The 50,775-nt window shown below is 69.2% G+C and carries 46 protein-coding genes; 29 read left to right on the top strand and 17 right to left on the bottom strand.

From position 1 onward, the window contains the following. The first annotated feature begins 442 nt into the window (after positions 1-442). Entirely contained in the window at positions 443-1,789 is a 1,347-nt protein-coding gene (gene mgtE, locus JHY01_RS23345; protein ID WP_205328114.1) for a magnesium transporter, read from the top strand. Positions 1,790-1,879: 90 nt separating this feature from the next. Here the strand turns inward: mgtE and JHY01_RS23340 are convergent, their stop codons facing one another. The 5 genes from JHY01_RS23340 to JHY01_RS23320 form a co-directional block, all read right to left on the bottom strand. Beyond that, on the bottom strand, positions 1,880-3,433 hold the full coding sequence (locus JHY01_RS23340; protein WP_205328113.1) for a CotH kinase family protein: 1,554 nt from the start codon (positions 3,431-3,433) through the stop codon (positions 1,880-1,882). Between the two features lie 2 nt (positions 3,434-3,435). Continuing rightward, positions 3,436-4,119, bottom strand: coding sequence for a DUF4956 domain-containing protein (locus tag JHY01_RS23335; protein WP_205328112.1), 684 nt, complete (start codon positions 4,117-4,119; stop codon positions 3,436-3,438). Positions 4,120-4,162: 43 nt separating this feature from the next. Further along, positions 4,163-5,032, bottom strand: coding sequence for a polyphosphate polymerase domain-containing protein (locus JHY01_RS23330; protein WP_205328111.1), 870 nt, complete (start codon positions 5,030-5,032; stop codon positions 4,163-4,165). A 109-nt stretch (positions 5,033-5,141) separates the two neighbouring features. Beyond that, complete coding sequence (locus JHY01_RS23325; RefSeq protein WP_205328110.1) at positions 5,142-6,752, bottom strand: metallophosphoesterase; 1,611 nt, start codon at positions 6,750-6,752, stop codon at positions 5,142-5,144. 41 nt (positions 6,753-6,793) lie between these two features. Continuing rightward, complete coding sequence (locus JHY01_RS23320; protein ID WP_205328109.1) at positions 6,794-7,945, bottom strand: sorbosone dehydrogenase family protein; 1,152 nt, start codon at positions 7,943-7,945, stop codon at positions 6,794-6,796. A gap of 285 nt (positions 7,946-8,230) precedes the next feature. Here JHY01_RS23320 and JHY01_RS23315 point away from each other — a divergent pair, with 285 nt between their 5' ends. Beyond that, positions 8,231-9,142 (top strand): 2-hydroxyacid dehydrogenase, encoded by a 912-nt coding sequence (locus JHY01_RS23315; RefSeq protein WP_205328117.1) that lies wholly within the window; start codon positions 8,231-8,233, stop codon positions 9,140-9,142. On the opposite strand, the gene JHY01_RS23310 is transcribed toward JHY01_RS23315, so the two are convergent. Then, the gene (locus JHY01_RS23310) at positions 9,139-9,594 is read right to left on the bottom strand and encodes a PH domain-containing protein (protein ID WP_205328108.1); all 456 of its coding nucleotides are present in this window, start codon (positions 9,592-9,594) and stop codon (positions 9,139-9,141) included. The two genes, JHY01_RS23315 and JHY01_RS23310, sit on opposite strands and share 4 nt — an antisense overlap. Positions 9,595-9,730: 136 nt before the next feature. Between JHY01_RS23310 and JHY01_RS23305 the strand changes: the two genes are divergently transcribed. The 8 genes from JHY01_RS23305 (at position 9,731) to JHY01_RS23270 (ending at position 19,520) form a co-directional block, all read left to right on the top strand. Then, positions 9,731-10,237 (top strand): hypothetical protein, encoded by a 507-nt coding sequence (locus tag JHY01_RS23305; protein WP_205328107.1) that lies wholly within the window; start codon positions 9,731-9,733, stop codon positions 10,235-10,237. 264 nt (positions 10,238-10,501) lie between these two features. Beyond that, entirely contained in the window at positions 10,502-12,547 is a 2,046-nt protein-coding gene (locus tag JHY01_RS23300) for an ABC transporter substrate-binding protein (protein ID WP_205328106.1), read from the top strand. A gap of 4 nt (positions 12,548-12,551) precedes the next feature. Further along, on the top strand, positions 12,552-13,547 hold the full coding sequence (locus tag JHY01_RS23295; protein WP_205328105.1) for an ABC transporter permease: 996 nt from the start codon (positions 12,552-12,554) through the stop codon (positions 13,545-13,547). A gap of 7 nt (positions 13,548-13,554) precedes the next feature. Beyond that, positions 13,555-14,685, top strand: a complete 1,131-nt coding sequence (locus JHY01_RS23290; protein WP_205328104.1) for an ABC transporter permease — start codon at positions 13,555-13,557, stop codon at positions 14,683-14,685. A 9-nt stretch (positions 14,686-14,694) separates the two neighbouring features. Beyond that, the gene (locus JHY01_RS23285) at positions 14,695-15,723 is read left to right on the top strand and encodes an ABC transporter ATP-binding protein (protein ID WP_205328103.1); all 1,029 of its coding nucleotides are present in this window, start codon (positions 14,695-14,697) and stop codon (positions 15,721-15,723) included. After that, complete coding sequence (locus JHY01_RS23280; protein ID WP_205328102.1) at positions 15,720-16,721, top strand: ABC transporter ATP-binding protein; 1,002 nt, start codon at positions 15,720-15,722, stop codon at positions 16,719-16,721. Before JHY01_RS23285 ends, JHY01_RS23280 begins: the two co-directional genes overlap by 4 nt. Positions 16,722-16,788: 67 nt before the next feature. After that, the gene (locus JHY01_RS23275) at positions 16,789-18,780 is read left to right on the top strand and encodes a beta-galactosidase (protein ID WP_205328101.1); all 1,992 of its coding nucleotides are present in this window, start codon (positions 16,789-16,791) and stop codon (positions 18,778-18,780) included. 59 nt (positions 18,781-18,839) lie between these two features. Further along, positions 18,840-19,520: an alpha/beta fold hydrolase gene (locus JHY01_RS23270; protein WP_205328100.1), complete on the top strand. Its 681-nt coding sequence runs from the start codon at positions 18,840-18,842 to the stop codon at positions 19,518-19,520. 4 nt (positions 19,521-19,524) lie between these two features. Here the strand turns inward: JHY01_RS23270 and JHY01_RS23265 are convergent, their stop codons facing one another. From JHY01_RS23265 to JHY01_RS23245, 5 genes are all read right to left on the bottom strand, one after another. Further along, on the bottom strand, positions 19,525-20,034 hold the full coding sequence (locus JHY01_RS23265) for a Pycsar system effector family protein (protein WP_205328099.1): 510 nt from the start codon (positions 20,032-20,034) through the stop codon (positions 19,525-19,527). 11 nt (positions 20,035-20,045) lie between these two features. Then, positions 20,046-20,570: a hypothetical protein gene (locus JHY01_RS23260; protein ID WP_205328098.1), complete on the bottom strand. Its 525-nt coding sequence runs from the start codon at positions 20,568-20,570 to the stop codon at positions 20,046-20,048. After that, positions 20,567-20,764, bottom strand: coding sequence for a hypothetical protein (locus JHY01_RS23255; protein WP_205328097.1), 198 nt, complete (start codon positions 20,762-20,764; stop codon positions 20,567-20,569). The genes JHY01_RS23260 and JHY01_RS23255 overlap by 4 nt, the downstream gene beginning before the upstream one ends. 22 nt (positions 20,765-20,786) lie before the next feature. Then, positions 20,787-21,467 carry a Crp/Fnr family transcriptional regulator gene (locus tag JHY01_RS23250; protein WP_205328096.1) on the bottom strand — a complete coding sequence of 227 codons (681 nt, stop codon included), beginning with the start codon at positions 21,465-21,467 and terminating at the stop codon, positions 20,787-20,789. A gap of 103 nt (positions 21,468-21,570) precedes the next feature. After that, positions 21,571-22,254 (bottom strand): DUF3159 domain-containing protein, encoded by a 684-nt coding sequence (locus JHY01_RS23245; RefSeq protein WP_205328095.1) that lies wholly within the window; start codon positions 22,252-22,254, stop codon positions 21,571-21,573. A 111-nt stretch (positions 22,255-22,365) separates the two neighbouring features. Between JHY01_RS23245 and JHY01_RS23240 the strand changes: the two genes are divergently transcribed. The 5 genes from JHY01_RS23240 (at position 22,366) to JHY01_RS23220 (ending at position 27,372) form a co-directional block, all read left to right on the top strand. Next, the gene (locus JHY01_RS23240) at positions 22,366-23,376 is read left to right on the top strand and encodes a hypothetical protein (RefSeq protein WP_205328094.1); all 1,011 of its coding nucleotides are present in this window, start codon (positions 22,366-22,368) and stop codon (positions 23,374-23,376) included. 93 nt (positions 23,377-23,469) lie between these two features. Beyond that, positions 23,470-24,477: a low specificity L-threonine aldolase gene (locus JHY01_RS23235; protein WP_374199582.1), complete on the top strand. Its 1,008-nt coding sequence runs from the start codon at positions 23,470-23,472 to the stop codon at positions 24,475-24,477. 147 nt (positions 24,478-24,624) lie between these two features. After that, entirely contained in the window at positions 24,625-24,810 is a 186-nt protein-coding gene (locus tag JHY01_RS27915; RefSeq protein ID WP_205328092.1) for a bacterioferritin-associated ferredoxin, read from the top strand. 173 nt (positions 24,811-24,983) lie between these two features. After that, on the top strand, positions 24,984-25,466 hold the full coding sequence (bfr, locus tag JHY01_RS23225; RefSeq protein WP_205328091.1) for a bacterioferritin: 483 nt from the start codon (positions 24,984-24,986) through the stop codon (positions 25,464-25,466). A 298-nt stretch (positions 25,467-25,764) separates the two neighbouring features. Beyond that, a complete protein-coding gene (locus JHY01_RS23220; protein ID WP_205328090.1) occupies positions 25,765-27,372 on the top strand; it encodes an endo-1,4-beta-xylanase in 1,608 nt (535 codons plus the stop codon). A 77-nt stretch (positions 27,373-27,449) separates the two neighbouring features. Here JHY01_RS23220 and JHY01_RS23215 read toward each other — a convergent pair whose 3' ends face one another. Together JHY01_RS23215 and proC are read right to left on the bottom strand one after the other, a co-directional pair. Further along, positions 27,450-27,893, bottom strand: a complete 444-nt coding sequence (locus tag JHY01_RS23215) for a GNAT family N-acetyltransferase (RefSeq protein WP_205328089.1) — start codon at positions 27,891-27,893, stop codon at positions 27,450-27,452. A gap of 34 nt (positions 27,894-27,927) precedes the next feature. Further along, on the bottom strand, positions 27,928-28,734 hold the full coding sequence (gene proC / locus JHY01_RS23210; RefSeq protein WP_205328088.1) for a pyrroline-5-carboxylate reductase: 807 nt from the start codon (positions 28,732-28,734) through the stop codon (positions 27,928-27,930). A gap of 151 nt (positions 28,735-28,885) precedes the next feature. Between proC and JHY01_RS23205 the strand changes: the two genes are divergently transcribed. The 6 genes from JHY01_RS23205 (at position 28,886) to JHY01_RS23180 (ending at position 37,490) form a co-directional block, all read left to right on the top strand. Continuing rightward, positions 28,886-30,292 carry a cytochrome ubiquinol oxidase subunit I gene (locus tag JHY01_RS23205; RefSeq protein ID WP_205328087.1) on the top strand — a complete coding sequence of 469 codons (1,407 nt, stop codon included), beginning with the start codon at positions 28,886-28,888 and terminating at the stop codon, positions 30,290-30,292. 22 nt (positions 30,293-30,314) lie between these two features. Beyond that, a complete protein-coding gene (gene cydB / locus JHY01_RS23200) occupies positions 30,315-31,310 on the top strand; it encodes a cytochrome d ubiquinol oxidase subunit II (protein ID WP_205328086.1) in 996 nt (331 codons plus the stop codon). Beyond that, entirely contained in the window at positions 31,307-33,076 is a 1,770-nt protein-coding gene (cydD, locus tag JHY01_RS23195) for a thiol reductant ABC exporter subunit CydD (RefSeq protein WP_205328085.1), read from the top strand. The genes cydB and cydD overlap by 4 nt, the downstream gene beginning before the upstream one ends. A gap of 11 nt (positions 33,077-33,087) precedes the next feature. Then, complete coding sequence (cydC, locus tag JHY01_RS23190) at positions 33,088-34,782, top strand: thiol reductant ABC exporter subunit CydC (RefSeq protein ID WP_205328084.1); 1,695 nt, start codon at positions 33,088-33,090, stop codon at positions 34,780-34,782. 112 nt (positions 34,783-34,894) lie between these two features. Beyond that, positions 34,895-35,536: a 2'-5' RNA ligase family protein gene (locus JHY01_RS23185; RefSeq protein ID WP_205328083.1), complete on the top strand. Its 642-nt coding sequence runs from the start codon at positions 34,895-34,897 to the stop codon at positions 35,534-35,536. 325 nt (positions 35,537-35,861) lie between these two features. After that, the gene (locus tag JHY01_RS23180) at positions 35,862-37,490 is read left to right on the top strand and encodes a stealth family protein (protein WP_205328082.1); all 1,629 of its coding nucleotides are present in this window, start codon (positions 35,862-35,864) and stop codon (positions 37,488-37,490) included. A gap of 117 nt (positions 37,491-37,607) precedes the next feature. Here the strand turns inward: JHY01_RS23180 and JHY01_RS23175 are convergent, their stop codons facing one another. Beyond that, positions 37,608-39,647 carry a M3 family metallopeptidase gene (locus JHY01_RS23175; RefSeq protein ID WP_205328081.1) on the bottom strand — a complete coding sequence of 680 codons (2,040 nt, stop codon included), beginning with the start codon at positions 39,645-39,647 and terminating at the stop codon, positions 37,608-37,610. Between the two features lie 226 nt (positions 39,648-39,873). On the opposite strand from JHY01_RS23175, the gene JHY01_RS23170 reads away from it, so the two are divergent. After that, the gene (locus tag JHY01_RS23170; protein WP_205328080.1) at positions 39,874-40,782 is read left to right on the top strand and encodes a metallophosphoesterase; all 909 of its coding nucleotides are present in this window, start codon (positions 39,874-39,876) and stop codon (positions 40,780-40,782) included. On the opposite strand, the gene JHY01_RS23165 is transcribed toward JHY01_RS23170, so the two are convergent. Further along, positions 40,764-41,021 (bottom strand): hypothetical protein, encoded by a 258-nt coding sequence (locus tag JHY01_RS23165; RefSeq protein WP_205328079.1) that lies wholly within the window; start codon positions 41,019-41,021, stop codon positions 40,764-40,766. The two genes, JHY01_RS23170 and JHY01_RS23165, sit on opposite strands and share 19 nt — an antisense overlap. A 425-nt stretch (positions 41,022-41,446) precedes the next feature. On the opposite strand from JHY01_RS23165, the gene JHY01_RS23160 reads away from it, so the two are divergent. The 3 genes from JHY01_RS23160 to JHY01_RS23150 all read left to right on the top strand — a co-directional run bounded on the left by JHY01_RS23160 (position 41,447) and on the right by JHY01_RS23150 (position 44,610). Continuing rightward, positions 41,447-42,685 (top strand): helix-turn-helix domain-containing protein, encoded by a 1,239-nt coding sequence (locus JHY01_RS23160; RefSeq protein WP_307814546.1) that lies wholly within the window; start codon positions 41,447-41,449, stop codon positions 42,683-42,685. Positions 42,686-43,001: 316 nt separating this feature from the next. Continuing rightward, a complete protein-coding gene (locus tag JHY01_RS23155; RefSeq protein ID WP_205328078.1) occupies positions 43,002-43,826 on the top strand; it encodes a Nif3-like dinuclear metal center hexameric protein in 825 nt (274 codons plus the stop codon). Position 43,827: 1 nt separating this feature from the next. After that, positions 43,828-44,610 (top strand): zinc ribbon domain-containing protein, encoded by a 783-nt coding sequence (locus tag JHY01_RS23150; RefSeq protein WP_205328077.1) that lies wholly within the window; start codon positions 43,828-43,830, stop codon positions 44,608-44,610. Positions 44,611-44,750: 140 nt separating this feature from the next. On the opposite strand, the gene trpD is transcribed toward JHY01_RS23150, so the two are convergent. Together trpD and JHY01_RS23140 are read right to left on the bottom strand one after the other, a co-directional pair. Further along, the gene (trpD, locus tag JHY01_RS23145) at positions 44,751-45,812 is read right to left on the bottom strand and encodes an anthranilate phosphoribosyltransferase (RefSeq protein WP_205328076.1); all 1,062 of its coding nucleotides are present in this window, start codon (positions 45,810-45,812) and stop codon (positions 44,751-44,753) included. 23 nt (positions 45,813-45,835) lie between these two features. Continuing rightward, a complete protein-coding gene (locus JHY01_RS23140) occupies positions 45,836-46,195 on the bottom strand; it encodes a hypothetical protein (RefSeq protein WP_240193164.1) in 360 nt (119 codons plus the stop codon). A gap of 264 nt (positions 46,196-46,459) precedes the next feature. On the opposite strand from JHY01_RS23140, the gene JHY01_RS23135 reads away from it, so the two are divergent. The 4 genes from JHY01_RS23135 (at position 46,460) to JHY01_RS23120 (ending at position 50,757) form a co-directional block, all read left to right on the top strand. After that, positions 46,460-47,074, top strand: coding sequence for a heme-copper oxidase subunit III (locus tag JHY01_RS23135; protein ID WP_374199581.1), 615 nt, complete (start codon positions 46,460-46,462; stop codon positions 47,072-47,074). Between the two features lie 178 nt (positions 47,075-47,252). Then, entirely contained in the window at positions 47,253-48,062 is an 810-nt protein-coding gene (locus JHY01_RS23130; RefSeq protein WP_205328074.1) for a c-type cytochrome, read from the top strand. Then, the gene (locus tag JHY01_RS23125; protein ID WP_205328073.1) at positions 48,059-49,174 is read left to right on the top strand and encodes a ubiquinol-cytochrome c reductase iron-sulfur subunit; all 1,116 of its coding nucleotides are present in this window, start codon (positions 48,059-48,061) and stop codon (positions 49,172-49,174) included. Before JHY01_RS23130 ends, JHY01_RS23125 begins: the two co-directional genes overlap by 4 nt. Then, positions 49,171-50,757, top strand: coding sequence for a ubiquinol-cytochrome c reductase cytochrome b subunit (locus JHY01_RS23120; RefSeq protein ID WP_205328072.1), 1,587 nt, complete (start codon positions 49,171-49,173; stop codon positions 50,755-50,757). The genes JHY01_RS23125 and JHY01_RS23120 overlap by 4 nt, the downstream gene beginning before the upstream one ends. Positions 50,758-50,775 lie beyond the last annotated feature (18 nt).

The raw sequence follows: 50,775 nt of genomic DNA, 5'->3' as shown, positions 1-50,775 counted from the left end.
GCAGGAAAGCATGCCGCTCCGCGGTCAGCTTCCTCGGGCCCTGAGCTTTGGTCCGGTTCTGACGGATCTGGAAGTCCATCGCAATCCCTTGTAGATCAAGGTGTTGCAACGACTCCTAGAACCCAAGAAGCGGACCGGCCCTTTCGCGTTCATCGTCCGTTCAGTCCCGGTGTGAGCCGCGAGTCTTTGGGCACCCCAGAGAGCGATGTTGTTCACACCGGATTGCTACCCTTGACCGCGCAAGGCACACCCGCGACCGGAGGAGGTGAGGGCCATGGGCGACGACCCCGGATCTAGTCGAGATACCGACGTGTTCTTCCCATTTCCCTTTTACCGTGCTCCGCGTCCTCTTACATTGAAGCGGGCAGCCTGACCTGCGGCGAACGCGCCGCTGCATGAGGTCGGGGCACGGCCCTTTCCTCATGTAATGGAGGTGGCTGCCATGGCTCAGGTCATCCAGCCCATTTCGCCCGCGGCGGTAGACGAGCTCGCGGCGCTCCGCCTGGAACTCGCCGACACCTCGACCGTCGAACTCGCCGAAGAACTGCCCCGCATGGACCTGGCCGAGCAGGCCCTCCGGTTCCGGCTGCTCCCCAAGGACCGCGCACTCGCGGTCTTCGAAGAGCTCGACACCGTCCACCAGCAGGAACTCATCGACGGACTCAAGACCGACACCGTCCGCGAACTGCTCGACTCGATGGAGGCCGACGACCGGGCCAAGCTCTTCGACGAGATGCCCGCCAAGGTCGCGACCCGCTTCCAGTCCCAGCTGAGCGCCGCCGACCGGCGCATCACGGCGCAGCTGCTCGGCTACGAGCCCGAGTCGGCCGGGCGCATCATGACGCCCGACTACGTGTCGCTGCGCGCCTCGATGACCGCGGCCGCCGCGATCGAGCGCATCCGCCACCTGCGCGAACGCCCCCGGCACCTCGACGTGCTGCCGGTGACCGACGGGCACCGCAAGCTCCTCGGCACCGTCACGCTCGCCGACCTCGTGAGCGCCGACCCCGACACGCCCGTGCACGAGCTCATCGCGGACGAGCACTACCAGGTCTCGACCGACACCGACCAGGAGGAGGCGGCCCGGCTCATCCAGGAGGCCAACCTCATCGCGCTCTCCGTGGTCGACCACGAGGAACGCCTCGTCGGCCTCATCACCTGGGACGACGCCATGGAGATCCTCGAAGCCGAGGACACCGAGGACGCCGCCCGTGCCGGTGCCGCCGAGCCGCTCGAACGCCCCTACCTCTCGGCGGGCGTGTTCATGCTGGCCCGCAAGCGCGCGGTGTGGCTGCTCATCCTCGCCGTCTCGGCCTCGCTCACGGTGACCGTGCTCAACTACTACGAGTCCTACCTCGCGAACGTCACCGTCCTCGCGGTGTTCATCTCCCTGCTCACGGGCACCGGCGGCAACTCCGGATCGCAGGCGTCGGTGACGATCATCCGCGCCATGGCCGTCGGCGAGGTCCGCTTCTCCGACGCCTTCCGGATCACCTGGCGCGAATCGCGGGTGGGGTTCCTGCTCGGGGCGATGCTCGCCGTCGTCGGCGGGCCCGTGGTCGGCTTCGTCTACGGCTGGGACATCGGGCTCATCATCGCGGCGACGCTCCTGGTGATCTGCACCTGGTCCACGTTCGTCGGCTCGCTGCTGCCGTTGCTGGCGAAGAAGGTGGGCATCGACCCGGCCCTCGTCTCGGCGCCGATGGTCTCGACCCTGTGCGACGCGACCGGCCTGCTCATCTACTTCTCGGTCGCCGCACTGGTCCTCGGCCCGGTCCTCACCGGCTGAGCTGCAAGCGAAAGGCCCAGAAGCCGTGCCGCTTCTGGGCCTCATTCCCGCCCGGATCCCGCCGCCCCGCGGCGCGGGCCCGGGCGTCCGCTACCGCGCAGCGGACCCGTCGGCGAGCTCCGCTTCCAGGAACTCGGTGCGCTGCTGGATCGTCGTCTTCAGGGACTCCGCGGCTGCCGCGATATCGGCGGCGCCGTTGCGTTCCGCGGCCGCCGCTGCGGTGTCGACCGCTTCCGCGGCCGCTCCACTGGCGTAGAGCCGTTCGTAGAGGTCGTTGTAGGCCTCCATGTAGACCGATCCGAACGCGTCGGACTCGAGGAACCGCTGTTTGAAATCACTCGCGCCCGACGACATGCCGCCCATGCCTTCAGGCCGCTCGCCGTCGCCGGGCAACTCCATGCCCTCGGGCAACTCCATGCCTTCAGGCATCTCCATGCCCTCGGGCATCCCACCCATGCCGCCACCGCCGCCCATGATCGATCCGGACTCGCCGGGCGCCAGTTCAGCGTTGGTCAGCGACAGGTCGAGGTCCCAGGTGATCACCGAGATCAGGCCGGTGTCGTAGTCGTACCAGAGGTAGTAGTTACTGCCGGGTCCGGCCATGTCGTCGCTGTTGGCGATCAGGTTCTGCAGCGCGGTGTAGTTCGCGAACGATGCGACGTCGACCCATTCGGCGAGTTCGGCGTCGAAGGTCGCGTCGTCGGCCGAGTCCAGCCATTCCAGGAAGTCGATGATCGGCTGCACGTCCGCCGAGCCCTCCATGGTGACCAGTTTGAAGTCGTCCTCGTACTCGCCGGGATCCTGCCCCTGGTAAGCGAACTGGCCCCCGGCCCGGCCCTTGTAGAGCACGCCTTCGCTCGCGCCGTACTCCTCGTCGGCCCAGGTCACGTCCATGACGTCCACGACTCGGCGCGTCACCGCCTCCGAGCCGTTCACCGAGACCTTCGAGTAGGTCCAGTCGTAGCTCGGCTCGCCACTGGCCTCCACGAGTTCCAGCGAGACGGCCTCGGTCAGGGTCGAGCCCCCCATGCCCGAGTCGACTCGCAGCGTGATCTGCTGATTGCCCTGGTAGACCTGGCCATCGATGAACTTGGAGAAGTCGACCAGCCACGGGAGCGATTCCGGTTCGTCGAAACTCAGCGAACCGCCCATGCCGCCCATGCCGCGCTCGCCGCCGCCGGGCATCCCCATGCCCTCCGGCATTTCCATCCCCTCGGGCATCCCCATGCCTTCAGGCATCTCCATGCCGCCCGCGGTGACGTCTCCTCCGAGGCCCGCCAGGGTCGAGTTGCCCTTGAGGCGGATGCCGACGTCGGTGATGGTCACGCCGTCGACGGTGATGTCGGCCTTGACCCATGCCTTCTCGCCGGAGTCCTGGAACGTCTCGATCATCTGCCGGTAGTCGTCCTCGTCGTACGCGAGGCTGATCTCGTGCGCCACCGAGGTGTCGAACAGGTCGACGGTGCCCTGGACATCGTTGGTGATGACGAATCCCTCGTTGGCGTCCGAGGTCACGACCGCACTGACGCGGATCGTGCCGACCGCCGCCACCAGGACAGCGACCAGGCCGATCGACCCGACGATGAGCTTCCAGTGATGCCGAACGCTCACCGGGATCCGGTGCCGCAGTGCTCTGGCGTTCATGGCTAGAGGTCCGTCTGGTCGTAGCCGGTCAGCACCGTCACCTGCTGTCCTTGCGTGATGTCGCGCAGCTCGCCGAGGAGTCCGGCCGCGCTCTTGCCCTTCTTGAGGCGGACGGTGTACGTCATCTCCGTCAGGGCGCCGCCTCTGATGGTCTCGATGCTGACCTGCTCGTACTCGTCGGTGTGGCGGATGAGGACGTCGTCGACGTCGCCGGCCATGTCCTCATGCGCCGGCACCTGCACCTTGACGACCTGGCGCTGCACGTTGTGCGCGAACCAGTCGAAGCGGTGCATGATGAGCAGCACCAGGCAGATCACGGCGGTGGCGATGACCGCCAGCAGGTAGAACCGAGTGCCGCAGGCCATGCCCACGCCCATCACCAGGAATATGTACCCGACGTCGCGGGTCTCCTTGAGCGCGTTGCGGAACCGGATGATCGACAGGGCGCCGACGAGTGCGAACGCCCGCGCCACGTTCGAGCCGACGATCAGCATGATCATCGCGATGATCATGCCCATGACGATCAGGGTCTGGACGTACGACTGGCTGTAGGAGACGTTGCGGTGGGTCCGGCGGTACACCAGCGAGATCACGCAGCTGAGTACGAACGAGAGCGTCAACGAGATCGCGATGTCGGCGACGCTGAACTCACCCGAGAGATCGGTGAAGTTGGTCAGGAAATCCATCTGGACGACTGCTTTCCGCAGATAGTGGGCGATGCCCGGTCGGTTACTTGTCGACGGAGGGCGCCGGCGTCGCGGTGCCCTCCCGTTTGGCGTGGACGGAGAAGTCCTCCTCGACGGGGAGGTGGAACACCGAGCGCGGCGCCTGCCCGAAGGCCTCGATGCTCTGGCAGTACTTGGAGATCCGCACGACGGACATGCCCAGGCGAGCCGCCATGTCGGTGACCCAGTACGGGACCCGCTCGTTGGCCTTGACCTCGACGATCGCCTTGTGCGGCGGGATGATGAGCCGGTTCTCCACCTCGGCGCCGAGGTGGAAGTCGCGGTCGCGTCCGCGCACCCGGTGGTCGATGGTGACGCGCAGTCCGAGGTCCGCGTCCGAGCCGAGGTAGGCCTCGCGGTTGTAGGCCGTGATCGCGGTCGGACGCAGTCCGTGCCCTTCGACGAGCCCCAGCACTTCCTCGAGGAACGGCCGCTGCTCGGGCTCATGGCCGATCAGGACCCGCTCATCGCACAGCTCGCGGGCCAGCAGGTACGGCACCTTGACGCGCCGCTTCTGCGTCACCCGGTTGACCCGCTGCTTGATCTCGATGTAGACGGGCGAGTCGTCGTGGCGCTCGTGGCGTTCGCCGTAGGCGCGCACCCGCAGTTTGCGGCGGAACCGCAGGCCCTCGATCTTCTCCCAGTAGTACCGCAGCGAGGTCGAGTCGTAGTAGAGGCTGGTCACCGGGTACCCGCCGCGGGTCGTGAACGGGTCGGCCTCCATGCGAGCGGCCAGCTCCTCGCGCAGCCGCGGCACCTCCTCGTACGAGAGGAGGTACTTGATCTCGAACCGGTTGAACGAGTGCAGCGCGCTCGCCGTGCGGCGCAGATGGCCGGAACCAATGGAGTCAGGCGGCATGCCCGTTTCGCTCATCGGCGCTCCTTGTCGTTGGGAACGCGATGAGTGAAACCGGGCGGACTCGGACTGAACCCCGGGTTAACTCAAGAAGACCTCAAGGTGTATCACGGATTGGTAACGGCACTCAGTCTCGTTGCGGCGGGCTCGATTCGGTGCCGTTCTGGATCACGGTGTCGTCGACCTGGTCCTCGGTGGAGATCTCGGTGTCGTCGACCTGGTCCTCGGTGGGGATCACGGTGCGGTCGAGCGTCACGTCGGTCTCCGTGCCCGAACCCACCGAGATGGAGTCGTACGCGGTGAGCGCCTTCGTCGTCGGATCGAAGTAGAGGACGTCCATCTCCATCCGCATCGGCTCCTCGGACTGGAAGTTCCGCAGCCCGGCCGCGCCGGTCGAACCCTCGACCATGAGGGTGGTGCCCTCGCCGAGGTCCTGGACCGCCCGCTCGTGCGTGTGCCCGGCCAGGACCAGCGGCACCACGCCCGTGAGCGGCACCGCCATCGGCGGCTCGTGCACCATCGCCAGGTCGGCCCCGCCCGCGTCGACGATCGCCTGTTCCAGCCGCTCGCCCGACTCGGCGAGCATCTGCTTCGCGTACTCGCTCGACGGCTGCGCGCCCTTGTCAGGCGTGAAGCGCGGGTCCGCGACCCCGCCGAACCGCAGGCCGGCGATCTCCTGCACCTCGCCGTCGAGCACGATCACGTTCTCGTAGGCCGAGAGCGCCGCCACCGTCGTCACCGAGTCGTGGTTGCCCTTCACGAACACGTACGGCACGTCGATCTGCTCCACGCCCCGCGAGAAGATCTCGGCCTCCTGCTCCGAGCCCCAGTCGTTCAAGTCGCCGGTGTCGGCCACCGCGTCGATGTCGAACTGGTCGACCACCGACTCCATGAGGTGCCAGGCGGAAGGGTTCAGATGGATGTCCGAGACGTGCAGGACCCGGATCGAGTCGTCGTTGATGCCCAGCTGCGGCATGTCCATCGCGAGCGCGTAGAACTCGGAGATGTTCGTGACGAACTTCTGCAGGTTCGCGACGTACTCCTCGTAGTTCACCGCGATGTCCTCAGCGTTGCCGACCACGCTGGGCGCGTAAGCGAGCAGTCCCTCATAGCGCGGCTGCGAGATCGATTCGGCGCGCAGCGTCGTGGCCGCGTACCCCATGAGCGCGGCCGTGACCGCGAGCGAGGTGACGCCGGTGAGCAGCGCCCGCCGCATGGTCCGGAACGCGAGTGCGCCGACGAGCAGCCCGCACAGGGTCACGATCGCGAGCGCTTCGACGACGACGCGGACCACGGCCTCGGTGACGTCGGAGGCGAGGCTCTTGGAGGCGCTGGTGACGCCGCCGGGGGTGTTGATGATGTCCTGCGCCTCGATCGGGTCGACGGAGTCGAGGCTGAGGTTGAGCCCGATCGGCCCGTCGTGGCTGTCGAAGATGACGTCGCCGAGGGGCGGGATGGTCACGATGGTCTCGCCGGAGAGGTCCGGGTGGAGCGAGACGGTGGTGTCGAAGGGGCCGATGTCGGCTTTGGTGCCGCCGACGAGCGCGAGGCCCCCGGCTGCGGCGCCGGTGCCGACGATCAGGATCGCGGCGACCACGGCGAACTGCCTGATCCGTTCGGAGCGGCGCAGCCTCGACCAGCCCGCTCTCGATCTGCGCCACAAGGACTTCGCACGCCTCCCGGCGGGTCGGAGGACGTCCTGGATGCGATGCGGTGCGGCGGGGGGCCGGTCGTTCATCTAGTGCCTTTCTCGAGAGGCTTGGCGGTGGTCCATACGGCTCAGACTCTTCCCTGGGCCGCGTAACCGGTGGAGAAGCGGATGATCCGGTCGTCGGTGTCGTGCGGGGTGCAGCCGCGGTCTTCGGTGCACCGGCCGTCGCGGTTGGAGGTCGTCACCCAGAGCATCCCGTCGGGGCCCATCGCGACCGATCGTAGCCGACCGAACTCGTTGACCGCGGTCGCTCGCGGTTCGGCGGCGGGCGTGCCTGACGGGTCGAATTGAACGGTCCAGAGGCGCTGTCCGCGCAGGCAGGCGGTGACGAGGGTGTCGTCGACGAAGACGGCTCCGGCGCAGGAGGCCTCGAAGGGCTCCCAGGTGAGGGCGGGGTCGGTGTAGGCGTCCTCGGTGTCGTCGCCCTCGAAGTACGGCCAGCCGTAGTTGTTCCCCGCTTCGATGAGGTTGACCTCGTCGGCGATGTCCTGGCCGAACTCGGTGGCGTAGAGCTGCCCGTCGGCGTTCCAGGCGAGGCCTTGGACGTTGCGGTGGCCGAGGGTGTAGACGGGGGAGTCGGGGTCGGGGTTGCCTTCGGCCGGTTCGCCTTCGGGCGTGATGCGGAGGATCTTGCCGCCGAGGGATCGGGGGTCCTGGGCGTTGCCGCCGTCCCCGCCGTCGCCGGTGGCGGCGTAGAGGAGGCCGTCGGGCCCGAATTCGAGGGCGCCGCCGTTGTGGCCCGGCCCGGCCGGGATGCCGGTCAGGATCGGCTCGGGGGCGGCGTCGGAGCCGGTGTCGATCTTCGCGATGCGGTTGTCGGTGCCGGTCGTGTAGTACGCGAACACCGTGGCGTCGGTGTCGAATGCGGGGGACACGGCGAGACCGAGGAGGCCGCCTTCGCCGGTGTCGGCGATGTCGACGGTACGCAGTTCCTCGGGTTCGCCCGCGGTGCCGTCGTCGCCGAGGGGTATGGCGAGCAGGCGTCCGGTGGTGCGCTCGCCGACGATGGCCGTGCCGTCGGGCAGGAAGTCGAGGCCCCAGGGGACTTCGAGGTCCTGGGCGACGACGTCCATGAACGAGGTCTGCTCCTGGGGCGCGCCGCTCGGGGTGGGGAGGTTCGGGGGTTCGGCGGTCTCGGGTTCGGGCGGCTCGCCGAACGAGCACGACGCGAGCGTGAGTGCGGCGGCGGTGGCCGCCGCGGCCGAGAGCAACCTGCGCATGGCCCCAAGACTATAGGTCGCAGGTGACGACGGATCGGCGCAGTTTTCCACGCCCCACGGTTCCCCGATTCCGGCGGGGTTAACCCCGCCGCCGTTCAGTTCGGGCTTTGGTCGTGGTGTCCGGGCCCGACCCACTGGCGGACCTCGGGACACCGATGCCCGGGACGACGACCCGACCAGCGCCCTGCCTGAACGGCATCGGGGCCGACCCCTTCGGCCGGAAATGCGAGATCCTATAGGATAACTCTCGCGGAGGACGACCGACCGGAGGGAAGCGCTGTGGCCGTGAAGGTGTGGATCGCGCACGAGGAGGGCCGCGCCCTGCTCGGCCCGCTTCCGGAAGACGTCGAGGTCGAGGTCTACGACGGTCGCGGCGACTACCCCTCCGATCCGGCGACGCTCGACTTCTGGGTGCCGCCGTTCCTCGCACAGTCGAAGGTCACGACCCCGTTGCGGGACATGACCTCCCTCAAGGCGATCCAGCTCCTCAGCGCCGGCGCGGAAGTCTGGGTCCCGGCCGTCCCGCCGGGCGTGGTCCTCTGCGACGCGCGCGGCGTGCACACCGGCGTGACCGCCGAATGGACGCTCGGCGCGGTCATCGCCTCCATGCGCGGCTTCGACGTCTTCGCGCGCAAGCAATCCCGCCACGAGTGGAAGGTCGAGTGGACCACCACGGTGGTGGGCAAGCGCGCCCTCATCGTCGGCGCGGGCGACATCGGCGAGAAGGTCGCCGAGGTCCTCACGGTGCTCGGCGTCGAGGTCGAGAAGGTCGCGCGCCGCGGCCGACCGGGCGTGCACCCCATCGACCGGATCGACGCGCTCCTGCCCGAGTTCGACGTGGTGATCCTGATCCTGCCGCTCACCGACGCCACGCGCGGCCTGGTGGACGCGAAGTTCCTGGCCCGTATGAAGGACGGCGCGCTCCTGGTCAACGCCGCGCGCGGCCCGATCGTGGACACCGATGCGCTCGTGGCCGAGGTGGCCTCCGGCCGCCTGCGCTGCGCCGTCGACGTCGTCGACCCCGAACCGCTGCCCGCGGACCACCCGCTCTGGGGCCTCGAAGGCGCGCTCATCACCCCGCACGCCGGCGCTTCGGTCGACGGCACCCTCGACCGCGCCTACGCGCCGATCGGGGCCCAGATCCGCCGCTTCGCGGCAGGTGAACCCTTGGCGAACGTGGTCAGCGATGGCTACTAGGCGTCGTCGCCCTCTTTCAACTGCTGGCCGCCGATGGCGAGGACCTGGGGGAGGTTCTCGGGCTTGAGCGGGTCGAGGCGGACCTGCGACTGGTCGTCCAATATGGCCGCCACACCCTCGTTGCCGTGGGCGAAGCCGTCGATGTGCCGCCACGCGATCGTGCGGCTGGAGAAGAGGCCGCGCACGGCGATGCCCTCGCTCGTGACGTCGACGCCGGAACGCCAGGCCCACATGGAGACCGCGACCGGCGCGAGGAGCAGTGCGAGGCCCACGACCGCCGAGAACGCGCCCCAGACGGGCTGCTCGACCATGAGCGCCACGGAGAGCGGCATCACGGTCAGCCAGGCGACGAAGGCCGCGCCGGTGACCGCCGCCGGTCGGCGGATCCGCAGCCGGCGGCCACTGGGCCGGGCGCCGCGGATCGGTCCGGTGGAGGCATCGGTACTCGTCATGGGACCAGCCTGACACACCCGGGCACGGGGTACGCAAAGTGCCCGGTCCGGTTTCTGTCGGATTGTCGCTTGACGCGGGCGTCGAACGTGGCACGATCAGCTGAGGAGCAGCGGCACAAGCCTGGTGGGGGTGGACGTGGCCGTCAAGATCACATTCCGACCGACGACGCGCCAGGTGCTCGGTCGGGCGCTGTTCCTCTCCGGCCTCTCGCTCTTCGCCGCCCTCGTTCCGGCCGTGGCGTACATGCTCGCCGTGGGCCGCTGGTACCACTACACGCTGCTCGCGCTCGTCCTCGTCGCGATCGCCGTCGCACTGGGAGTCGCGTACGCGGGGGCGCGGGGCCGCGGGGTCGTGCTCGACGAGCGCGGCGTTCATCCGCTCAAAGCCGTCGCCTCCCAGAAGCACACGGAGCGCTTCGCGGCGTGGACCGATATCGCCGACATCAGGGCCGAGCGCCGGGCGAGCCGCACCGTCCCGGTGGTGTACCTCCTCGACCCCGAGCAGAAGCCGTGGCGGCTCCAGGCCCCGTACTCGGGGCGCGCGCTCTCGACCGACGACGATCTCGACGAGAAGATCTTCGTGATGCGCAGCCTCTGGGACGCGTACAAGCGGGGCCTCCCGCCATATCGCCAACGCCCCTAGCTGCATCGATGGACGTCGATCGGTAAAGGTTCGCCAAGATCACCGAAACTTTCGAAACAGTTCAGTGGTTATTCAGTGGTATGCGATTGCCATTTGTGACCTTATCGTGACCTTGAGCGCGTCCCGTGGCCTTGACCACGTTTTTATGGTGCCGTAACCTCACCGCTATTACCGAAAGTTTTCGGAGCATTTCCGGAAATAGTTTCGATAATGGTGCGGTCGTGCCGGGTCGCGCCACTACCCCCACGGAAGGAGCGCTCACCGATGAGCACTCAGCAGCCCCGTTCCAGCCTGTTCACGAAGAAGCGGGAAGGGGCCCTCCAGTGGCCCGCCCCCCACCTCAGCCGCCGCGGACTCGTCCTCTCCGGCGCCACTGCCCTCACCGCCTCCGCCGCAGGCTGCTCCTGGTTCTCCACCGAACCCGAAGGCCGGGGCGGCGGTGGCGGCGACAAGGGCAGGGAAGCGCCGATGCTCGCCGAACGCGTCGAAGCCGGCGAGCTCCCGCCCGTCGAGGAACGCCTGCCCAAGGAACCCGTCGTCATCAAGGTCGCCGAGGACATGGGCGTCTACGGCGGCGAGTGGAACACCGCCATCACCGGCGCCTCCGACGGCCCGTGGCTCTTCCGCACCATCAACTACGAGCCGCTGCTCAAGAAGAACCGCGACTTCACCGAGATCGAACTGAACCTCGCCTCGGCCTTCGAGCCCAACGAGGACGCCAGCGAATTCACCATCACGCTCCGCGAAGGGCTGAAATGGTCCGACGGCGAGCCGCTGACCACCGCCGACGTCGAGTTCGCCTTCCACGACGTCAACCTCGACCCCGACCTCACCGCCGCCGTCCCGACCGAGCTCACCGGCCCCGACGGCGCCCCCGCCGAACTCGAGATCGTCGACGACCGCACCTTCATCGTCCGCTTCAGCGGTCCCAAGCCCCTCTTCGAGGACAACATGGCCAGTGGCGTCTCCGGGCAGCGCTTCACCTGGTACCCGCGCCACTACCTCGAGCAGTTCCACCTCACCTACAACCCGAACGCCGAGCAGGAGGCCATCGACGCGGGCTTCGACGGCTGGATCACCCGCTTCACCAACCTCGGCAACCTCTGGAACTTCCAGTGGGAGAACCCGGACCTCCCCACGCTCATGGCGTGGACGTGCAAGCAACCGGTCTCCAGCGAGGACTACGCCCTCTTCGAACGCAACCCCTACTACTACAAGGTGGACGAGGAAGGCAGCCAGCTGCCGTACATCGACTCGGTGCGCTACAACATCATCGCCGACGTCGAGACCATGTTCGCCCACGCGCTCAACGGCGAATACCACTTCCACTCGCGCCACTTCAACGACAACGCCCACCGCGCCGACGCCGTCGACAACGAGGAGTCCGGGAACTACACCGTCCTCGACCTCACCTCGACCTACTCCACCGACATGAACATCGCGTTCAACCTGAACCACACCGATGTCGGACTGCGGAAGATCTTCCAGGACAAGCAGTTCCGCATCGCCATGTCGCACGCCGTCAACCGCCGGGAGCTCATCGACGTCCTCTGGAACCGCGTCGGCGAACCCAGCCAGGCCGCCCCGCGGCCCGAGTCGAAGTTCTACGACGAGGCGTTCGCCACCCAGTACCTCGAGTTCGACGCCGCGCTCGCCAATCAGACCCTCGACCAGGCCGGCTACACCGCCGGGTCCGACGGGGTCCGCACCGCCGCCGACGGCACCAAGCTCGAGTTCACCGTCGCGATCGCCGACGACGCGCTCCTCGGCACCACCTGGATCGACGCGATGGACATGATCAAGGACATGTGGGCCGACGTCGGCGTCACCCTCCACATCAACGCGCAGCCGCGCGAGGTCTGGCAGGCCGCCGTCGACGAGGGCGACTTCGACTGCACCGTATGGACGGGCGACGGCGGCGCGATCGACGAGACCGTCTCCGTCTACTGGTACATGGCCGCGGGCCCCGGCGGCGGCGCCTTCTTCGCCCGCCAGTGGTCGGCGCACTACACGCTGGGCGGCGTCCAGGACGCCGAGATGGTCGAGCCGCCGCCCCCGCCGATCACCGAGCAGCACGACCTGTACGACCAGTTCATGCTCGAGCCCGACGAGGCCGCCCGCGACGAGATCTTCAAGCAGATCCTCGCCATCGCCAAAGAGCAGTTCTACGCGATCGGCACCGTACGCGGCCAGGGCTCGTGGGCCGTCGTCTCGAACACGCTCCACAACGTGGGCGGCGAGATGCCGGAGAACCCCTCCTACGGGACGCCCTCGCCCGCCCGCCCCGAGCAGTGGTTCATCCAGGAGTAGACCGGTGATCTCCTATCTGGGCCGCCGGGCGGCCTACATGGCGGCGACGCTGGTGGCGATCTCACTGGTCGTCTTCGTCATCATCAACCTGCCGCCCGGCGACTTCGTCACCGCGCTCACCGCGAAGTACAACGTGATGGGCCAGGGCCTCACCGAGGCCGACATCGCCGGGCTCCGCGTCCGGTACGGCCTGGACGGCAACGTGTTCGAGCAGTACTGGCACTGGGTCACGCAGATCGTCCAGGGCGACCTGGGGACCTCGTTCGAGTACGAGCGGCCGGTCGCGGACGTCATCGGGCCGCGCCTCGGGGCCACGATCGGCGTCTCGTTCGTGACGCTCCTCGTGACCTGGGGCCTGGCCTTCCCGATCGGCGTGTACTCGGCGGTCAGGCAGCGCTCGATCGGCGACTACGCCGTCACCACGGTCGGCTTCCTCGGCCTCGCCACCCCGAACTTCCTGATCGCGCTGGTGTTCATCTACTTCAGTGTGACCTGGTTCGGATCGGTCCCTTCGGGACTGTGCTCGCCGGAGTGGTGCGACTCGGCCTGGAACCTCGGCAAACTGCTCGACCTCCTGGGACATCTGTGGATCCCGATGATCGTGATCGGCACCGGCGGCGTGGCGGGCCTGGTGCGGATCATCCGCAACAACCTGCTCGACGAGCTGCACCGCCCGTATGTCACCGCCGCCCGGGCCCGGGGCGTCCCCGAGAAGCAGCTGCTGCGCCGCTACCCGCTGCGCGTGGCGCTCAACCCGTTCGTCTCCACGATCGGATGGGTGCTGCCGATGCTCCTGGTCGGCGACATCGTGGTCGGCCAGATCCTCGGACTGCCGACGCTGGGGCCGATCCTCTTGGGGGCCTTGCGCTCCCAGGACATGTACCTGGCCGGTTCGATCATCATGATCCTCAGCGCCGTCACCGTGATCGGCACCCTGATCTCCGACCTGCTGCTCGGCTGGCTCGACCCCCGCATCCGCATGGGCATCCACCAGAATTGAGGCATTGATGGACGTCAAAGCTGGGCCTTCCAAGACCACCGAAGGCATCGAGGAAACGGCGAGGCCGGCCACCGCCTCCCAGTCGAGACTGGTGTGGTGGGCGTTCAAGAAGCACCGGCTCGCGCTCGTCTCCGCGTGGATCCTCGCGGGGATGATGCTGGTGATCGTGCTGTGCGAGTTCGTCGCGCCGTTCGGCTCCCGCCACCGCGACGCCGAGTACACCACCGCGCCGCCGCAGGTGCTGAAGCTCTGGAGCGACAGCGGGTTCGGGCTCCACGTGGACGGCTACACGTCCGAACAGGACCCGCGCTCGCTGCGCATCACCTACGAGGCGAACCCCGAAGACCGCGTCGACGTGGGCTTCTTCGTCAAGGGCGAGGAGTACGAGCTCTTCGGGTTCATCCCGTGGGACCGCCACCTCATCGGCCCCACCGATCCCGACGACCCGATGTACCTGTGGGGCACCACGACCGACGGCCAGGACCTGTTGAGCCAGGTCGTGTACGCCACGCGTGTCTCGGCCTCGGTGGGCATCATCGGCGTGCTGCTCGCGTTCATCCTCGGCATCGTGCTCGGCGCGATCTCCGGCTACTTCGGCGGCTGGGCCGACAACGCGATCCAACGCGTCATCGAGCTCATCATGAGCGTCCCGGCGATCCCGCTGTGGCTCGGTTTCGCCGCCGCGCTCCCGGCCGACATGAACCCGGTGACCAGGTACTTCATCATCACCACGATCCTCGCGCTCGTGGCCTGGACGGGCCTGGCGAGAGAAGTGCGCGGGCGCTTCCTGTCCCTGCGCCGCGAGGAGTTCGTGACCTCGGCGCGCCTGGACGGGTCGAGCCACGGCCGGATCATGTTCCGGCACATGCTGCCCAGCTTCTCCTCGCACATCATCGCCGCGCTGAGCCTCTCGATCCCCGGCATGATCCTGGCCGAGACCGCGCTGTCATGGCTCGGCATGGGCCTGCGCCCGCCGGCGGTCTCCTGGGGCGTGCAGCTGCAGGACGCGAGCAAGTGGAGCGTGCTCTCGGGCGCACCATGGCTGCTCATCCCGGGCCTGTGCGTGGTGCTCGTGGTGCTGGCGTTCAACTTCGTCGGCGACGGCCTCCGGGACGCCGCCGACCCGTACAAGCATTAGGCGGGACCAATGACGGAACCACTGCTCGAGATCTCGGGGCTGCGCACCGGCTTCGACACCTACGACGGGAGGGTCAGGGCCGTCGACGGCGTCGACCTCACCGTCCACGCCGGCAAGACCCTCTGCGTGGTCGGCGAGTCCGGCTGCGGCAAGTCGGTCACGGCCCGGTCGATCCTGCGCCTGGTCGAGGCGCCCGGCTCGATCGACGCCGGCACCATCACCTGGCACGGAGGGGACGCGCCGTTCGACGTCCTCTCCCTGGACGTCAAGGACGAACGTCTCGCGCGACTGCGCGGCGGCGACATCGGCATGATCTTCCAGGAGCCGATGGCCTCGCTCCTGCCGCTGCGCACGATCGGCGCGCAGCTCATCGAGACCATCCGCATCCACACCGGGCTCGACAAGCGCGCCGCCCGAGCAAAGGCCGTCGACCTCCTCGGCCAGGTGGGCATCCCCAAACCGCACGAGCGCATCGACGCCTACCCGTTCCAGCTCTCCGGCGGCATGTGCCAGCGCGTGATGATCGCGATCGCGTTGTGCGCCGACCCGTCGCTGCTCATCGCCGACGAGCCGACCACAGCGCTCGACGTGACCACGCAGGCGCGCATCCTCGACCTCATCCGCACGCTGCAGGCCGAGCACCGCATGGCGGTCATGTTCATCACGCACGACCTCGGCGTGGTCGCCGAACTCGCCGACGAGGTCGCGGTGATGTACCTCGGCCGCGTCGTCGAACGGGCCGGTGTGGACGAGCTCTTCGCCGATCCGAAGCACCCCTACACGAAGGCGCTCCTCGCCTCGGTGCCCGTGCTCGGGCGCGACCGCGGCCGGGACCTGCCGACGATCCCCGGCGCGGTGCCGAACCCGCTGCACCGACCGAGCGGCTGCTCGTTCCATCCGCGCTGCGCCGAGGCGATCGCGGGCACGTGCGACGTCGTGGCGCCTCCGGAAGTCGACTTCGACGCCGGCACCGGCTTCGCCGACAGAAGGACCGTCGAATGCGTCCTGTACGCCGACCGAGAAGGAGCCCCGGCATGAGCGAGAAGCAAGCGCTGCTGGAGATCGAGGACCTCCACGTCCGCTTCCCCATGCGCCGCAACCTGCTCGGCCGCCCCACCGTCGAGGTCCACGCCGTCTCCGGCGTCGATCTCACCCTCTTCCGGGGCGAGACCCTCGGACTGGTGGGCGAGTCCGGGTGCGGCAAGACCACGCTCGGCCGCACGATCGTGGGCGCGCAGAAGGCCACGAGCGGTGCGCTGCGGTACGACGGCACCGACCTCGCGGCATTGAGCCGCCGCGAGCAGGCGGCGTCGCGGCGCCGCATCCGCATGGTCTTCCAGGACCCGTTCTCCTCGCTCAACCCGCGGATGACGTTGCGGCAGATCATCGGCGACCCGCTCGTGGCCACCGGAGAGGCGCGCGGCGCCGAACTCGAGGACCGCATCGCGGAGATGATGCGCCGTGTGGGTCTCAGCCCCGACTACATGGACCGCTACCCGCACTCGTTCTCCGGCGGGCAGCGCCAGCGCGTGAACATCGCCCGGGCGCTCATCGTCGGGCCCGAGCTCGTGGTCGCGGACGAGCCGGTGAGCGCGCTCGACGTGTCCGTGCGCGCGCAGATCCTCAACCTGCTCAGGGAACTCCAGGCCGAGTTCGGGCTCACGTACCTGTTCATCTCGCATGACCTCTCGGTCGTGGAGAACCTGGCCGACCGGGTCGCGGTGATGTACTTCGGCCGCGTGGTCGAGCTCGCCGACACCGGTGCGCTGTACGAGCGTCCGAGGCATCCGTACACCGAGGCGCTCATGTCGGCGGTGCCGATCCCGGACCCGTCGCTGAAGGGCCGCAAGGGCCGGATCCTGCTCCCGGACGAGCTGCCGGACCCGTCGAACCCGCCGCCGGGCTGCGCGTTCGCGCGCCGCTGCGCCTACGCCGAGGACCGCTGCGGGAGCGGCGAGATCCCGCTGGCGGACGGCTCGCGCTGCGTGCGCGCCGAGGAGCTTGACTTGCAGGGGATCGTAGGGGCACAATCCTGAATGCGTTTTCCGAAACCGTTGTCAATCCTCCGGCGATGACCATCCGAGCACCGAAGGGCCAGCCGTAATGGCACATCCGAACACCGACGTCATCCCCACCGTCGAAGGCCTCGCCTTCGGCGGCGACTACAACCCCGAGCAGTGGCCGAGGGAGGTCTGGGACGAGGACGTCCGCCTCATGCAGGAGGCCGGTGTCAACGTGGCCACCGTCAACGTCTTCTCGTGGGCGAGCATCAATCCCGGCCCGGGGGAGTGGGACTTCGAACAGCTCGACGCCATCATGGACCTCCTCGCGGCCGGCGGGATCAAGGCCGATCTGGCCACCTCGACCGCGTCGCCGCCGCCGTGGTTCTCCCAAGCCCACCCCGAGACCCTCCCGGTCAACGCCGAGGGCATCACCCTGAACTCCGGCGCCCGCGCCGAATACTGCCCGAACTCCCCGGTCTACCAGGCCGCCGTCGTCGAGATGGCCTCGAAGCTCGCCGAACGCTACGCGGGCCACCCCGCGCTCGCCATGTGGCACGCCGGCAACGAGTACTACCGGTCCTGCTTCTGCGACGACTCCGCCGCCGCGTTCCGCGAGTGGCTCATCGGGCACCACGGCGACCTCGACGGCCTCAACCGCGCCTGGGGCACCACGTTCTGGTCCCAGACCTACAGCGACTGGTCCCAGGTCCTGCCCCCGCGCGTGTGCGCCGAGACCCCGAACCCCGCCCTCGTCCTCGACTGGCAGCGGTTCTGCTCCGACGCGCTCCTGCAACTCTTCCGCTCCGAGGCCGACGCCATCGCAGAACACAGCCCCGACAAGCCGATCACCACGAACCTCATGGTCACCGGCAACTTCAGTGGCCTCGACTACCACCGCTGGGGCGAGCACGTGACCGGCCCGAACCGGCTCGTCGCCACCGACCACTACCTCATCCCCGAACAGGCCGACGGCATTCCCTGGTCGATCCAGGCCGCCTTCGGCGCCGACGCCTCCCGCGGCCTCGCCGCGGGCAGCCCCTGGCTCCTCATGGAGCAGGCCGCGAACTCATCGGCCTGGCGCCGCGGCGGCTTCCCGAAGCGGCCCGGCGAGCTGATGCGGCACTCCCTCTCCTACGTCGCCCGCGGCTCCGAAGGCGCCATGTACTTCCAATGGCGCGCCTCGCACTCCGGCGCCGAGCGCTACCACTCGGCGATGGTGCCCCACGGCGGCGCCGACTCCCGGGTGTTCCGCGAGATCAGGCAGCTCGGCGCCTGGCTCAAGGACCTCGCCGAAGTGAAGGGCTCCACCGTCGACGCACGGGCCGCGCTCCTCCTCGACTTCAACTCGGTCTGGGCCGCGAAGACCCCCGGGCAGCCGTCCTCCGACATGGACACCTACCCGGAGCTGCGGCGCTGGCACGCATCGCTCTGGCGGCGCGGCGTCACCACCGACCTCGCGAACCCCCAATGGGACCTCAGCGGCTACGAGTACGTCTTCGCGCCGCACCTGTACCTCCTCGAGGACGACGCGAACCTCCGCGCCTACGTCGAAGGCGGCGGCACCCTCGTCGTCGGCCCGTACTCGGGCATCGTGGACCGCAACGACCGCGTCCTCCCCGGACTCCCCGGAGCACTGGGGGACCTCATGGGCGTCCGCGTCGAGGAGTTCCTCCCGCTCTGGGAGGGCGAGACCGTGACCCTCGACAACGGCTGGGCGGGAGCGACCTGGTCGGAGGTGACCCACGCGACGGACGCGGAGACCATCGCGTCCTTCAAGGGCTACCCGGAGACCGGAGCGGTCTTCCGCCGCAAGCTCGGCCGGGGCGAGGTCTGGTACCTCGCGACCCGTCTCACGGACCTCGACCCGTTCTTCGAGCACATCGGCGTCGCCTCCGACTTCCCGGGAGCACCCGCCGACCTCGAACTGGTGCGCCGCACCCACGCGGACGGCCGCACCTACGTCTTCGCGCTCAATCACGGCAAGGACCCCGCCAAGGTCCCCGCCGCCGGCCGCAACCTCCTCACCGGCGAGGCCTGGGCCCCGATACGCTCCCTCAAACCCGGCGAGTGCGCGGTGATTCGCGAACGCTGAATGTCGCACCCGTCGACTACCGTCGCAGGGACCCCACAGCACTCACTGAGGAGCCCCTGATGTCCGCGATCGTCTTCGTCCACGCCCTCGGTTCGAGCGCCGCCGCCTGGCAACCCCAGGTCGCGGCGCTCGCCGAGCGCCACAAGGTCCTCGCCCCCGACCTCCCCGGCCACGGCGAGGCCCCCGGCCCCTTCGGCCTCGAACCAGCGGCGTTCGCGATCGCCGAACTCATCGCCGCCGAACCCGAACCGGTCCACCTCGTCGGCATCTCCGTCGGCGCCACCGTCGCGATGCTCGCGGCCCTCGACGACCCGTCCCGGGTCGCGTCCCTCGTCCTCTCCGGCGGCACCGCCCACGCCCCCGGCGTCGCACTCCAACGCAACCTCATGCGCCTCATGCCCACCGGCATGATCACCGCCCTCATGTCCGGCATGTACGCCGGAGGCCACCCCGAACGCAAGGCCCAGGCGAAAGCCGATCTGCGCTCGGCCGGCAAGCAGGCCTTCATCACCGGACTCACCGAACTGGGCGCCCTCGACCTCCGCCCACGGCTCGCCGACCTCGCGATCCCCACGCTCGTCCTCTGCGGCGCCAAGGACAAGGAGAACCTCAAACCCGCCGAGGAAATCGCCGCCGCCATCCCCGATGCCCGCCTCGACGTCATCCCCGACGCAGGCCACATCTGGAACCTCCAGTTCCCGGACCTCTTCACGGCGAAACTCACCGAGTTCATCGCCTGACAGCTCAACCGGATGCGGCGAAACCGATCGCGGCGATCGCCATGAGCGGCGCGGCAACGGCGAAGCAGGCCATTGCCGCGCGCACCCTCCGGAACTTGTCGAGCGCCAATGTGGCCAGCATCGACAGTTCCTCGGCCGCATCGAGAAGTTGGCGCTCAGGATCGTTCGAGACTCGCAGAGTCGTCTCGATTATCTCGTCGGCGGAGCGCTTCGCGCTCGACCGAATTCCGGTCCGACCCGCAAGCCGCGGCCAAACGGCCGCTCCCAGAAAACCGATGCCGACGAGCATGGACGCCGCTGCCGACCAACCGAAGACGCTCCCGACGCTGATGCGCTCAGTTAACGACGGCGCGGCGAGCAATAGCGCGGTGATCGGGATGGCCCCCGCGGCCAGTAGCGCCGCCTTCGTATCAGCGTGGGTCACGTTGATACGCGCGTGGTCGATCTGCCGGTAGACCTCGCTGAGCGCGGTCTCGGTGTCCAGGGGCGGTGGGGTTCCCATGGTGTGCTCCATCAACTTCGCTGCTAGATAACAGCATCGCATATTTCGGGTCGGCGCAGTGGTTGCGGGCCATGGCGATGCAGATGCTCCTCGATCGCGGACAGATCGTCGCGATCCTTGTCGCGATCCAGCAGGCGTTTGTAGGCGACGACTTCGTGAAGCGGCAGGTATTTCAGCCCGTCGATCACATCGGCCTCGTCGAGCAGCGATGCCGTATCGCTTTCCGGCAGCAGCCAGGTCTGGCAGACTTCCACGATCCCTCCATAGAGACGAGCGATCTTGTCGCCGGTGTACTCGCTCGTTCGCAGCGGCGCGGCATCGAAGATGATCGCGTGCTCGAACGCGAGCTCCATCGCCCGCCGCCAGGTCTCGCTGCCCGGTCGGGCGAGGAGGTCGATGTCGGAGAGGCGCGGCGTGATGCCTCCCGCCCACAACCGCGCGCTGCCCGCGAGCACGAAGTCGTCAGGGTCGAAGTCCGTTGGAACATGCTGACGGAGCAAGTTGATCAGCTTGAGGCCCCCGTAGACCTGCCTCCGTACCCGGTTCACTGCGGTGGTTTCCCGTCTGTCGGTCGTCTCGGGCGGCTCGCGGTGTCGGAGAGCGACTGCTGCTCTTGGCGGTGCTGCCGTTCGTGCCGGATCAACTTGAGCTGGATCATGGTTCCCGCCGCGGCGGCGAGCGCCGCGATCGAGCCGATGATCGCGGTGATGAGCTCGATCAAGTCGGGGTCGAGGTCCGACATGGCGGATCAGTCCGTTCGAGGTCTAGATGAGGGAGCGGTCGCGGCGCATGGCGAGCACCTCGATCGCAGTCTTGTCGTGGATGATGAATCGCTCTCGCCCGGTCGAGACGGAGCCGCGCACTTTGAACTCCTTGAGCACGGCCGAAACCGATTCCCTGGAGATGCGGGCCAGGTCGGCGAGGTCGGACTGGCTGAAACCGGCAATGGTGAGCCCGTTCTTTCCCTCCACGCCTATCCCGGAGTCGACGATGCGCAGGATCGCCCGGGCGAGTCGCCGTTCGCTGGTCAGAAACGACTCCTCCTGCACCTCGCCGAGTTCGCGGACCCGCCTCGCGAGCCGCCGGGTCAACGCCAGATGCACCTGCGGATTCGATTGGAGGAGTTTGAGGAAGACATCGCCGGGAATGTGCAGCACGTCGATCGGCGTCAGCGCGACCAGATCGGCGGATCTCGGCTCACCGGTGAGGGGAGCCAGCTCACCGATCATCGAACCAGGGCCGTGGATGCCGAAGATCGCCCGTGGATCCTGCGCACAGGACTTCACGTGCCCGGTGCGGAGATAGACGACATAGTCCGAATGCTCGCCGGCGCGCGTGAGGATCGCGCCCTTCGGGTACGAGACCGCGTGCGCCTCAGGCTTCAATGCGTCCTGGTCCTCATCGCTCAGTAGAGGATGCCACAGAACCTGATTACGGTGTTCCATATAGTTGAGTGTATTGGTGCACACTACGAAATCGGGTCAGCGAAACGCGCACTGTCGGGAAACCGACCGGAATTCGTTTCTGTTGGGGTGGAAGAGGATCGCGTTACGGCGCGGACTTCTCCGGCGCTTGGGCCTCCACCGGGTCCACGGGATGCCGGATGCCCGGGTGGTCCTTCGGGAGGATCACCCGTATGACCCAGCCGCTCACGATGAGGCACAGCACCAGCAGCGGCCACGACAGCGCCACCTGGGCGACTCCGCCCGCGACGACCGCGAGGCGTTCGGCGTCGCTGTTCCAGAACGGGGTCAGGATCGCCACGCGCACGGCGTACATCGCCACCCAGACCCACGACGCCGCGCTGTAAGCGCGCAGCAGGTCCGGGTCGCGGCGCCAGCGGGTCTTCTGCCCCAGGAGGCCGCCGACGATGAGACCGAGGAGCGGGCGGCGGAAGACGATGAAGCCCGCCCAGACGAGGGCGCTGGCGGCGTTGGAGACGATGCGGGGGAGGAGGATGTCCTGCGCGCGTCCGGTGTAGAGGACGATCAGGCACGCGACCGCGACGCTCAGGAGGCCGAGGATCACCGCCCGGGGCTTCTGGCGCTGCTTGAGCCGGACGACCGCGATGGCCCCTGCCGAGACCAGTGAAGCCCCTGCGGCCCAACCGATCGAGTTCCCGGACAGCATCCAGGTGAGGATGAACACCACCACTGGGGCGGTGGCGTCGAAAGCGCCGCGCCTGCCGCCTAGTAGGCTGACGAGCGTGTCTTGCCGCACAGTATCGGACAACTGCCAACCCTCACCTCTCGACCCGCTACCGCAGGCAAGGCTACCCTAACCGCAGTGGCACGCCGGGTTTCGCCCGCAGCCCCACCTACGGACGGATTGGCACGGTAACGGATGCTCGGCACACACCGGATCAGTGAAGCGCAGCTCGTCGACCTGCTCCGCCGGGCCAGAAAGACCGATTTCGGGCGCTGGAACAAGGCGGACCTGCAGCGGGCCATGACCGACCTCGGTTGGCAGGTGCGCTCCGCCGAGGTCGACATCGGCATGTGGCGGGCCGAGACCGGCTACGACACCGGCAACGCCATCGCCGACTCCGTCCCGCCCCAGACCCCGGTCGCGGGACGCGCCGACTTCTACTCCATCGAGGTCATGGTCCTGCGCTCCGCCGAACGCGGCCGCCAGGGCGAGCAGCACCGCACTCTCATCTTCCGCGAAGTGCTGCGCACCATGATGAGCGAGCTCGGCGCCCCCGAGATCCGCGGTGGCGACGGCGGGCCCTGGATCCGCTGGTACCGCGACGGCCTCATCTTCGAACTGCACCTGCGCCGCTTCCACGGCGGCGTCACGCTCCGACTGCTCTCGCCCGAGCTCTTCGAGCAGCTCGAGGCGCACGCCGTCGGCAAGGGCGACATCTCCGGCTGGGCCGCCTACGCCCGCAGCGGACAGCGCCCGCCCGAGCCCGCCTGCCAGGACATGGGCGAGTTCACCGAGCGGCTCTCCTCGCTCCTGGCCGACATGGCCGCCGACGTGCCCGTGGTCGACACCGCGGGGACCGTGCTCCTGCGCACCGGCGACTGGTCGGCGCGGTACGTGGCCGCGTTCGTCGACGGCGGCCTCCGCGTCGAGGCCAGCGCCGCCGTGAGCGGCGCCTGGCGCGCCGGCCTGTCGAACCTGCCGAGCATGGGCTTCCGCGCCCCCAGCGGCTCCCAGCCGAACTGGTCGCGCAGCTTCAACTCGACCGACCGCACCGCCACCAACCAGGCCGCGCACATGATGGTGGACGCCCTGCGCGCCTTCGGCATTCAGGACCTGTTCGACATCGTCTACGACGGGTTCACCGCCGACGGCGAGCGCATGTACCTGCCCGTGCTCGGCATCGGCAACGGCGACAATCCGTACTAGGCCGACTGCGTTCGAGGCCGGGGCGGGGCGGCATGTCCGCCGTGTCCGCCTGAGCGCGCCGCGACCCGCGGGCCGCAGTAGGGTCGGCCCATGATCGTCGATCTCCGCTCCGACACCGTGACCCGGCCGACCCCGGCCATGCTCGAAGCCATGGCCGGCGCCGACGTCGGCGACGACGTGTACGGCGAGGACCCGTCCGTCAACGCCCTCGAAGCCGAGGCCGCCGCCCTCTTCGGCAAGGAGGCCGCCGTCTTCACGCCGACCGGCTCCATGGCCAACCAGATCGGCCTGCAGCTCCTGGTGCGCCCCGGCGACGAACTCCTCTGCGACGTCAAGGCCCACGTCGTCAACTTCGAGATGGGCGCCGCCGCCGCGCTCGGCGGCATCAGCACCCGCACCTGGTCCGCGCCGCACGGCCGCCTCGGCACCGCGCTCGTCGAACCGATGATCAACCGGCCCCACCCGTACGCCACCACCACCCGCGCGATCGCGGTCGAGAACACCCACAACATGGGCGGCGGCACCGTCCAGCCCATCGCGGAACTGCGCGCCCTCCGGGCCCTCGCCGACGCCCACAGCCTCGGCCTCCACCTCGACGGCGCCCGCATCTGGAATGCCCACGCCGCCACCGGCGTCCCCCTCAGCGAATACGGCGCCCTCTTCGAGACCGTCTCGGTCTGCCTCTCCAAGGGCCTCGGCGCCCCCGTCGGCTCGCTGCTCATCACCGACGCCGAACGGGCCGACCGCGCCCGCGTCATCCGCAAGCGACTCGGCGGCGGGATGCGCCAGGCCGGGTTCCTCGCGGCGGCCGGGCGCTACGCCCTCGCCAACCACATCGACCGCCTCGCCGAGGACCACGCCCGCGCGCGGCACCTGGCGCGCTCGCTCGAACCCTTCGGCATCTGCGACGCCGCCCAGGTCGAGACCAACATCGTGCTGCTGCGCATCCCCGACATCGCCCAGGTCGCCGGGTCGGCCGCCGAGCAGGGCGTGAAGATCTCCGTGCTCGGCCCCGACCGGGGCCGGTTGCTCACCCACCTCGACGTCGACGACGCCGGGATCGAGCACGCCGTGAAGGTGCTCGGCACCCTGGTCCGATAGCCGCGGGGCGGCCTGCGCCCGATGGAGTGCGGGTCGCCCGTTCGGGTCCGGGTGATCCACCGGAACGGGGGTTGCCGATCGCAGGGGAACCCAGGTAGGTTAGGCATACCTTCTTTAGTCAAGCCTTACCTGTTCGGAGGTCGGTGCGTGTACGCCTGCATCTGCCACGCGGTCCATGAGAACGAAGTCCGTGACTGCATCAGCGCCGGCGCGCACACCGAAGAGGCCATCGGCGAGGCCTGCGACGCCGGCACGAGCTGCGGCACCTGCCATGAGCGCCTGGTCGACATGATCGAGAGCCACTTCACGTCCTCGGTGCCCGCGGCGGCCTGAGTCTCCCAAGGCACCGGATTCTACGGAAATGACGGACGCTTTAGGTTGTCCTCCGTTAGGATAGGTTGTCCTATTTTAGGCATTCCTGGCTGGAAATAGGCCACCACCTGGTCCTAGTCTGAGATCGTCGGTCACGGAGCCGGCACTTGACGGACCGGGAAGGACGGATTGCAATGCAGGGCGACAAGCAGGTCATCGAATTCCTCAACGAGCAGTTGACGGCGGAGCTCACCGCGATCAACCAGTACTTCCTGCACGCGAAGATGCAGGAGAACTGGGGCTACACCAAGCTCGCGAAGTACACCAAGTCCGAGTCGATCGACGAGATGCGCCACGCCGAGGTTCTGACCGACCGGATCCTCTTCCTCGACGGCATGCCGAACTACCAGCGACTGTTCCCGCTGCGCATCGGGCAGTCGGTCAAGGAGATGTTCGAGTGCGACCGCTTGATCGAGGTCGAGGCGATCGACCGCCTCAAGCGCGGCATCGAGCACATGGAGTCGGTCAAGGACTACGTCTCGCGGGACCTCTTCAAGAGCATCCTCGCCGACGAGGAGCACCACATCGACTACTTGGACACGCAGCTGGAGATCCTTGAGAAGATCGGCGAGGCGCTGTACATCCAGTCGCTCATCGAGCAGCCCGAGGACGCGTAGCCCCGGCGAGCGCCCGAACGTTCTGAGGGGACCGGCCGCAAGGCCGGTCCCCTTTCTTCATTGCGGCAGAGCCCCTCACATCTCCGCCACAGTGGTGGGTCGGCGCCTTGACAGCCCCGACGAGAGGATCGTAACATATCAATACTTTGAATGAAAGTTTCCGAGAGTTTCGGGAATGCAACGCAGCCTCCGGTCGCCGCGGACCGGTAAGCACGGCTTCGCCGCGCTCATGAGTCCGCTGCTCCACACGCCCCCGTGATGGAGCGGCCGGACCCCTCACGGCCAAGGAGCGCCCTCAATGCCGACCACCCCGACCCACCCGGCCACCCCCGCCGCGAGCCGCCGCACCGTGCTCACGGCCGCGGCCGCCGCAGGCGGCGCCGCCCTCATCCCGGCCGGCTTCGTCGCCCTCGCCGCGAGCCCCGCCCACGCCGACGACCTGCTGCTCTCCACCGACTTCTCCTCCGGCACCACCGAAGGCTGGGTCGGACGCGGCGACGCCTCCGTCGCCGTCGACCCCGAGCGGCGGCTCCTGATCACCGGCCGCACCGCCACCTGGAACGGCGCCGCCATCGACATCACCGCGCACCTCGAGGTCGGCGTCCGCTACCAGCTCAAGGTCTACCTGCGCCTGCCCGAGGGCGAGAGCGCCACCGACCTGCGCACCACCGTGCAGCGCGACGTCGGCGACGCCTCGAACTACGAAGGCGTCAAGTGGAACACCGCCGTCACCGACGCGGCCTGGACCGAGTTCTCCGGCACGTACTCGATCAGCCAGGCCGCCGACCGACTGCAGTTCTACGTCGAATCCGCCTCCAGCCTCGCCCCGATCCTCCTCGACGCCTTCACACTCACCCGCATCGCAGAACCGGAGATCCAAGACTTGCTGCCGCTCAAGGACTTCCTCGCCGACGACTTCACCTTCGGCTGCGCCGTCGAACCACCGGAGGTGGTCGGCAAGCCCGCCGAACTCCTCGCGAAGCACTTCGCGCAGGTCACCACCGGCAACCAGATGAAGCCCGAATCGATCCAGCCGACCGAAGGCGTCTTCGACTTCAGCCGGGCCGACCAGATCGTCGACTTCGCCGAGGCCAACGGCATGAAGATCTGGGGCCACACCCTCCTCTGGCACAACCAGACCCCGGCCTGGTGGTTCCTCGACGAGAACGGCGCACCGCTCGTGAAGAGCCGCGCCCACCAGGCACTGCTGCTGCGGCGCTTGGAGACCCATGTCAAGGCGATCGCCGCGCACTACGGCGACCGGGTGTGGGCGTGGGACGTGGTGAACGAGGTGGTCGACCCCGAGCAGCCCGACGGCCTGCGCCATTCGCGCTGGTACGAGGTGTTCGGCGGGCCGAAGTACATCGAGAAGGCGTTCAAGATCGCCCGGAAGGCCTTCCCGCGCGACGTGAAGCTCTTCATCAACGACTACAACACCGAGTTCCCCGACAAGCGGGAGGCGATGTTCAACCTGGTGCAGCAGCTCAAATGCGAGGGCGCGCCGGTCGACGGCATCGGGCACCAGGCGCATGTGGACTACAAGCGCGACCCGGCCCTGCTGGGCGAGTCGATCGACCTGTTCCGCGAGCTCGGAGTGCTGCAGACGATCACCGAACTCGACGTGTCCGTCTCCGACCACATGCAGGAGAGCCTGCCCGCGACGCCGCCGGAGCGGCTGGTCGCGCAGGGCCGGTACTACAAGGAGCTCTTCGAGGTGCTGCGCGAGCGCGCTGACGACCTGGAGTCGGTGACCATGTGGGGCCTGTACGACGCGGTCTCGTGGTTGCGGTCCTGGCCGGTGTCGCGACCGCACGAGGCGCCGCTCCTCTTCGACGACCGCCTCCAGGCGAAGGCGGCGTACTGGGGCGTGGTCGACCCGACGAAGCTCGAGCCGCCCACGGCGTAGCCCGCGGAGCCCCGAGACTTCAAGGGGGACAAGACGTCCGGGAGCGGGATGAGAGATCCGGGATCCCGCTCCCGGGCTTATGCCGCCGGACGTCGCATCGTGATGTGCATGATGCCGTCCTCGTCGTACGCCTCGCCCTCTTCGGCGAAGCCGAACCTGCGGTAGAAGCCCGCCGCGTAGGTCTGCGCGCCGAGCGTCACCTCCGCCTCCGGGCCCAGGAAGTCCATCGCCGCACCGAACACCTTGGCGCTCAAGCCGGTGCCGCGCGCGGGCCGCGCGCAGCAGACCCTCCCGACCTTCCAGGCCTCACCGTCCCGCAGCACCCGCAGGCACGCGACCGCCTCGGTCGGGGTCTCGCCCTCGACCCAGAAGTGCACGGTCGCCGCGTCCAGGTCGTAGTCGTCCAGATCCGGGTACGCGCACTCCTGCTCGACCACGAACACCGCCTGCCGCAACCGCGCCAGCGCGAACAGCGTCGCGCCGTCCAGCTCGGCGAACTTCCCCCGCTTGACCTCGCCCATTCAGGCGCCCGTCCTTCCCGATATGCCCGGCCGGCTACGCATATTCCTCCGCGATCTCCCGCGCCCGGTCGCGCGCCGCCTCGATCGCGTCGGTCACCGCCGACCGCGCCCGGTGGTTCTCCAGCTGCCGCACCGCGCTGATCGTCGTTCCGGCAGGGGACTCCACGGCCTCCCGCAGTTCCACCGGCGACGCGTCGGTCTCCCGCAGCATCCGGGCCGCGCCCAGCGCGGTCTGCGTGACCAGCTCCTTCGAGACCGCCCGCGGCAGTCCCATGAGGACGCCCGCCTCGGTCATGGCCTCGGCCAGGTAGTAGAAGTACGCCGGCCCCGAACCGGAGATCGCCGTGACCGCGTCCTGGTGCTTCTCGTCGACCACGAGCGTGCGCCCGAGCGGCTTGAACAGCTCCTCGACCGCGGCCAGGTGCGCCTCGCTGGCGTGCGTCCCGGGCGAGAGCACGGTCATGGCCTCGTCGACGAGCGCCGGGGTGTTCGGCATCGCCCGGATGACCGGGGTCGCGTCGGGCAGTCGCTTCTCGAAGAACGCCACGGGAAGTCCCGCGCAGATGCTCACCACGGGCGCACCGCCGTCGAACGCCCCGCTCAGCTCCTCCAGCAGCGCCCCGGCGTCCTGCGGTTTGACCGCGACCACCACGACGTCGGCGTGCCGCACCGCCTCCGCGTTCGCCTCGACCCTGATCCCGTACGTCTCGCGCAGCTCGGCGGCGCGCTCGGCGCTGCGCGCCGTCGCCGTCACCGAGTCGCCCGACCAGCCGGCCCGCAGCAGACCCGACACGATCGCCTGCCCCATCTTCCCCGCACCCAGCACCGCGACTGTCCGCATGCCCACTCCTATCCGTTCGTCGGCCTCGGCAATTGTCCCTCGCGTTCCCCGAACGTGAAAACCCGTGCACTCGCGCGTTTCAACCCCTGAGACCGGTCGAAATGGCACGATAATCGCACCTAGACACTCACGTGCGACCTATTGGGGCGATATGGACGTTCTCGACTTGGCCCGGATGCAGTTCGGGGTCACGACCGTCTACCACTTCCTGTTCGTCCCCGTCACCATCGGCCTCTCGCTCCTCGTCGCGATCCTGCAGACCCTGTGGCGCACCACCCACAAGACCTCCTACCTGCGCGCCACCAAGTTCTGGGGCAAGCTCTTCCTCATCAACCTCGCCATGGGCGTCGTCACCGGCATCGTCCAGGAGTTCCAGTTCGGCATGAACTGGTCGGCCTACTCCCGCTTCGTCGGCGACGTGTTCGGCGCGCCGCTCGCGTTCGAGGCGCTGGTCGCGTTCTTCCTCGAATCCACGTTCATCGGCGTGTGGATCTTCGGCTGGGACCGCCTCAAACCCGCCCTCCACCTCGCGTGCATCTGGCTCGTCGCGTTCGGCACGCTCGCCAGCGCCTACTTCATCCTCGCCGCCAACGCGTTCATGCAGAACCCGGTCGGCTACCAGCTCAACGAGACCGCCGGACGCGCCGAGCTCACCGACTTCGGCGCCGTCCTCACCAATCCGGTGGCGCTCGCCGCCTTCCCGCACACGATCTTCGCCGCCTGGCTCACCGCCGGCACGATCGTCGTCGCCGTCTCCGGCTACCACTTCATGCACCGCCGGGACCTCGACGTCCACCGCCCCGCGATGCGCCTGGGCATCCTCACCACGCTCGTGGGCGGCCTCGGCCTGATCCTCTCGGGCGACTCGCTCGGGAAGGTCATGACGGCGACGCAGCCGATGAAGATGGCCGCCGCCGAAGCGCTCTACCAGACCACGTACAACGCGCCGTTCTCCGTGCTCACCATCGGCACGCTCGACGGCAGCCGCGGCACCCCGATCATCGAGATCCCGGGCCTGCTCTCCTACCTCGCCACCGGCTCGTTCAACGGCGAAGTGCAGGGCATCAACGATCTGAACGCCGAATACCAGGCGCTCTACGGGGCGGGGGAGTACATGCCGTACATCCCGCTCACCTACTGGTCGTTCCGGGCGATGATCGGCTTCGGGATGCTCGCGGTCGCCATGGCCGTCATCGTCTGGTGGTTCACGCGCCGCGGCCGCCTTCCCCGGCACCGACTGTTCTGGCCGATCGCCATGTGGATGGCCGTGACCCCGTTCCTCGCCAACTCCGCCGGGTGGATCTTCACGGAGATGGGCCGCCAGCCGTGGGTGGTGTTCAGCCTCTACGAGACGAGCGAGGCGGTCTCGCCGCGCGTCGGGCTGCCCACGGTCGCCGTCTCGTTCACCGGCTTCACCCTCGTCTACCTGCTGCTCGCCGTCGTCGCGCTCAAGCTCTTCCTGAAGTACGCCAAGGCGGGCCCGCCGAGCGAAGCGGACGCGCTCGCGGGCGTCGGCCCCTCCGACGACCCCGAGAAACCCATGGCCTTCGCCTACTGACCACCATCGACTGAGGACGCTCATGGAATTGACGACGATCTGGTTCACAGCCGTCGCTGTCCTGTTCACCGGGTACTTCATCCTGGAGGGCTTCGACTTCGGCGTCGGGACGCTGCTCCCGGTGCTCGGCCGCGACGACCGTGAGCGAAGGGCGCTCATCAACACGATCGGCCCGGTCTGGGACGGCAACGAGGTCTGGATCATCACCGCGGGCGGCGCCATGTTCGCGGCGTTCCCCCACTGGTACGCGAGCCTGTTCTCCGGGTTCTACCTGCTGCTCTTCGCGATCCTCCTCGGGCTGATCGTCCGCGGCGTCGCGTTCGAGTACCGCGGCAAGGGCGACACCGCCCAGTGGCGGCGCCGCTGGGACCGGTGCATCGTGGCCGGCTCGGTCGTGCCCGCGTTCCTGTGGGGCGTCGTGGTCGCGAACATCGTGCGCGGCGTGCCGCTCGACGCGGGCTTCGACTACACGGGCTCCATCTGGGGCCTGCTCAACGGCTACGCGCTCCTGGGCGGTCTGACCACGCTGCTGCTCTTCAGCACCCACGGCGCGTACTTCCTGCATCTCAAGACCGCCGGGGAGCTCTCCGAGCGGGCCCGGGCCCTCGGGATCAGGCTCGGCGCGGCGACCGCGCTCCCGGCGCTGGCGTTCCTGATCTGGACGCAGGCCTCGCACGGCAACGCGATCACGTTGGTGCTCATCGTCCTCGCGGTGCTCGCGCTGCTGACGGGTCTGGTGCTCGACTACACGGGCCGCGGCGGCTGGGCCTTCGCCGCTACGGCACTGACGATCGGCCTCGCCTCGGCCGCCCTGTTCTGCGCCCTGTGGCCGAACGTGCTGCCGTCCACTTCGGATGCGGCGAACAGCCTCACCCACGAGAACGCCGCCGCCACCGACAAGACGCTGGGCATCATGTCCTGGGCCGCGGTGGTGTTCCTCCCGGTGGTCCTGCTCTACCAGGGCTGGTCCTACTGGGTCTTCCGCAAGCGCGTGAGCACGGAGAGCATCCCGGCATGACGACCCTCGCACCGAGACCCGCGAACGTCGACCGCCGCCTGCTGCACCGCGCGCGCGGCGCGACCCTCTTCATCGGCGTGTGCGCCGCCCTCGGCGTCGCCCGCACCGCGTGCGTCGTCGCGGGCGCCTGGCTCACCGCGAGCCTCATCGCGGGCGCGTTCGCCGGAGGCCGGAGCGTCGACTCCCTGACGCCGCAGCTCATCGCGCTCGCGGCGGTCCTCACCTTGCGGGCGCTGCTCGCGTCGGTGCAGGAAGCCGCCGCGCACCGCGCCGGCGCGGTCGTCAAGTCCGGGCTGCGCCGCCAGGCGCTGGAGCGGCTCATGCGCCTGCCCTCGGGGAACCGCCACACCGGCGAGACGGCCGCGCTGCTGGTGCGCGGCATCGACGCGTTGGACGACTACTTCGCGCGCTACCTGCCGCAGCTCGTGCTCGCGGTGGTCGTGCCGGTCGGCGTCCTCGTGGTCATGCTCGTCGCCTACCCGCCGGCCGCGCTGATCGTCCTCATCACGCTGCCGCTGATCCCGCTGTTCGGCGTCCTCATCGGCCGGTACACGCGCACCCGCGCCGAACGCCAATGGGCGTCCACGTCCCATCTCGCGCACCACTTCGCCGATCTCGTGGCCGGGCTGCCGACGCTCAAGGCGTTCGGACGGGCCTCGAAGCAGGTCGGGGCCATCGAGGTGACCACCGGCGCCTACCGCCGCCGGTCGATGTCGCTGCTGCGCGTGGCGTTCTGCTCGGCGCTGGTGCTCGAGTTGGCCGCGAGCCTGTCCGTGGCGGTCCTCGCGGTGACCGTGGGCATCGACCTGGTCGAGGGCGGCATGACCGGCGAGGCCGGGCTCCGGACCGCGCTGCTCGTCCTGATCCTCGCCCCTGAGGCGTACCTGCCGCTGCGCAACGTCGGCGCGCACTACCACGCCAGCGCCGAGGGCCTGGCCGCCGCCGAGAAGGTCTTCGCGATCCTCGCCGAGGCCCCTGAGCGCACCGGGGCCGCGCTTGAGGAGGAAGCGAGCGGCCAGGGCGCGGGCGGGCGCTCGCAGCGGGCGGGCAGGCGAAGCGCCGCCGCGCTCGGGCAGCGGACCGGCAAGGGCTCCGCCGCACTCACCAGCTCCGCCGCCCTGTCGCACCCGCCGCTCGGCCGTGCGCCGACGATCATGTTCCGCCGCACCGTCTTCGCCTACCCGGGCCGGCAGCCGCTCCCGGAGCTGAGCCTGACGATCCCGGCCGGGCGGACCACGGTCCTCACCGCCCGATCCGGGGCCGGGAAGTCGACGCTCATGGCGTCCCTCGTCGGGTTCCGGCAGCCCGTATCGGGCTCGATCGCGTTCGACGACACCGAACTGTCCGGTCTCGACCTCGCGGCGGTGCGCCGCTCGATCGCGTGGCTCCCGCAGCGGCCGGTCCTCATCGACGGCACGGTCGCCGAGAACGTGCGCCTCGCCGTGCCGGACGGCGCCTCCGATCCCGCCGTGGCGAAGGCGATCGCGGCCGCGCACGCCCCCGCCGCGACCCGCACCGTCTCCGCCGACGGCTCGGGCCTCTCCGCGGGCGAGGCCGCCCGGGTCGGCCTCGCCCGGTTCCTGCTCCGCGTCGACCTGCTCGACCCGCCGGTGCTGCTCCTCGACGAGCCCACCGCGCACCTCGACACCGACACCGAGCAGGCCGTCCTCGACGCCTTCGCGCCCTACCGCGACCAGCGGACCGTCCTGATCGCCTCCCACCGCCCCGCGGTGCGCGCGATCGCCGACAGAGAGGTGGACTGGTGATGGGTCGTCCAATGGTGAAGCTGCGCAACACGATCGCCCTGAGGCTCGGCCTCGGCGCGACCCTCGGCGCCCTCGCGCAGGTCAGCGCGCTGGCGCTGCTGGCCGTCTCCGGCTACCTCATCTCGCGCGCCTGGGAGCAGCCGCCGATCCTGTACCTGATGGTCGCGATCACCTCGGTGCGGCTGTTCGGCATCAGCCGCGGCGTGCTCCGCTACACCGAACGCCTCGTCTCGCACGACGCGGCCTTCCGGGGCCTGGAGCGGCTGCGGATCGCCGTGTGGCGCAAGCTCGTCCGACTCGCGCCCGCCGGAGTCCCGGTGTGGCGCACCGGTGACCTCCAGGCACGGCTCGTCGACGACGTGGACGGCGTGGGGGACCGGTGGCTGCGCGGCGCGCTGCCGCTCGCTTCGGCGGTCATCGTCTCCGTCTGCGCGGTCGCCCTCCAGACGACGCTCCTGCCCGCCGCCGGAATCATCCTGGGCGCCTGCCTGCTCGCCGCAGCGCTCGTCGGCCCCGCGCTCGCCACCTGGTCCTCCCGGTACGCGGTGCGCGCCACCGCCCGCGAACGGGGCGACCTCACCGAAGGCGTCCGCGCCTGCCTGCACGGCCGCGAAGAACTCGTCGCCGCCGGCACCGACACCGCCGCACTCGAACGGGTCCTGGAAGGCGACGACCGGCTCCGCCGCGCTCACGCCCGCATCGCCTGGACCACGGGCCTCGGCGAAGCCGCCGGGCTCCTCGCCCTCGCCTTCGCGCTCGTCGGCGCACTCGCCGCGGGCATTGCGGCCGTCGCCGCCGGGACCCTCGACGGGGTCCTCCTCGCCGTCGTCGCGCTCGTCCCGCTGGCCGCGTTCGAATCCGTGCTCGCACTGCCCGCCGCCGCCCAGCAGACCGCCGTCGCCAAGGCCTGCGGCCGCCGCCTCCTCGAGATCACCCAGGCACCGGAGCCGCGCCCCGACCCGGTCGAACCCATGGAGTACGAACCCAACCCGCTCGGCGGGCCGCCCTTCATCGAGATCAAGCGCCTCGCCGTCACCTGGCCCGGCGCCGAGTCGCCCGCACTGCACGGCTTCGACCTCACCGTGCAGCCCGGCGAGCGCGTCGCCGTCATGGGCCCGTCCGGCTCCGGCAAGTCCACGCTCGCCGCCGCCCTCATGGGCTTCCTGCCCTACGAGGGCAGCCTGCGCTTCGGCGGCGTCGAACTCGCCGAGTACGACGGCGACGACATCCGCCGCACCGTCGGCCTGTGCTCTCAGGACGCCCACGTCTTCGACACCACGCTCGCCGAGAACCTGCGCCTCGCCCGGCCCTCCGCCGCCGACGAGGACCTCGCCCGCGCCCTCCGCTGGGCCGGCCTCCGCGACTGGCTCGACGCCCTCCCCGACGGCCTCCGGACCCGCCTCGGCGAGCACGGCCGCGCCGTCTCAGGGGGCGAGCGCGGCCGCATCGCCCTCGCCCGCTGCCTTCTCGCCGACCGCGAAGTGCTCGTCCTCGACGAACCCGACGCGCATCTGGACGCCGCCACCGCCGAACGCGTACTCCGTACCGCCGCCGCGGCTCTTGAAGGAAAGACCACCATCGTGATCACCCACCGGCCGCTCCCCGACGGCATCGTCGACCGCGTCGTGCACCTGCGGGCCCCGGTGCCGACTCCCCGACGTGACGCGCCGGACAACCGACTTTTCAGCGTGGCTCCCCCTGGGTAGACTCCCGGAACGGTGCCACCGGGACGCGCACGTAGTGCCGGTGGAAACGACCGACGGCGGCGCCCGCCCGGGCTCCCGCCGCACTTGAACGCGCTAAGGCATTGATGCAGCCGTGAACACATCTGCACCCGGAACCGGACCCGAAGCCCCCGACTCGGGGCAGCGCTGGCCCGAGGGGTGGACCAAACTCCACGTGTACCTGACCGATCTCGACCAGGTCAAGGCCGTCGCCGAGTCCTACCGCGGGGTCATCGACCGGGCCGAGGGCGACCGGCACGTCCCGCTCGAATGGCTCCACGCCACCGTCGCCTCCGTCGAATGCGACGCCGCGGCGATCGACGACGCGACCCGCGAGAAGCTCATCCACCGCCTCCGCGAGAAGACCGCCCAGATCAAGGCCTTCCCGCTCACCATCGGCCCGGCGCTCGCCGCGACCGGCGCGATCATGCTCGACACTTTCCCCGACACCGCGTTCCGGAGCCTCGTGAACGCCTGTGTGGACGCCGTGAACGAGATCGTCGAAGGCGACTACGGCCGCCCCTGCGGCGGACCCGGGCACGTTTCGCTGTCCTACCGCTCCGCCGGCGTCGACGCCGACCCGCGCCGCGGCGCCATCCAGAACAAGCTTCGCGACGTTCGCCCGGGTAGGACTGAGATCACGGTCAGTGGAGTGGATCTCGTCCGAGTCATCCAATCCGAGGACGCCGCCACGTACACCTGGGAACACATAGCGCGAATCCCCTTGGGGGAGTAGGCAACTCAATCTGTGAACGGGCGTCGCCTCAGGCGGCGCCCGTTGCGGTTGACGTCCCCGACGCGAATCTGACACGATGCTGTCACCGGCCTGTGGCCTACTGTTGGTAGCAGTGTCAATGTCCGGCCACGTGGCGTTCAGGCGTGGTCAGCGACGACCTGCCCGCGCCCGCCGGTCCCAAGCCCCGGTCCACCCCGGAACGGCGAAAGCCGTGAGTGTCAGGAGGTGTCGATTGTTCGCAGACAATGACCGTCGCATCGCAACCCGAGCGGCAGAACGCATCCCCCCGCTTCACGAAGCGGTGGAACTCACCGACCCCCGGCCCATGGAACCGCACAGCGCGCCGGCGCGACCGAGCGCCAAGGCCCGCACCGAAGTCACCGAACCGTACGGCTACTTCTCCGACCTCACCGCCGCCCATCTCCTCCACCAGGGCGAGATCCGCCCGGCCTACACGCTCGCCGAACCCACGCCGCTCGAAGTCTGGCGCCGCAACCTCGAGATCGTCACCGCGATCCTCACCGCCGCCGGCATCGACTCCTTCGCCGTGCCCGGCTTCAGCCTGACCAGGCCGGTGCTCGCCGTCAGCGCCGCCGACCGCCAGCGCGTCCTCACCGCCCTCGCCATGCTCTGCGACTCCACCGGCGGGCGCCTCGCCGCGCCCGAACCGGCCTTCCGCGAATCCGAGCTCGGCCTCGACCGTCCCCAGTGGGCCCGCCGCGCCGACATGGGCGACGTGCCGATGGTCCGCGCCTCCTGGCTCTGGACCGACGCCCTCCGCGAACTCCTCTTCGGCGCCGACTACGGCTGCGACGTCGAGTTCTGGACGCCCACCGACGACGGACACCTCTTGGCCCCCAGGCACAACCGCATCTGTCCCGTCGTCCGCGACGACGGCGCCCGGGTCACCGCCCCCGGGCGCCTCTTCACGGCGCTGGCGGCCGGGCCGCGCGCGGGCATGCCGCACGTGTCGACCCGCCCGGAGTTCTCGCGCCCCGGACTCGACTTGGTGGACTTCCCGATCGACGTGGTCTACACGTGGGTGGACGGCGCGGACCACGCGTGGCTGCGCCGCCGCGCCGAGGCCGACCAGTCGCCCTACCACGCCGAGTCGGCGAACGCGGCCCGCTTCCACGACCGCGAGGAGCTGCGGTTCTCGCTGCGGTCCCTGCACTTGAACGCGCCGTGGGTGCGCCACGTGTACCTGGTGACCGACCGGCAGCGCCCGCACTGGCTCGACGCGGACGCCCCGGGGATCACCGTGGTGGACCACCGCGACCTTTTCGACGACCCGGACTGCCTGCCCACCTTCAATTCGCACGCGATCGAGACGCAGCTGCACCGGATCGAGGGGCTCTCGGAGCACTTCCTGTACTTCAACGACGACATGTTCGTCGGGAAGCCGCTCGACCCGCGCCTGTTCTTCGAGCCGAGCGGGATCGCGCGGTTCTTCCCGGCGCAGACGTTCATCGGGATGGACCCGGTGAGCACGGCCGACTCGCCGCCGAACGCGGCGTTCAAGAACGACCGGGCGCTCCTGGAACGGGCCTTCGGGCGGACCATCTCGCGGATGATGAAGCACGTGCCGTACCCGCTGCAGCGCAGCGTGCTCGCCGAGGTCGAGAAGGAGTTCGCGGAGGACCTGACGCGCACGGCCCGCAGCGCGTTCCGGAACGTCACCGACGTCTCGACGGTGACCCTGCAGCACTACTACGCGTCCTTCACCGGCCGCGCGGTGCCGGGCGAGGCCCAGGACGCGTACGTGGAGCTGGGGATGCCCGACGTGGCCGAGCGGTTGGAGCTGCTGCTGGAGCGGCGCGACCGGGACACGTTCTGCATCAACGACGCAGGGCTCCCCGAGGACCTGGCGGACGAGCGCTCGGCGATGATGCGGCGCTTCCTCGAGTCGTACTTCCCGGTGCCCTCGCCGTGGGAGAAGGCGATGGCGCTGTAGGGACTCGGACGCTCCTCGCGGAACGGGTCGTGTCGGACCCCGCGCGAGCGTCGACAACCGAGCCCGGATATGCGATCGGGCCCGGAGCCGTTGCTCCGGGCCCGATCCGCGTCTCGCCTATTTCAGTCCGCGGCGTTCCAGCAGCGGGTCGATCTCGGCGTCGCGGCCGCGGAAGCGGCGGTAGGACTCCATCGGGTCGATCGAACCGCCCTTGCTGAGCAGGGTGGCGCGGAAGTGGTCGCCGTTCTCGCGGGTGAGGCCGCCGTTCTCCTTGAACCACTCCACCGTGTCGGCGTCGAGGATCTCCGACCAGATGTACGAGTAGTACCCGGCGGCGTAGCCGATCGAGATGTGCGCGAAGTAGCCCGAGCGGTAGCGCGGCGCGATCTCGGGCATGTAGATCCCGGCGTCCTCGAGGGCCTTGCGCTCGAAGGCCTCCACGACCGCGTGCGCGTCGCCGCCGCCGTCCGGCACCTCCTCGGGGGTGAGCCGGTGCCAGGCCTGGTCGAGCAGCGCCGCGCCGAGGTACTCGGTGGACGCGAAGCCCTCGCCGAACTTCCCGGCGGCCTTCCACTGCGCGATCAACTCGGCGGGGGCGGGCTCGCCGGTCTCATGGTGGCGCGCGTAGTGCTGGACGACCTCCGGCCAGTCCTCCCACATCTCGTTGACCTGCGACGGGTACTCGACGAAGTCGCGCGGCGTCGAGGTCATCGAGGTCTTCGGGTAGCGGCACGCCGAGAGCAGTCCGTGGAGGGCGTGCCCGAACTCGTGGAACAGGGTCGTCACGTTGTCGACCGTGACGAGCGCGGGCTGCCCCTCAGGGGGCTTGACGACGTTGAGGTTGTTGACCACCACCGGCTTGTCGCCCGTGAGGTCGGACTGGACGACGAGCGGGTTCATCCACGCGCCGCCCTTCTTCGAGTCGCGCGTGAAGAAGTCGCCCACGAACAGGCCCAGCGGCTCGCCGTCGTCGAAGACCTCCCACACCGTGGCCTCGGGGTGGTACCCGGCCAGGTCCTCCCGCTTCTCGAAGGTGAGGCCGAACTCCTGCTCCGCGGCGTAGAAGACGCCGTCGACGAGCACGCGCTCGAGTTCGAGGTACGGCTTGAGCGCTTCGGCGTCGAAGCCGTACTTGGCCTGGCGCACCTGCTTGGCGTAGAACGACCAGTCCCACGCGGCGAGCTGGAAGCCGCCGCCGTCGCCGTCGATCACGGCCTGGAGCTCGGCCGCCTCGCGGCGGGCGTTGCGCACCGACGCCTCGGCGAGCCCGGCGAGGCGCTCGCCGATGATCCCGGCGTTCCCGGCGGTCTGGTCCGCGGCGATGTACGCGGCGAAGTGCTCGAAGCCGAGCAGCCGCGCCTTCTCGGCGCGCAGGCGCACCATCCGCAGCAGCGTCTCGGCGTTCCCGGCGCCGCGCCCGATCGTGGCCTTGTACAGCCGCTCCCGCAGCCCCCGGTCCTTCAGGTCCTCCAAGAGCGGGTGGCGCGAGAAGTTCGACTGCGTGATGAGCCAGCCGTCGAGGCCGCGCTCCTTGGCGGCGGCCTCGGCGGCGCCGATCTGGTCCTCGCCGAGCCCGTCGAGCTCGGCGCGGTCGGTGACGTGCACGGCCGCGTCGTTGATGTCGTTGAGGATCTGCTGGTTGAACTTGGAGGCGAGCTCGGCCAGCTCGGTGTTGATCGCCGAGAGCCGCTCCTTGCCGGCCGCGTCGAGGGCGGCGCCGCCGCGCACGAACTCGGTCCGGTACCGCTCCAGCAGCCGCTCGTCCTGCTCGTCGAGGCCCAGCCGCTCGCGCTGCTCCCAGAGCGCCTCGATGCGCGCGAACAGCGCCGCGTTGAGCAGGATCTTGTCCGCGTGCGCGGCGAGCTTGGGGCTGATCTCGGACTCGATCGCGTTCAGGCCGTCGTCGGTGTCCGAGGACAGCTTGTTGAAGAACACCAGGGAGACCCGCTTGAGCGTGCCGAGACCGGACCGCTCCAGCGCCACGACCGTGTTCGCGAAGGTCGGCTCCTCGGTGTTCGTGGCGATCGCGTCGACGGCCTTGAGCTGCTCGGCCATGCCCTGCTCGAACGCGGGCAGGTAGTGCTCGGTCGCGACCGCCGCGAACGGCGGGAGCTGGTAGGGAAGGTCAGAGGGGGACAGGAACGGGTTCTCGGTCACGGAGGCTCCTCGCTGCGTTCGGACCGGCGCTGGCGACAGCGGCGGGCGGCGGCCCGCGGGCGGACGCGCCCACGGTCCGGCGGATAGTGGCGGTGGCCGAATCCTATTCCGGGCCCTTGCCGGTCGGCAAGCGCAATGCGGGTTGCGGCCCGCGGACGGTGCGGCCGGAGAAGACGGCGGCCCACAACTTCACCGCCAGGGTCCGCGCCGCATTAATATCGAGCCCATGTCTGAAACCAGTCCGCTGTTCGTGGCCAGCGACATCCATGGCCATTACGACGCGCTCGTCGAGTCGCTGCGAGATCGCGGACTGGTGGACGAGAAGGCGAAATGGACGGGCGGCGACGCTCGCCTGTGGATTCTCGGCGACCTGTTCGACCGCGGCGAGGAGGGTGTGGCCGTCGTGCGGCTGCTGCGCGGACTCGCCGGGCAGGCCGCGGCCGAGGGCGGGCACGTGGACACGCTCATCGGCAACCACGAGGTGCTGCTGCTCGGCTCGCGCCGCTTCGGCGCCGCGTCCTTCACCGACGTCGACGGCCACGACCGCCAGTTCCTGCACTGGTGGGTCCTCAACGGCGGCTTCGAGGACGAGCTCGGCGACCTCACCGACGACGAGGTGAAGTGGCTCGAGACCCGGCGCGTGCTCCACGTCGCGGGCGACGCCCTCCTCGTGCACGCCGACACCGAGTCGTACCTCGGCTACGGCCGCAGCGAGGAGGCCGTGAACTCGGCCGTCCGCACGATCATGGCCGGCGACGAGCCGGAGGAGTGGTGGCAGCTGTTCCGGGAGCTGACCCGCCGCCACGAGTTCATGGGCCCCGACGGTCCCGCGCGGGTGCGGGGGATGCTCCGCTCGTTCGGCGGCGAGGAACTCGTGCACGGCCACTCGACGATCCCCGACACGACCGAGCTGGAGCCGGGCCAGGTCACACAGGCCCGCCGCTACTGCGACGGACTGGTGCTCAACGTCGACGGCGGCGTCTACCAGGGCGGCAAGTGCCTGGTGGTCCGCCTCGGCTTATCTGAACGGCGATGCGGCGGCCGCCTGGTGGAGCGGCCGCCGCTGTCCGTGCGCCGGGCCTTTCGGGGGAGCGCGGTGCCGGCAGCGGGCCGCGCTCAGTCGTCGCCCTGCTGACCGAGGAAGGCGACGGTGGTGACCGGCGGCGCCGAGGCGGTCCGGCCGCTGCGCGACTCCACCCAGAGGGTCGCGGTCAGCGCCGCGGCGACGCCCATCGTCGCCCACCCGGCGAGTGGCGAGAACGCGATCGCGTAGCCCAGCGCGGATGCCGCCGCGGTGGCGATGGCGGCCGTCAAGAAGGCCCTGCGGAAGGCGCGTCGATGTTCGCGACGCGCGACGACTCGGTTGTGTCTCATATCTGACACAACGATCCAGGCTCTTGAATCGACACGTTGCATGTGCAGATTTCCCGCGAACGGGCGACCGAAACCCGGCATAACCCCTGATAACCGGCTATCCGCCGCCGCGGCCGAGCAACACTGTAAGCGGCTTCAAGCACAGCGTGATATTGGCAGCTGGCGGCCGTTGTGCCGGAAGGGAAAAGACGGTAAACAGTTCATGTCGGAACGCCAAGGCGACAAACTCCCGGAGTCACCGAAGGGCTGCGCCCCAAAGGACACCGGACCCGTGCGGGTCAAGACAACCGAGCACAGCTGACAACCGCCGGCGCCCCGACGAGGCGGCCGTGACTCATGGCCGGAGGAACGGCCGCCGCAACCGAACACCGCACGACGCAACCTGTATCCGCAAACCAACTCCTATATAGACGGTGGGGTCTGACATGGAGTCCGAAACGCAACCGATGGGACGGCGCGTCGCCTATTGGCGACAACGCCGAGGCATGTCCCAGCAGGTCTTCGCCGATCGCATCGGCAAGTCCAAGAGCTGGGTCGACAAGATCGAACGCGGCGTCCGCCGCCTCGACAAGTACTCGGTCATCACCGAACTCGCCGAAGCCCTCAGCATCGACGCCGGGCAGCTGCTCGGCCGCGAACCCAAACGGCGCCCCGGCCTCGGCGGCTGCCTCGACCAGGTCGAAGTCGAATCCATCCGCCAATCCCTCGAACGCTACGAACGCCTCGGCCGCTTCCTCGAAGCCGCCCCGATCGAATCCACCCCGATCCCCGAACTCCGCGGATCGGTCAACTACTGCTGGCTCGCCTTCGAGAAAGGCCACTACCCCGTCGTCGCCCGCTCGCTCATCCAACTCCTGCGCGACACGCCCGTCGCCGAGGACCGGCCCGTCGGCGGCAGCAGCGCCGACGCCGCCGAACTCATGACGCAGGTGTACCAGATCGCCTCCACGGTCCTGCGCAAACTCGGCGAGGCCCAACTCGCCTGGCTCGCCGCCGACCGCGCCATCTCAGCCGCCAACCGCGGCAACGACCCGCTCCTCGCCGGCATCGCCACCACCCGAGTCGCCAACGCGCTCAGAGCACTCGGACGCCACCAGGCCGCGCTCGACCTCAACGTCCAAGTCGCCTACGGCCTCATCTCCGAGACCGGCGGCGAGACCTCCAGTCCCGCCGAGATCAGCGTCTACGGCGCGCTCCTCCTCCAAGGCGCCATGGCCGCCGCCCTCGCCGGTGACGGCACCACCAGCGGCGACCTGCTCGACAGCGCCTCCCGCGCCGCCAACATCCTCGGCCGCGACGCCAACTACTACTACACGTCCTTCGGGCCGACCAACGTCATGCTCCACCGCGCCGCCGCGTTCGTCGAACTCGGCGAAGGCGGCGACGCCCTCGCCGTCCACGACCGCATCCCGCCGGCCGCGCTGGCCGACCTCGTGGCCGAGCGGCGCGCGCACCACCACCTCGACATGACGCGCGCATGCGTCCAGGTGGGGGACATGGAACGGGCCAGTCGCCACCTCGTGACGGCCGACCGCCACGCCCCGGCCGAGGTGCGCTGCCGCCCGGTCGCGATCGAGCTCATCGACCAGATCCTGCACCGCACCAAAGGCGAACCCGCCCAAGACCTGCGCCGACTCGCCGAGGAGGTCGGCGCCCTGAACTGAGGGGCCTCCATCGGCTGCACCGGCAAGCCGCGAGCCGCATTCACGGCGCGGAAGCCTCGTCGAGGGCGACGGTGCCCGGAGCCACGCTGCTCGAGCTCCGGGCACCGCCTCAGGGCCTGGCCTGTCCGGCGGATCCGGGCGGCCGCCATCCGGCCCAGTGGCCCGCCGTACCGCGTCGTCGGCCCTCCCGATACAACACCGGTATCGGGAGGGCCCTCCGCGGTCTCGGCGACGCCTGCGAGCCGGTGAGCGAGCGAGCGAACGGACTCGGATACCGCCGCTGCCGGATCCGCCGGACAGGCCCTAAACTGCAAAGATGCGCACGCTCAGCGAGATCACCGCTGTACTCGACGACCTGTACCCGCGCCGCTGGGCCGAGGAGTGGGACCGGGTCGGACTCGTCTGCGGCCGCGGCGGCAACTCCGTCCGCAGGATCCTCTGCGTCGTGGACGTCCTGCCCGCCACCGTCATCGAGGCCATCGAGAACGACTGCGACCTCATCGTCGCCCACCACCCCCTCCTGCTGCGCGGCGTCTCCAGCCTCGACCCCGCCGGCGACTACAAGGGCGACCTCGTCCACACCCTCATCGAATCCGGCATGGGCCTCTACGTCGCCCACACCAACGCCGACGTCGCGAACCCGGGCGTCTCCGACGCCCTCGCCGACCGGCTCGGCCTCGTCGACCTCAGGCCCCTGCGACCGCTCACGGACGCCGAGCACCACGGCTCCGGCCGCGGCATCGGCCGCATCGGGCGCCTCCCCGCACCGCTCACCCTCGGCGCGCTCCTGGAACGCGCCGCGAAAACCCTCCCGCCCACCGTCAGCGGCGTCCGCGCCGCGGGCGACCCCGACCGGCAGATCAGCACCGTCGCCGTCTGCGGCGGCGCCGGCGACTCCTACCTCGCCGACGCGGCCGCGGCGGGCGCGAACGCCTACCTGACCGCCGATCTCCGCCACCATCCCGCCAGCGAGCACCTCGCCCGGAGCGGCCCGGCACTCATCGACGCCGCCCACTGGGCCACCGAGCGACCGTGGCTCGATATCGTTGCCGAGCAACTGTCCCGTCTGGTCGACGACGTCCTCGTCTCCGACCTCGACACCGACCCGTGGACCATCCACCAGAAAACCGGGGTGAACTAGGTTGAAAGCCGACCTTTTCGATCAGCGCCGACTGCTCGAACTCCAGGCGGTCGACACCCAGCTCACCCAGCTGGGCCAGCGCCGCAAGAAACTCGACGCCGACCCGGCCTACGCCACGGCCGTCCAGCGCCAGCGCGCCCTCGCCGACAAGGCCGCGAACCTCACGGGCGATCTCGCCGACCTCGACCGCGACATCGAACGCGTCGAACGCGAAGTCGAGCTCGTCACCAAGCGCGCCGACAACGACCGCGCCCGCATGGCCTCAGGCGCCGCCACCGCGAAGGAGCTCGAAGGGCTGCAGAGCGAACTCGAGTCCCTCGCCCGCCGCCAGGGCACCCTCGAAGACGACCAGCTCGAGCTCATGGAACGCCGCGAAGGACTCGAAGCCGAACTCACCGACGTCCGCCGCCAGGTCGAGGAGTCGCGCCAGGTCCTCGCCGACGCCGAGGCCGACCGCGGCCGACAGCTCGGCGAGATCGACACCGAGACGGCCGACGCGACCTCCACACGCGAAGCGCTCGTCATCAACATCCCCGACCGACTCGTGGAGCTCTACGAGCGCATCCACGCGAAGCAGCCCATCGCCGCCGCCGAACTCGTCGGCCGCCGCTGCGGCTCCTGCCGGCTCGAGAAGTCCCCGGCCGACATGATCCCGATCAAGTCGGCCCCCGTCGACGAGGTCATCCGCTGCGAGGAATGCGGCTGCGTCCTCATCAGAACCGAACTGCCGCAATCGAAACCGACCTCGCTCCCCTCCGAGGACGAGCTCAAGAAGTACACGTGACACGGACACGCGAAAGGGCGGGAGGCACAATGCGCCTCCCGCCCTTGACGTTTCATATACGACCGACATAAGCGATATGTCCGTGACATCGACACTTCAAAGCCCCTGCGAACCACACGCGCAGCGGCAGCCCGCTCGCATCAATTCCTGCTGAACTCGGCCCAGCGCTCGACCAGCTCGGTCGCCTTGCCGTCGTCGATCGCCTTCGCCGCCAACAGCAGGTTCGACTCCAGCAGGCCCTTGCGAGTCTTCACATCATGCAGATCGACACCGTCGATCAGGCCCTGCCGCGACGCCAGGGCCGCCGCCGCGTTGATGAGCACCGCGTCCCGCACCGGCCGGTTCCCGCCCGCGAACACCTCGCGCGCCACCGCCGTGTTGAACTCGATGTCGCCGCCCCGCAGCGCCTCCGGCCCGGCCTGCACCAGACCGAACTCCTCGATGTCGATCGAACCCTGCGAGACCCGCCCGCCCGACACGACCCACTCCGAGGTCGTCGCCGAAGTCGAGATCTCGTCCAGACCGTCGTCGCCGCGCACCACGAACACCGAAGCGCCCCGCGCCGCGAACACCTGCGCCATCAGCGGCGCCTTCACCGGGTCCGCGCAGCCGATCAGACCCGCCGCCGGCTGCCCCGGATTCGTCAGCGGCCCGAGCAGGTTGAACACCGTCGGAATACCCAGCGCGGCCCGCACCGGCCCCGCGTGCCGCATCCCGGGGTGGAACGTCCGCGCGAAGCAGAACCCGATCCCGATCTCCCGCACCGACGCCTCGACCCGCTCCGCCGTGGCCTCCAGATCGACGCCCAACGCCTCCAGCAGATCCGCCGAACCCACGCTCGACGAAGCCGAGCGGTTCCCGTGCTTGATCACCGGCACACCCGACGCCGCGGCCACGATCGCCGCCATCGTCGAGATGTTCACCGAGTTCGAACCGTCGCCGCCGGTCCCCACGATGTCCACCGCGACACCCAGGTCGGACAGGTCCAGACGCGTCGTCTCCGCCAGCATCCGGCCCGCGATCGCCCCGATCTCCTCCGGCGTCTCACCCTTTGAACGCAGCAGCACCGCGAACGCCGCCAGCTGCGCCGGATCGGCGTTGCCCGCCATGATCTGGGCCATCGCCCAGTCCGCGCTGGCCTCATCGAGGTGGTCGCCGTTCGAAAGGCGGCCGAGAACGTCAGGCCAGGTCGCACTAGACATAAGGACTCCTGAGAAGGGAGAGGTCAGGCGGCGCGCTGCGCCGGCGCCACGCCTTCTGCGCGGCTGACCAGCAAGTCTACAACCGTTTGCCCGGTTGTCACGGGGTTGAGGGGGTGCATGAGCACCGCATCCGCCCGCGACCAGGCCGCCAGCCACCGGTCCGCGGCCCGCGCCACCACGACGGCCAGCGTCGGCGGCTCGTCGAACTCGTCCCGCAGCTGCCGGGCGATCCCCAGCCCGCCCGCGGGCTGCGCCTCGCCGTCGAGCAGCACCAGATCCACGGCGTACCTGTCGATCAGCGACACCGCCTCGTCGTACTCGCCCGCGACGGCGAACTCGATCCTCACCCCCTCCACCGGCTCCTCGCCGATCGCCGAGCGCATCTGCTCGATGACCGCGGGTCGATGGCTGTACAGCAGGACCGCGTACTCAGACGTTGAGGTAGTCACGCCTCGCATATTAAACCGGCCACACTGAAATGGGAAGACCGGCGCGGCCACTTCCCGCGAATCGAGTGCCCACATTGGCCGAACCTCGAATGACCTGGGCACACGTTGTGAGAAGCCTGGGAGCTTACCGCCGGGCAACACGCGCGAAAAACACACCCCATGCGCAGCTTGGGCCCGCCGGACCGTAATAATGTGCGCGTGACTGCCGCCGAAGCAACTATCGACCCCAGCCGTATCCACTCACTGACGCGGCCCAACGTCGTCAGTGTCGGCACCATCGTGTGGTTGAGCAGCGAACTGATGTTCTTTGCGGGCCTGTTCGCGATGTACTTCTCCATCCAGGCCGCCGCCCCCGGGATGTTCGAGGAGGGCTACCACCACCTCGAGATCCCCTACGCGCTGGTGTTCACCGTGATCCTCGTGGCCTCGTCGGTCACCTGCCAGCTGGGCGTCTTCGCCGCCGAGCAGGGCGACGTCTACAAACTGCGGTTGTGGTTCGCGGTCACGTTCGTGATGGGACTCGTCTTCGTCCTCGGCCAGGTGAACGAGTACCGGAACCTGGTCACCGAAGGCCACTCCATCTCCGCCGACGGCTACTGGACCATGTTCTACCTGACGACCGGCTTCCACGGTCTCCACGTGACCGGCGGCCTCGTCGCCTTCATCGTCTACCTCATCCGGACGACGATGGGGCGCTTCAACCCCGCCCAGGCCACCGCGTCCATCGTGGTGTCCTACTACTGGCACTTCGTCGACGTGGTCTGGATCGCGCTCTTCGCCGTGATCTACTTCCTTCCGATGGCCCAGTACTGACACAACACCACGGCCGGTTCGCCTGTGAACTGACCCGAAGCAAGTCAGGCCCCGGCCCCGCGCCGGAGCCGCATCCGAGAAATGCGACGGCCGCCGCCCGGAGGCGGCCGCCGGCCGAACCGGGACCGCACAGGGCCCTGTCCGGTCCGAGAGCTAGATAAAAGGTGAGGCAACAACCGTGGCTGCATCAGCGAAACGCCGGCGAGGCTGGCGCAAGCGCCTCGGCGCGCTGGCCAGGTTCACCGGCGCACTGGTCATCGTCGGAGGGCTCTACTCGGCGTTCTCCCCGAGCCTGTACGCCCAGGAGTCCGAGGCCAACGCGATCGACTCCGAGGCCGTCAAGGGCCAGGAACTCTACGACACCAGCTGCATCACCTGCCACGGCGATAACGGCGAAGGCGTCGAAGGGCGCGGACCGAGCCTCATCGGCGTCGGCTCCGCGGCCGTCGAGTTCCAGGTGAACACCGGCCGCATGCCGATGGCCGCGCAGGGCGCGCAGGCCCCCCGCACGGACTACCCGGTCTTCACCGAAGAAGAGGCCGCGTGGCTCGGGGCCTACATCGAGTACCTCGGCGGCGGCGCCGGCACCCCCGACGACCTCGACGCGATGGTCGAAGAGGCCGATGTGGCCGAGGGCGGCGAGCTCTACCGCGTCAACTGCTCCTCCTGCCACGGCTACGCCGGCGGCGGCGGCGCACTCTCCTCCGGCGCGCACGCGCCCTCGCTCGAGGGCGTCAGCAACGAGGAGATCTACCAGGCGATGCTCACCGGCCCGCAGAACATGCCGGTCTTCGCCGACAACGAGCTCACCCCCGAGCAGAAGGCCGAGCTCATCGCCTACGTCCAGTACCTCGTGAACGAGGACAGGGACCCGGGCGGGGTGTTCACTCTCGGCCGTTTCGGACCGGCCACCGAAGGACTGGCCATCTTCCTGGTCGGCATGACCGCGCTCCTGCTGACCACGCTCTGGATTGCAGGTAAATCGTGAGTGCCCACAACGACAGCAACCCGCCCGAACCGGTGGACCTGAGCAACCCGAAGCTCAGCCGCTTCGAGGTCTACAAAGAGGGCCTGCGTCGCGACGACATCGAGATCATTCACTACGAGCCGCGCTTCGCGAAGCCGGGGACCAAAGCCGAGAAGCGCATGGAGCGCATCGTCAGCGGCCTGTTCCTGTTCTCCGGCCTCTTCGCGACGGCGTTCGTGGCGGCCTACATCTGGTGGCCCTGGGAGTACGAGGGCGCTGCCTCTTGGCGCGACCTCCAGACCTGGTACACCCCGGTGCTCGGCACCACGCTCGGACTCTCGCTGCTGTTCTTCGCCGTCGGCGTGCTCACCTGGGCGAAGAAGCTGCTCCCGGTCGAGGAGCTGGTGCAGGACCGCCACGACGGCGGCTCGACTTCGGACGACCGTAAGATCGCCGAGGCGACCGTCGACAACATGGTCGAGGACATGGGCCTCAAGCGCCGGCCGTTCCTGGTGAAGGCCGCCCTCCTGGGTGCCGCCCCGCTCGGCCTGGCCGCGATCGCCCCGCTGGGCGCGCTCATCAAGGACCCGGGCGACATGCTCACCGTCACCGGCTGGAACGCCGAGAAGAACAACAACGGCGAGCCGGTCCGCTTCATGATGAAGGACGGCGCCCTGGTCCGCCCGGACATGGTCTCGGTCGGCGGTCAGATCACCGTCTACCCGGCCATCGACCACGGCGCGACCAACCAGTTCCCGACCTCGCCGGTCCTGCTCATCCACCTGCGGGACGCCGACGCTGAAGTCCTGCGCGGCAACCTGTACCCGATGTACCAGGACGTCGAGGCCCTGTGGGGCAACTTCGTGGCCTACTCGAAGATCTGCACCCACGTCGGCTGCCCGACCAGCCTCTACGAGCAGCAGAGCCAGCGCCTGCTGTGCCCGTGCCACCAGTCCCAGTTCAACGTGGTGGACAACGCCGCTCCCGTCTTCGGACCGGCCACCCGGCACCTGCCGATGCTGCCGTTCACCGTCGACGAGGAAGGCTTCTTCATCGCGAAGTCGGACTTCCTGGTGCCCCCGGGGCCGGCGTTCTGGAACCGCCCGTCCCTCCCCGAGGAGGATGAGAAGTGAAACGCCGCAAAGGCACGAGTGACAGCTTGCTGACCAAGGCAGGCGGCGAGCTCGACGACCGCTTCAAGCTCGCCCTGCCGGCCAGAATCCTGTTCAACAAGGTCTTCCCGGACCACTGGTCCTTCCTCCTGGGCGAGATCGCACTGTTCTCGTTCATCCTGCTGCTGCTCTCGGGCACGTTCCTGGCGCTGTTCTTCGAGCCTTCGATGGTCGAGGTGACCTACAACGGCGCGTACGTGCCGCTGCAGGGCGTCGAGATGTCGCAGGCCTACGCCTCGGCCCTGGACCTCTCGTTCGAGGTGCGCGGCGGCCTGTTCATGCGCCAGATGCACCACTGGTCGACCCTGCTGTTCATGGCGTCGATCCTGGTCCACATGCTCCGGATCTTCTTCACCGGCGCGTTCCGCGCGCCGCGCGAGACGAACTGGATGATCGGCATCGTGCTGTTCTGGCTCGGCTTCTTCGAGGGCTTCTTCGGCTACTCGCTGCCGGACGACGGCCTCTCCGGCACCGGTCTGCGCATCATGGAGGGCATGACCGAGTCGATCCCGTTCATCGGTCCCTGGGCCTCGGCGGCGCTGTTCGGCGGCCAGTTCCCCGGTACCAGCGTCATCTCGATGCTCTACATCATCCACGTGTTCGTGTTCCCGCTGCTGATCCTGGCGCTGATCACGGTCCACATCGGTCTCGTGTTCGCGCAGAAGCACACGCAGTGGCCCGGCCCGGGCCGCACCGAGCACAACGTGGTGGGCTTCCGGATGTTCCCGAACTATGTCATGAAGCAGGTCGGCTTCATGCTGTTCATCTGGGGCGTCCTCGGGGCGATGGCGGGCCTGTTCCAGATCAACCCGATCTGGCTCTTCGGCCCCTACGAGGTCTCGGTCGTCTCCTCGGCCTCGCAGCCCGACTTCTACGTCATGTACCTGGACGGCCTGATCCGCCTGTTCCCCGCGTGGGAACTGCGCATCCCGCCGTACTTCACGCTGCCGCCGGTGTTCTGGCCGGGCATCGTGGGCATGGGCCTCTCCGTCATGCTGCCGCTGCTGTACCCGGCGCTGGAGCGGCGGTTCACGAAGGACCGCGGGCACCACAACCTGCTGCAGCGTCCGCGCGACAACGCGGGCCGCACCAGCCTGGGCGTCATGGTCGTGGTCTTCTGGATCATCGGCGTGATCTCCGGCGGCAACGACGTGTTCGCCGAGAAGTTCGACATCAGCCTGAACGCCATGACCTGGGCGGGTCGCATCGGGCTCGTGGTCCTGCCGATCATCGCGTACTACGTGACGTACCGGATCTGCCTGGGTCTGCAGCAGCATGACCGCGAGGTCCTCGCGCACGGCCTGGAGACGGGCATCCTGATGCGCGACCCGAACGGCCGCTTCTACGAGGTGCACCAGCCGCTGGCCGAGCCGGACGAGCACGGCCACACCGAGCTGGAGTACAACGGCTGGGTGGTGCCGAAGAAGATGAACCGCATCGGCGCGCTGCCGCCCGCTGACAAGGGCTTCTTCAAGTCGATCGAGGAGCCGTCCGAGGACGGCCGCGCCGAGCGGCGCGACGAGATCGAGTCGGGCAAGCACTAAGCGAGTAGTGAAGCGGGG

The organism is Glycomyces sp. YM15, assembly GCF_016918015.1.
Classification (GTDB): domain Bacteria; phylum Actinomycetota; class Actinomycetes; order Mycobacteriales; family Micromonosporaceae; genus Glycomyces.
Note: the sequence above shows the minus strand (reverse complement) of the source record. Positions and strands in the feature narration are given on the sequence as shown.

Excerpts from the sequence above, each read along its gene's own strand:
- mgtE (WP_205328114.1), top strand. The coding sequence starts at position 443 with ATGGCTCAGGTCATCCAGCCCATTTCGCCCGCGGCGGTAGACGAGCTC.
- JHY01_RS23340 (WP_205328113.1), bottom strand. The coding sequence starts at position 3,433 with ATGAACGCCAGAGCACTGCGGCACCGGATCCCGGTGAGCGTTCGGCAT.
- JHY01_RS23335 (WP_205328112.1), bottom strand. The coding sequence starts at position 4,119 with ATGGATTTCCTGACCAACTTCACCGATCTCTCGGGTGAGTTCAGCGTC.
- JHY01_RS23330 (WP_205328111.1), bottom strand. The coding sequence starts at position 5,032 with ATGAGCGAAACGGGCATGCCGCCTGACTCCATTGGTTCCGGCCATCTG.
- JHY01_RS23325 (WP_205328110.1), bottom strand. The coding sequence starts at position 6,752 with ATGAACGACCGGCCCCCCGCCGCACCGCATCGCATCCAGGACGTCCTC.
- JHY01_RS23320 (WP_205328109.1), bottom strand. The coding sequence starts at position 7,945 with ATGCGCAGGTTGCTCTCGGCCGCGGCGGCCACCGCCGCCGCACTCACG.
- JHY01_RS23310 (WP_205328108.1), bottom strand. The coding sequence starts at position 9,594 with ATGACGAGTACCGATGCCTCCACCGGACCGATCCGCGGCGCCCGGCCC.
- JHY01_RS23300 (WP_205328106.1), top strand. The coding sequence starts at position 10,502 with ATGAGCACTCAGCAGCCCCGTTCCAGCCTGTTCACGAAGAAGCGGGAA.
- JHY01_RS23290 (WP_205328104.1), top strand. The coding sequence starts at position 13,555 with ATGGACGTCAAAGCTGGGCCTTCCAAGACCACCGAAGGCATCGAGGAA.
- JHY01_RS23285 (WP_205328103.1), top strand. The coding sequence starts at position 14,695 with ATGACGGAACCACTGCTCGAGATCTCGGGGCTGCGCACCGGCTTCGAC.
- JHY01_RS23280 (WP_205328102.1), top strand. The coding sequence starts at position 15,720 with ATGAGCGAGAAGCAAGCGCTGCTGGAGATCGAGGACCTCCACGTCCGC.
- JHY01_RS23275 (WP_205328101.1), top strand. The coding sequence starts at position 16,789 with ATGGCACATCCGAACACCGACGTCATCCCCACCGTCGAAGGCCTCGCC.
- JHY01_RS23270 (WP_205328100.1), top strand. The coding sequence starts at position 18,840 with ATGTCCGCGATCGTCTTCGTCCACGCCCTCGGTTCGAGCGCCGCCGCC.
- JHY01_RS23265 (WP_205328099.1), bottom strand. The coding sequence starts at position 20,034 with ATGGAGCACACCATGGGAACCCCACCGCCCCTGGACACCGAGACCGCG.
- JHY01_RS23255 (WP_205328097.1), bottom strand. The coding sequence starts at position 20,764 with ATGTCGGACCTCGACCCCGACTTGATCGAGCTCATCACCGCGATCATC.
- JHY01_RS23250 (WP_205328096.1), bottom strand. The coding sequence starts at position 21,467 with ATGGAACACCGTAATCAGGTTCTGTGGCATCCTCTACTGAGCGATGAG.
- JHY01_RS23240 (WP_205328094.1), top strand. The coding sequence starts at position 22,366 with ATGCTCGGCACACACCGGATCAGTGAAGCGCAGCTCGTCGACCTGCTC.
- bfr (WP_205328091.1), top strand. The coding sequence starts at position 24,984 with ATGCAGGGCGACAAGCAGGTCATCGAATTCCTCAACGAGCAGTTGACG.
- JHY01_RS23220 (WP_205328090.1), top strand. The coding sequence starts at position 25,765 with ATGCCGACCACCCCGACCCACCCGGCCACCCCCGCCGCGAGCCGCCGC.
- JHY01_RS23215 (WP_205328089.1), bottom strand. The coding sequence starts at position 27,893 with ATGGGCGAGGTCAAGCGGGGGAAGTTCGCCGAGCTGGACGGCGCGACG.
- proC (WP_205328088.1), bottom strand. The coding sequence starts at position 28,734 with ATGCGGACAGTCGCGGTGCTGGGTGCGGGGAAGATGGGGCAGGCGATC.
- JHY01_RS23205 (WP_205328087.1), top strand. The coding sequence starts at position 28,886 with ATGGACGTTCTCGACTTGGCCCGGATGCAGTTCGGGGTCACGACCGTC.
- cydB (WP_205328086.1), top strand. The coding sequence starts at position 30,315 with ATGGAATTGACGACGATCTGGTTCACAGCCGTCGCTGTCCTGTTCACC.
- cydD (WP_205328085.1), top strand. The coding sequence starts at position 31,307 with ATGACGACCCTCGCACCGAGACCCGCGAACGTCGACCGCCGCCTGCTG.
- cydC (WP_205328084.1), top strand. The coding sequence starts at position 33,088 with ATGGTGAAGCTGCGCAACACGATCGCCCTGAGGCTCGGCCTCGGCGCG.
- JHY01_RS23180 (WP_205328082.1), top strand. The coding sequence starts at position 35,862 with ATGGAACCGCACAGCGCGCCGGCGCGACCGAGCGCCAAGGCCCGCACC.
- JHY01_RS23170 (WP_205328080.1), top strand. The coding sequence starts at position 39,874 with ATGTCTGAAACCAGTCCGCTGTTCGTGGCCAGCGACATCCATGGCCAT.
- JHY01_RS23165 (WP_205328079.1), bottom strand. The coding sequence starts at position 41,021 with ATGAGACACAACCGAGTCGTCGCGCGTCGCGAACATCGACGCGCCTTC.
- JHY01_RS23160 (WP_307814546.1), top strand. The coding sequence starts at position 41,447 with ATGGAGTCCGAAACGCAACCGATGGGACGGCGCGTCGCCTATTGGCGA.
- JHY01_RS23155 (WP_205328078.1), top strand. The coding sequence starts at position 43,002 with ATGCGCACGCTCAGCGAGATCACCGCTGTACTCGACGACCTGTACCCG.
- trpD (WP_205328076.1), bottom strand. The coding sequence starts at position 45,812 with ATGTCTAGTGCGACCTGGCCTGACGTTCTCGGCCGCCTTTCGAACGGC.
- JHY01_RS23140 (WP_240193164.1), bottom strand. The coding sequence starts at position 46,195 with ATGCGCTCGGCGATCGGCGAGGAGCCGGTGGAGGGGGTGAGGATCGAG.